Origin of the sequence: Campylobacter sp. RM9331, from assembly GCF_020137685.1 — a bacterium.
Lineage (GTDB): Bacteria > Campylobacterota > Campylobacteria > Campylobacterales > Campylobacteraceae > Campylobacter_E.
On sequence record NZ_JACGBA010000012.1, the window covers coordinates 1 to 53,252 of the forward strand.

50 protein-coding genes are annotated in these 53,252 nt (G+C 28.1%); 16 read left to right on the top strand and 34 right to left on the bottom strand.

Annotation, left to right across the window (positions count from 1 at the left end):
* Positions 1–877 precede the first annotated feature (877 nt).
* The 7 genes from AVBRAN9331_RS05785 to AVBRAN9331_RS05815 form a co-directional block, all read right to left on the bottom strand.
* Positions 878–1,312, bottom strand: a complete 435-nt coding sequence (locus AVBRAN9331_RS05785; RefSeq protein WP_336612624.1) for a tyrosine-type recombinase/integrase — start codon at positions 1,310–1,312, stop codon at positions 878–880.
* A 202-nt stretch (positions 1,313–1,514) separates the two neighbouring features.
* Positions 1,515–1,931 (bottom strand): hypothetical protein, encoded by a 417-nt coding sequence (locus tag AVBRAN9331_RS05790; protein WP_214117182.1) that lies wholly within the window; start codon positions 1,929–1,931, stop codon positions 1,515–1,517.
* Positions 1,928–3,178 (bottom strand): adenylosuccinate synthase, encoded by a 1,251-nt coding sequence (locus tag AVBRAN9331_RS05795; protein ID WP_239803555.1) that lies wholly within the window; start codon positions 3,176–3,178, stop codon positions 1,928–1,930. Before AVBRAN9331_RS05795 ends, AVBRAN9331_RS05790 begins: the two co-directional genes overlap by 4 nt.
* Positions 3,165–5,582 carry a hypothetical protein gene (locus AVBRAN9331_RS05800; protein WP_336612610.1) on the bottom strand — a complete coding sequence of 806 codons (2,418 nt, stop codon included), beginning with the start codon at positions 5,580–5,582 and terminating at the stop codon, positions 3,165–3,167. Before AVBRAN9331_RS05800 ends, AVBRAN9331_RS05795 begins: the two co-directional genes overlap by 14 nt.
* Positions 5,575–7,797 carry an efflux RND transporter permease subunit gene (locus AVBRAN9331_RS05805; RefSeq protein WP_336612611.1) on the bottom strand — a complete coding sequence of 741 codons (2,223 nt, stop codon included), beginning with the start codon at positions 7,795–7,797 and terminating at the stop codon, positions 5,575–5,577. Before AVBRAN9331_RS05805 ends, AVBRAN9331_RS05800 begins: the two co-directional genes overlap by 8 nt.
* Before the next feature lie 44 nt (positions 7,798–7,841).
* A complete protein-coding gene (locus tag AVBRAN9331_RS05810; protein ID WP_336607322.1) occupies positions 7,842–8,384 on the bottom strand; it encodes an MlaC/ttg2D family ABC transporter substrate-binding protein in 543 nt (180 codons plus the stop codon).
* The gene (locus AVBRAN9331_RS05815) at positions 8,381–9,016 is read right to left on the bottom strand and encodes an MlaA family lipoprotein (RefSeq protein ID WP_239803552.1); all 636 of its coding nucleotides are present in this window, start codon (positions 9,014–9,016) and stop codon (positions 8,381–8,383) included. Before AVBRAN9331_RS05815 ends, AVBRAN9331_RS05810 begins: the two co-directional genes overlap by 4 nt.
* A gap of 91 nt (positions 9,017–9,107) precedes the next feature.
* On the opposite strand from AVBRAN9331_RS05815, the gene AVBRAN9331_RS05820 reads away from it, so the two are divergent.
* From AVBRAN9331_RS05820 to AVBRAN9331_RS05840, 5 genes are all read left to right on the top strand, one after another.
* Complete coding sequence (locus tag AVBRAN9331_RS05820) at positions 9,108–9,803, top strand: molybdenum-dependent transcriptional regulator (protein WP_336612612.1); 696 nt, start codon at positions 9,108–9,110, stop codon at positions 9,801–9,803.
* 115 nt (positions 9,804–9,918) lie between these two features.
* Positions 9,919–11,088 (top strand): 2-C-methyl-D-erythritol 2,4-cyclodiphosphate synthase, encoded by a 1,170-nt coding sequence (gene ispF / locus AVBRAN9331_RS05825; protein WP_214117205.1) that lies wholly within the window; start codon positions 9,919–9,921, stop codon positions 11,086–11,088.
* Entirely contained in the window at positions 11,069–11,935 is an 867-nt protein-coding gene (locus tag AVBRAN9331_RS05830; RefSeq protein ID WP_336612613.1) for a response regulator, read from the top strand. The genes ispF and AVBRAN9331_RS05830 overlap by 20 nt, the downstream gene beginning before the upstream one ends.
* Positions 11,916–13,082: a sulfate adenylyltransferase gene (locus AVBRAN9331_RS05835; protein ID WP_336612614.1), complete on the top strand. Its 1,167-nt coding sequence runs from the start codon at positions 11,916–11,918 to the stop codon at positions 13,080–13,082. Before AVBRAN9331_RS05830 ends, AVBRAN9331_RS05835 begins: the two co-directional genes overlap by 20 nt.
* 9 nt (positions 13,083–13,091) lie before the next feature.
* Entirely contained in the window at positions 13,092–14,231 is a 1,140-nt protein-coding gene (locus AVBRAN9331_RS05840) for a tetrahydrodipicolinate N-succinyltransferase N-terminal domain-containing protein (RefSeq protein WP_214117213.1), read from the top strand.
* Between the two features lie 601 nt (positions 14,232–14,832).
* Here the strand turns inward: AVBRAN9331_RS05840 and dapB are convergent.
* On the bottom strand, positions 14,833–15,570 hold the full coding sequence (gene dapB, locus AVBRAN9331_RS05845) for a 4-hydroxy-tetrahydrodipicolinate reductase (protein ID WP_214117215.1): 738 nt from the start codon (positions 15,568–15,570) through the stop codon (positions 14,833–14,835).
* Positions 15,571–15,574: 4 nt separating this feature from the next.
* The gene (gene trxA / locus AVBRAN9331_RS05850) at positions 15,575–15,883 is read right to left on the bottom strand and encodes a thioredoxin (RefSeq protein WP_214117217.1); all 309 of its coding nucleotides are present in this window, start codon (positions 15,881–15,883) and stop codon (positions 15,575–15,577) included.
* Between the two features lie 104 nt (positions 15,884–15,987).
* Here trxA and AVBRAN9331_RS05855 point away from each other — a divergent pair, with 104 nt between their 5' ends.
* The 5 genes from AVBRAN9331_RS05855 to AVBRAN9331_RS05875 are packed head-to-tail and all read left to right on the top strand — an operon-like array spanning position 15,988 to position 20,774.
* Complete coding sequence (locus AVBRAN9331_RS05855) at positions 15,988–16,260, top strand: NifU family protein (RefSeq protein WP_214117289.1); 273 nt, start codon at positions 15,988–15,990, stop codon at positions 16,258–16,260.
* The gene (locus tag AVBRAN9331_RS05860; protein ID WP_214119955.1) at positions 16,257–17,597 is read left to right on the top strand and encodes a UDP-N-acetylmuramoyl-L-alanyl-D-glutamate--2,6-diaminopimelate ligase; all 1,341 of its coding nucleotides are present in this window, start codon (positions 16,257–16,259) and stop codon (positions 17,595–17,597) included. The genes AVBRAN9331_RS05855 and AVBRAN9331_RS05860 overlap by 4 nt, the downstream gene beginning before the upstream one ends.
* Entirely contained in the window at positions 17,590–17,892 is a 303-nt protein-coding gene (locus AVBRAN9331_RS05865; RefSeq protein WP_214117222.1) for a YbaB/EbfC family nucleoid-associated protein, read from the top strand. Before AVBRAN9331_RS05860 ends, AVBRAN9331_RS05865 begins: the two co-directional genes overlap by 8 nt.
* Entirely contained in the window at positions 17,889–18,929 is a 1,041-nt protein-coding gene (locus AVBRAN9331_RS05870; RefSeq protein WP_336612615.1) for a DUF7488 domain-containing protein, read from the top strand. The genes AVBRAN9331_RS05865 and AVBRAN9331_RS05870 overlap by 4 nt, the downstream gene beginning before the upstream one ends.
* On the top strand, positions 18,930–20,774 hold the full coding sequence (locus AVBRAN9331_RS05875; protein ID WP_336612616.1) for a transketolase family protein: 1,845 nt from the start codon (positions 18,930–18,932) through the stop codon (positions 20,772–20,774).
* 23 nt (positions 20,775–20,797) lie between these two features.
* On the opposite strand, the gene AVBRAN9331_RS05880 is transcribed toward AVBRAN9331_RS05875, so the two are convergent.
* The 9 genes from AVBRAN9331_RS05880 to ccoG all read right to left on the bottom strand — a co-directional run bounded on the left by AVBRAN9331_RS05880 (position 20,798) and on the right by ccoG (position 31,813).
* Positions 20,798–21,733: an asparaginase gene (locus AVBRAN9331_RS05880; RefSeq protein ID WP_336612617.1), complete on the bottom strand. Its 936-nt coding sequence runs from the start codon at positions 21,731–21,733 to the stop codon at positions 20,798–20,800.
* Entirely contained in the window at positions 21,726–22,727 is a 1,002-nt protein-coding gene (gene hemE, locus AVBRAN9331_RS05885; protein ID WP_336612618.1) for a uroporphyrinogen decarboxylase, read from the bottom strand. Before hemE ends, AVBRAN9331_RS05880 begins: the two co-directional genes overlap by 8 nt.
* Before the next feature lie 9 nt (positions 22,728–22,736).
* Positions 22,737–23,255 carry a YqhA family protein gene (locus AVBRAN9331_RS05890; protein WP_214117232.1) on the bottom strand — a complete coding sequence of 173 codons (519 nt, stop codon included), beginning with the start codon at positions 23,253–23,255 and terminating at the stop codon, positions 22,737–22,739.
* Positions 23,256–24,239, bottom strand: coding sequence for a bifunctional diaminohydroxyphosphoribosylaminopyrimidine deaminase/5-amino-6-(5-phosphoribosylamino)uracil reductase RibD (gene ribD, locus AVBRAN9331_RS05895; protein WP_336608644.1), 984 nt, complete (start codon positions 24,237–24,239; stop codon positions 23,256–23,258).
* A complete protein-coding gene (locus tag AVBRAN9331_RS05900; RefSeq protein WP_239803547.1) occupies positions 24,223–25,563 on the bottom strand; it encodes a TolC family protein in 1,341 nt (446 codons plus the stop codon). Before AVBRAN9331_RS05900 ends, ribD begins: the two co-directional genes overlap by 17 nt.
* A complete protein-coding gene (locus tag AVBRAN9331_RS05905; protein ID WP_214119950.1) occupies positions 25,556–28,699 on the bottom strand; it encodes an efflux RND transporter permease subunit in 3,144 nt (1,047 codons plus the stop codon). Before AVBRAN9331_RS05905 ends, AVBRAN9331_RS05900 begins: the two co-directional genes overlap by 8 nt.
* On the bottom strand, positions 28,699–29,838 hold the full coding sequence (locus AVBRAN9331_RS05910; protein ID WP_214117241.1) for an efflux RND transporter periplasmic adaptor subunit: 1,140 nt from the start codon (positions 29,836–29,838) through the stop codon (positions 28,699–28,701). The genes AVBRAN9331_RS05905 and AVBRAN9331_RS05910 overlap by 1 nt, the downstream gene beginning before the upstream one ends.
* Before the next feature lie 65 nt (positions 29,839–29,903).
* Positions 29,904–30,497, bottom strand: a complete 594-nt coding sequence (locus AVBRAN9331_RS05915) for a TetR/AcrR family transcriptional regulator (protein ID WP_336612619.1) — start codon at positions 30,495–30,497, stop codon at positions 29,904–29,906.
* Positions 30,476–31,813, bottom strand: a complete 1,338-nt coding sequence (ccoG, locus tag AVBRAN9331_RS05920; protein ID WP_336612620.1) for a cytochrome c oxidase accessory protein CcoG — start codon at positions 31,811–31,813, stop codon at positions 30,476–30,478. Before ccoG ends, AVBRAN9331_RS05915 begins: the two co-directional genes overlap by 22 nt.
* A gap of 150 nt (positions 31,814–31,963) precedes the next feature.
* Between ccoG and rpsU the strand changes: the two genes are divergently transcribed.
* The 4 genes from rpsU to AVBRAN9331_RS05940 are packed head-to-tail and all read left to right on the top strand — an operon-like array spanning position 31,964 to position 33,675.
* Positions 31,964–32,176 carry a 30S ribosomal protein S21 gene (gene rpsU, locus AVBRAN9331_RS05925; RefSeq protein ID WP_214117291.1) on the top strand — a complete coding sequence of 71 codons (213 nt, stop codon included), beginning with the start codon at positions 31,964–31,966 and terminating at the stop codon, positions 32,174–32,176.
* Between the two features lie 34 nt (positions 32,177–32,210).
* Entirely contained in the window at positions 32,211–32,627 is a 417-nt protein-coding gene (locus tag AVBRAN9331_RS05930; RefSeq protein WP_214117248.1) for a helix-turn-helix domain-containing protein, read from the top strand.
* Between the two features lie 8 nt (positions 32,628–32,635).
* Positions 32,636–33,199 carry a UPF0323 family lipoprotein gene (locus AVBRAN9331_RS05935; RefSeq protein ID WP_214117251.1) on the top strand — a complete coding sequence of 188 codons (564 nt, stop codon included), beginning with the start codon at positions 32,636–32,638 and terminating at the stop codon, positions 33,197–33,199.
* Positions 33,199–33,675 (top strand): methylated-DNA--[protein]-cysteine S-methyltransferase, encoded by a 477-nt coding sequence (locus AVBRAN9331_RS05940; RefSeq protein ID WP_214142576.1) that lies wholly within the window; start codon positions 33,199–33,201, stop codon positions 33,673–33,675. Before AVBRAN9331_RS05935 ends, AVBRAN9331_RS05940 begins: the two co-directional genes overlap by 1 nt.
* 83 nt (positions 33,676–33,758) lie before the next feature.
* Here the strand turns inward: AVBRAN9331_RS05940 and AVBRAN9331_RS05945 are convergent, their stop codons facing one another.
* From AVBRAN9331_RS05945 to aroQ, 15 genes are all read right to left on the bottom strand, one after another.
* Positions 33,759–34,889: a PrpF domain-containing protein gene (locus AVBRAN9331_RS05945; RefSeq protein ID WP_336612621.1), complete on the bottom strand. Its 1,131-nt coding sequence runs from the start codon at positions 34,887–34,889 to the stop codon at positions 33,759–33,761.
* An 11-nt stretch (positions 34,890–34,900) separates the two neighbouring features.
* Positions 34,901–35,977 carry a PrpF domain-containing protein gene (locus AVBRAN9331_RS05950; protein ID WP_214142580.1) on the bottom strand — a complete coding sequence of 359 codons (1,077 nt, stop codon included), beginning with the start codon at positions 35,975–35,977 and terminating at the stop codon, positions 34,901–34,903.
* Between the two features lie 2 nt (positions 35,978–35,979).
* Positions 35,980–36,837 carry an isocitrate lyase/PEP mutase family protein gene (locus AVBRAN9331_RS05955; protein WP_214119946.1) on the bottom strand — a complete coding sequence of 286 codons (858 nt, stop codon included), beginning with the start codon at positions 36,835–36,837 and terminating at the stop codon, positions 35,980–35,982.
* Positions 36,838–36,945: 108 nt separating this feature from the next.
* Positions 36,946–38,280 carry a branched-chain amino acid transport system II carrier protein gene (brnQ, locus tag AVBRAN9331_RS05960; protein WP_336607860.1) on the bottom strand — a complete coding sequence of 445 codons (1,335 nt, stop codon included), beginning with the start codon at positions 38,278–38,280 and terminating at the stop codon, positions 36,946–36,948.
* A gap of 19 nt (positions 38,281–38,299) precedes the next feature.
* Positions 38,300–40,603: a DNA translocase FtsK gene (locus AVBRAN9331_RS05965; protein WP_336612622.1), complete on the bottom strand. Its 2,304-nt coding sequence runs from the start codon at positions 40,601–40,603 to the stop codon at positions 38,300–38,302.
* 1 nt (position 40,604) lies between these two features.
* Entirely contained in the window at positions 40,605–42,893 is a 2,289-nt protein-coding gene (locus AVBRAN9331_RS05970) for a flagellin N-terminal helical domain-containing protein (protein WP_336612623.1), read from the bottom strand.
* Between the two features lie 44 nt (positions 42,894–42,937).
* Positions 42,938–43,465 (bottom strand): TIGR00730 family Rossman fold protein, encoded by a 528-nt coding sequence (locus tag AVBRAN9331_RS05975; protein WP_214117266.1) that lies wholly within the window; start codon positions 43,463–43,465, stop codon positions 42,938–42,940.
* On the bottom strand, positions 43,462–44,277 hold the full coding sequence (fliY, locus tag AVBRAN9331_RS05980; RefSeq protein ID WP_214117267.1) for a flagellar motor switch protein FliY: 816 nt from the start codon (positions 44,275–44,277) through the stop codon (positions 43,462–43,464). Before fliY ends, AVBRAN9331_RS05975 begins: the two co-directional genes overlap by 4 nt.
* Complete coding sequence (fliM, locus tag AVBRAN9331_RS05985) at positions 44,270–45,370, bottom strand: flagellar motor switch protein FliM (protein WP_214117268.1); 1,101 nt, start codon at positions 45,368–45,370, stop codon at positions 44,270–44,272. The genes fliY and fliM overlap by 8 nt, the downstream gene beginning before the upstream one ends.
* Positions 45,363–46,058: an RNA polymerase sigma factor FliA gene (locus AVBRAN9331_RS05990; protein WP_250325125.1), complete on the bottom strand. Its 696-nt coding sequence runs from the start codon at positions 46,056–46,058 to the stop codon at positions 45,363–45,365. Before AVBRAN9331_RS05990 ends, fliM begins: the two co-directional genes overlap by 8 nt.
* Entirely contained in the window at positions 46,042–46,395 is a 354-nt protein-coding gene (locus tag AVBRAN9331_RS05995; RefSeq protein ID WP_214149799.1) for a hypothetical protein, read from the bottom strand. The genes AVBRAN9331_RS05990 and AVBRAN9331_RS05995 overlap by 17 nt, the downstream gene beginning before the upstream one ends.
* 5 nt (positions 46,396–46,400) lie before the next feature.
* Positions 46,401–47,267 (bottom strand): P-loop NTPase, encoded by an 867-nt coding sequence (locus AVBRAN9331_RS06000; RefSeq protein WP_214117271.1) that lies wholly within the window; start codon positions 47,265–47,267, stop codon positions 46,401–46,403.
* A gap of 3 nt (positions 47,268–47,270) precedes the next feature.
* Complete coding sequence (gene flhF / locus AVBRAN9331_RS06005; protein ID WP_336608639.1) at positions 47,271–48,539, bottom strand: flagellar biosynthesis protein FlhF; 1,269 nt, start codon at positions 48,537–48,539, stop codon at positions 47,271–47,273.
* Positions 48,540–48,548: 9 nt separating this feature from the next.
* On the bottom strand, positions 48,549–49,028 hold the full coding sequence (folK, locus tag AVBRAN9331_RS06010) for a 2-amino-4-hydroxy-6-hydroxymethyldihydropteridine diphosphokinase (protein WP_214117274.1): 480 nt from the start codon (positions 49,026–49,028) through the stop codon (positions 48,549–48,551).
* Positions 49,028–49,513: a type II 3-dehydroquinate dehydratase gene (gene aroQ / locus AVBRAN9331_RS06015; RefSeq protein WP_214117276.1), complete on the bottom strand. Its 486-nt coding sequence runs from the start codon at positions 49,511–49,513 to the stop codon at positions 49,028–49,030. The genes folK and aroQ overlap by 1 nt, the downstream gene beginning before the upstream one ends.
* 193 nt (positions 49,514–49,706) lie before the next feature.
* Here aroQ and flgK point away from each other — a divergent pair, with 193 nt between their 5' ends.
* Together flgK and der are read left to right on the top strand one after the other, a co-directional pair.
* On the top strand, positions 49,707–51,557 hold the full coding sequence (flgK, locus tag AVBRAN9331_RS06020; RefSeq protein ID WP_336609531.1) for a flagellar hook-associated protein FlgK: 1,851 nt from the start codon (positions 49,707–49,709) through the stop codon (positions 51,555–51,557).
* Between the two features lie 34 nt (positions 51,558–51,591).
* Positions 51,592–52,998 carry a ribosome biogenesis GTPase Der gene (gene der, locus AVBRAN9331_RS06025; protein ID WP_214149802.1) on the top strand — a complete coding sequence of 469 codons (1,407 nt, stop codon included), beginning with the start codon at positions 51,592–51,594 and terminating at the stop codon, positions 52,996–52,998.
* 19 nt (positions 52,999–53,017) lie between these two features.
* Here the strand turns inward: der and AVBRAN9331_RS06030 are convergent.
* A partial coding sequence (locus AVBRAN9331_RS06030; RefSeq protein ID WP_442862295.1) for a cation transporter dimerization domain-containing protein occupies positions 53,018–53,252 on the bottom strand: 235 nt, incomplete at its 5' end.

Genomic DNA, 53,252 nt, shown 5'->3' on the forward strand with positions numbered 1-53,252 from the left:
CGTGAGCCCAACGCCATAACTAACCCCGCCTTGTCAATTTATTAAAAAAGTGCGAGATTTTTTTCTATAAGTTTTAAAAGTAATTTAAAAGCCTATTTTTTAGATATATAATCATTTAAGTTATATTTAAGAATATACTATTATACTAACGCAAAAATAAAATTAAACTTTACTTAAAAATGGTATGTTTTGAGCAATTAGGGCTCATAACCCGAAGGACGGGGGTTCAAATCCCTCTTTCGCAACCAATTTTCAATTCTTTTCATAGTATCTTAAATGTTTCTTACTCTCTATGAGTTAAATTTCCGAATAGTATCTTTTTAATACTTAAAATAAACTTAATGTTATAATTTTTTTGTTTTTAGGATTTTACTTTATATTTTAATAATTCTTCTCAAAACTAACTTAAAAAATGGGTAAAAAATGGGGTTTTCTTAAGTGAAACTTAATAAGGTTGAAATGCCTATGTGATAGGCATTTAAGGGACGAATTTTTAAAATCTCGCAAATTTGTATAAATAAGACAAGGCGGGGTTCGTTACGGCGTTGGGCTCACGCCCCCCGCCATAACTCACGCCCTTTTTATTCTCTCTTAGATTATTTAGCTTTAGATTTAATAAACTTAAAGATATAGCCTTTAAATGCGTTTAATGGTGCTTTAAATCGTTAAAGGGCTAATAATAAAGGTAAATATTGTTTTTAGTAGATTTTTGAAATAAAAGGCGTTTTTATGCGTTTGTGGTGTTAATGCTAACGCATTAACTAGAGTAAAAACGCTTTGCGTTTTTATTGCTACGGCTTAAAAGGGATTACCTTTTAAGCCTTTATGGGGGTTTCCCCCATACCCCAACAAAGCATAAAGCATAAATTAGTAAAAATTAATTATTGTTATTTAAAGGAGTTATAACGCTTTCTAAAATGCTATTAATTACCATTTTTGAAAGGTTTTTATTGCGTGTTAAGTAGCCGTGTGTAGTTGTAATGTTTGAATGTCCTAAGGTAAGCATTACGCTTTCCATACTAAGTCCTAAATGATTAATAGCATAAGTTCCTATTAAATGCCTTATGTCGTGAAGTCTCATTTTTGGTAGATTGTTTTTATTTAAAAAGTTATTCCAAGCTCTGCGTAAATCTATATATTTATTTGCCGTATCTGGGTTTGTAAAAACGAAATCTTCTTCGGAATTGAAAAAAGTCCATTCAAAATGTAGTTTTAATCTATCTTTTAAAAGTGGTGTTAATGAATATTCCATAGTTTTAGAGATTTTACAATTTTCGGAGCGTATTATATAGCTTTCGTTTTTAAAATCTATAACTTTTTATTTAAGGCTTAATACTTCGTTTTTTCTTCTTCCGTGTAGTAAGAATAAAAAAATATTACTATACTTATCTTTATTATTAACAATGGCTTTAATTATATTCTTTTGAATATCGGTTGTATATCTAAAATAAAGCTATTTTTGATTTACAGCCTTTTTTAATAATTTATCAAATATCTTACTAAAAACCTTAAACTTAATTTATATCTTGATTAGCTGCAAAAAATCTCATTGTTGCAATCTCATCTAACTCTAACGCTTGTTTTTTTTCAAATTCTTTTTTCTTTTTTTTAATTTCTTCATCGTGTAAGTATTTTATTTTCTCATAATCTAGCGAAGCTTTTTTATACAAATGAGTAAAATGCACTATCTCTTTTTCACATAAACTAATTTTCTCTAGTAATTCTTTTTGTTTATTTAAATTAAAAAAAATCGCTTCATTTGCTAATTTTATTTCAAGTATAGTTTTTGGTTCTGGATATGTGTCTAATTCTTTTTTTACTAATTCAAATTCTTGTTCAATTGCAGTTTTTTTAAGTTTTGCTTTATTTAAAGCAAGCTCTGCATTTTGTAAAGCTTGCTTTTTTACACTTAATATTTGTTTAAATTTCATAAAATGATTGTATCTTCACGCTCAGGAGAAGTAGAAATCATTTTTATTTTTACACCAACTAATTCTTCAATTTTTGAGATATATTTTTTCGCATTTACAGGTAAATCATCATATCTTCTAATTCCATAAATTTTACCAAAGCCATCAACACTTTCATAAATTGGTTTTACATTTTCTAAATCAGCTGGAACATAATCAATTATTTCGCCCTTATATTCATATGCTTTACAAATTTTAATGCTATCAAAATTTTCTAAAACATCTAATTTCATTAAAGCAAGTTCGCTAAGCCCGTTTAATCTAGCAGTATATCTTACAGCTACTGCATCAAACCATCCGCAGCGTCTTTTTCTACCTGTGCTAACACCTATTTCTTTTCCTATTTCGCCTATTCTTTCGCCCTGCTCTGTTTTATCTTCTGTAGGGAAAGGTCCGTGTCCAACTCTTGTAGTATAAGCTTTTACTATTCCTATTGATTTGCCTGCTTCATAAGGGCTTAATCCTAAACCGCTTAAAGCTCCTGCAGCAATAGTTGTTGAGCTAGTTACATAAGGATAAGTTCCGTGGTCAATATCTAATAAACTACCTTGAGCTCCCTCTAATAAGACTTTTTTATCTTCATCTAAAGCTTTCCATATAAGTCTTGTAGTATCACAAATAAATGGTGCTAACATTTCTTTATATCTTTTAAGATTAGCCAACAGCTCATTTGCATCAGGTGCATTTACGCCTAAAGTATCAAAATATGGTTTATTTATCACAAAATCTTTCAAAATTGCATTACAAAGTTTTTCAGGTTCAAGCAACTCACTTACTCTATGCCCACTTCTTGAAATCTTATCAGAATAGCAAGGTCCTATTCCTTTACCAGTCGTTCCTATTGCATTATCACCTTTAAATTTTTCTTTAGCGATGTCAATTTGTGCATGATAACTTAAATTAAGATGAGCTCTATCACTAATAAATAATCTACCTTCTAAATTATCAAATTGAGCCATTTCTGTAATCAAAACTTCAGGATTTAATACAACCCCGTTTCCTATTACATTTTTGCAACGATGATGCAAAATACCACTAGGTAATAAATGTAAAGCATAACGAACTCCATCAACCCAAATAGTATGACCTGCGTTGTGTCCTCCTGCACTCCTACATACAAAATCATAGTTAGCGCATAATTTATCTACAACTTTGCCTTTACCTTCATCTCCCCACTGAATACCTACTAATATGTCAGCTTTGCTCATATATATCTCCTATAAAAATATTATTTCCGTTTTCATACATTTGCATAATTTTATCTCTATTTTTTTCTTTCACTAAAGATACTAATCTACTCATATAATCTGCTTTAATAGCCAATTCTTCATTAGTAAAATCAAAATTTCTAATATTATTTAAGAATTTATCAAAATCTAAATTATCAAAAGATTCATTATTGTTAATTCTATTGCCAATTACTTTATAGTAATATTCGCAATACAAAATATCTAAATTCTCATTATTTACAATTCTATTTTTGCAAAATACAACAAAATTATCCAATTCTGCTGGGTCGTATTCTTGTCTAAAAATTAAACAATATAAATTCTCACCTAAAGAATTCTTAGTTACAACATAGCTTAATTTATTAGGATGCAATATGTTATTAAAGTCTTTTAAATAAACAATATCCTTAATAAAACAAGTTTTGCCATCTAATATATTTGCAATAATTTTATCTTGTTCTTTTGCTAACAAGTCTTTTAAATATATCTTAGGTACATTTTGAGTATTTAATAAATTTCTTAGTTCTTTATTGGCACTAATACATTTAAATTCTTTATCAAATATACCTATGATAGAATTACTTTGTTTATAAATATCACTAAAAGATATAGGTTCTTTTATTTCATCTTCTAATATATCTTGTTTTAATAAAGCAAGATGAGCTGTTATATTTAAAAATCTAGCTTGTTTACTATCATAATTATAATCTCTTGAAATATTAAAGCTAACTTTAAATTCTGCATATCTACCATTATTTTGTCTTAAATATAAATTTTGTTCAATTACTTTAGAATAATTTGTAAAACTATTATCTTTAAGATTTTTTAATTTTAATAAAAATTCAATATAAGCAGGATAGCTACTTTTATGTAAAAGCTCTTTAAAATAAGTATAACTTAAAGCTGTATAACCTAAAATCCTATCTATATTTTTACTACAACTTCTTATTTTTAACTTACCACCTTTAAGTGTAAAATTCATAGTAATAATGAAACTTTTTTCTAAAGCTTCATATTGAGATTTAATATTTTCATAACTTTTACTAACCATATTAGTATCTAAAATCATCAAAATATCATAGCAAAATCTCTCTGATCTCATAACGAATGGATATATTTTAACTTCTTTAAAGTCTTCTCCATTCACATAGTGTTCAGTTTGTATATAAAATCCTTGATTTTTAATAGAATTTTGCATATTGTTTGCAAAATTTATCGGGTCTATAATAGTATCTCTTTGTTCTTTTTTACCAAGCATATACAAATTCATTTTAGACATACCTGTAATTTTTTGATTATAAAAATCAAGTGCTGATTGATTTGCTTTAAAAATCTTAGCCGTAAAAGCATCAATCATTAGCATAGGAATTGTGCTTTTACTAAACATAGAGCTAAGTCTTTGTTCTAATTCTCTATATTCTTTTTTAATATCTTTATATTCAAGAACCGAAAATGCCGTTTGTTTTTGCAAGTCTTCTAAATCAGAGCCTTCTATTAGCTCAAAATTTTGAAACTCATCAATATCGCTAGCTCCTTGTAAATCATAGCAATATCTTACTTGCTTAACTAAACCATTTTCAACCAACATAGAATCAAGATAAGCATTCCAAAAATACATAACTAATATTATTAGTAAAAATGCGCTCAATATAAAATAATAATTAAAATACTCACTTACAGATATAAAGCTTCTTACATTAAAGCCACTATATTCTACTTCTTTAATAATATTATCAGAATTACTTGCTGTTTGATAAATTCCAGATAAATACCAATAGTAACTAAACTCATTTACATTGACAGATAAATCTAATTTTGATTGATTACTTGAATACAAAACATTACCAAAAGAATCTACTAATATATAATCTGTATTAAATTTATTCACACTTTTTAAAAGTTCTTTTAAATCAAGCTTTGCAACCAAAAATGTATTTTTATTATTCTCTAATTTTTTTGCAAAATATATGCTACTTTGTAAATCTTTTGTGGTTATTAATTCACTAATATAAGTAGTCTTATCTACTAAATTTCTAGTATTAATTTCTATGAATTTTTTTAAAGGGTCAACCTCATCACTACTAAATTTATCTAAGACTTCTCCATCTTCATTAAGATAATAAAATGCTGAAAATGTATTTAAATCCAAACTCTTTAAATCAGGATCCATCTCAAGTGCTTTTGAATATAAATCTAGTCTAATTTTATGCTGTTTTATAGCATTTTGAATACTATGAGAAATCAATTTATTATTGTTAATTAGCTTATCATTGACGGTTGTAAAATTCACATAAAAACTAAAAAACAAAACCAATACAAGCAAAATAAAAGTAATAAAAAAATTTTTTCTTAAAAGCCAAATTATATTATTAAACTTAAGCACTTAAATCCTTCTTTGATAATTCGTTTTTAAAATAACCCTTAAAATATAAACTAATTATAAGTGATGGCAATAAAAACAAAGAACCGCATAATAATAAAATCATAACTAAAACAGTCAGTAATCCAAAATAAATAGTAGGTGTAAAATTAGAGCTCATCATAAGACAAAATCCTAAAACAATAGTGCAAGTTGTATAGTAAAGTGCTGAACCAATACTTTGATGACTTGCCCTAATAGCATCATTTAAATTCCTTTTTTTGATTTCTTCTTTAAACCTATGCACATAATGTATTATATCATCAACTCCAATTCCAATAGAAATTGCAGCAATTGTAATACTCATTAAATCAAGGCTTAGTCCGCTAAAAGCAATAATCGCAAACAATAATGAAATAGGAATTAAATTAGCAATTATTCCAATAATACTAAATCTTATATTTCTAAAAATTATTAAAAACAATGCAAATAAGCTAAGTATAACAAAATTAAGAGTATCTACTTGAGAGCTTATAAGTGAGCTTAGCATATTGTTATAAAGCACCATAACTCCACTTACTTGAATATTTATATTATCATTTTTTGTAAGTTCTCTTAAATTATCATTTAAATCTTTTAAAAATTTAGCTCTTTTTAAAGTTTTATCACTATCAACCATTCTAATTGCTATTCTAAATTCTTTTGATTTTTCGTTGTAATATGGATAAATAATTTGCTTTTTAGTGCTTTCTTCAAGGTTATTTTGCAATATATTTAGCAAAAAGCCATCAATATCCTTACCATTATTCATAGATTTTGCAAAATCTAAAAGCGAATAAAGGCTTAAAACACTGCCTACATAATTTTGATTTTCTAAGAAATTATGAATTTTTTTTAGAATTTCTACTTTTGATGGTGTTAAATAATACTTATCACTATTATCTAAAAATTCAGCAAACTCATCAACTTGTTCATCGTCTTCATCGTTAAATTTAACAATTACATCTAACGGAAGCGTTCCGCCTAATTTTTCATCAATTAATAATAAACCTTTTTTAATATCACTACTATCTTTAAAATAATTCACAAAACTATTTTCAGCACTAAGCTTTGGAATTGAAACAATGGCAAAAACAACTATTATCAAGCTTACAAAATATACTATTTTTCTATGATTTATTGCAGTATTTGCACAAAACAATAAAAACTTAGGCTCTTTAGCAAAATATACATTTTTAAAATCTTTTTTTGCAAGTAACAAATAAGGCAAATATAAATAGCATAAAAGCAAGCTAACACTAATACCAATGCTCATCATAACACCTAATTCACTAATAGGTTTTATTCCTGAAAAAACAAGACTTAAAAACCCAACTACGGTTGTTAAAATAGCATAAAAGCTAGGTTTTGCTTTAGCTAATAATGTGTGTCTTACTTGTGTTAATCTATCTGTATTTTTATTAAAGTTTATAAGTTCTGAAAAATGAGATAATAAATGCACTATAACAGAAATTGTAATAATTAAAACCAATGCTACATAATTACTTGAAATAACGGTTATATTATAACCCAAAATCGCCAAAATTCCCGTCGTGCTAAAAAGAGAAATTAAGCATATAAACATACAAACAAATACAAAATACAAACTTCTAAAAAATATAAAAATAGCAATTGATAATAATACAAACAACCCTATTCCATAAACATATAAATCAGATTTAACATAAGTAATCATATCACTTGCAATAACGCTCATCCCACCTAAAATCAAATCATTATCAAGCGCAAATTGCTTTAATGTAACAATCAAATCATCTGGATTGTTTGCATATATTAAAAAATCAACAACCGAATAGTCTTTGCTAATTAAATTCTTTAAATAAAATTTATTTTTACTTATTTCATCTTTAGCTTTTAATAAATTAGCTCCTTCATTTATACTTTTTCCATCACTTAAAAATAATGGAGCATTTAAAATACTAAGAACTGATTTAACACCATCTATTTTTAATAGTTTTTTCTCTATATTTTGAAGTTTTTCAATACTTTCAATACTAAAGACATCGCCTTGGCTTTTATAGGCTAATACTAAAAAATCTTGAGAACCAAAAGTTTTTATACTTTCATTAAATAGTTGTAAATCCTTATCATCTTCTAAGAAAAAGCTAGTTGATTTTGCTTCAACTTCTATCTTTGTAGAATAATATGATAACCCTAAACAAAGTAAAAGAGTTATCATAAAAACTTTTTTAGAATTTACAAGAAGAAAATTAATTATTTTATTCATTTAAGCTTTTCAAATAAGCCATTAATTCCACTCTGTTTTATAATATCTAAAAACTGAGCTCTATAACTAGCTATTAAACTTGTATTTAAAATATCAATATCATATAACTTACATTCGTTATTGATAATTCTAAACTTAAATATCATTTCTTTAACCTGTTCTTCATACTCAACTTTCATATTTGCCTGACATCTTTTATCATCTATATTAGTGCTTGTTAATTCAAGGCTACTACCTTTAACCAAATCAATTTTAGATGAAAAATCTTTTTTAAGTCTTTCTATAAAAATATTTTGAAATTCTGCTAATTTTTCAGCGCTTAACTCATTAGCGTTTTTTGAAAGAACTAATTTTGTCATTAATTCAATATCTAAATCATCTTTTAATAAATTAAATAAATCTTGTGATTTATCGTTGCCATCACCTTTAAAGATATCTTGTATTTTTGCAACATCTAAAACAATGTCATCTTTAAAAGTATCAATTTTGTAAGCATATAAACTTGCTAAGCTTAAAGCTATTATTAATAATTTTTTCATTCTAATTCCTTTCGGTTTTTTTCATAAAAATCCCTTATTGTTACATAAGGATTTATACTTTTATAAGCTTCATTAATTAAAACAGAATTACTACTTGTTTTATCAATCAGCCCAAAAGTAGAAACGCTAATACTAGCATTATTAGTTAAATAAAAATTAGGCTTTAAAGCATAATCAAACGGCAAAGCCAAAGCATCTCTTACATTTGAAGGTCCTAAAAATGGTAAAACAATATGCTCTCCTGGTGGAACACCCCATCTAGCAAGCATCAAGCCAAAATCACTTTCTTTTTCATATTTAAAAGGTCTTAAAATACCACCTAAACCCAATGTGGTATTACCTAAAAATGCTCCTAATTCAGCAGTTCCTGATTTAAATTCTCCACTCAAGTATAAAGTAATAAATCTAAGCGGAGACCCTAAATTGTGGAAAAAATTATTAACACCTTTTTTAACTATTGGAGGAGTGATAGTATTGTAAATATTGCTAAGTGGTCTTAAACTCATATTATAAACTGCATAATTAAAACTAGTAACAGCTTTATTGTAATTATAAAATTTATCTACTCTTTCTACTTGATTAAATTCCGCTTCAAAATCATCAATTTCGTTCGCAACTACTAGCGTAATCAAAGAAAGGATAAAAAATAATTTTTTTATCACAAAATTACTCCATATTTAGTATTTTTGGCAAATAATAACAAAAAAATATTAAGAACAAACTATGAAAATTAATCTAGAAATTGAATTTATTTTAAATGATAATGTAAAAATTACAAAAAAACATATATTGCTTTTGCAACAAATCAAAATAGACAAAAGCATTAGCAAAGCTGCTAAGAATTTGAATATTTCTTATAAAAATGCTTGGGATAGTCTTGATGAAATAAGCAAAGCTAGTGAGTATAATCTATTTTCAAATACTTCAAGAAAAGAAGGAAGTAAATTAAGTGCTTTTAGTGAAAATATATTAAAAAAATATGAAGAGTTTTGCAAATTTAAAGCCAAACTCAATGATGATTTTACCTATAAACTATCAGCTCAAAATAAAATTAAGGCTAAAATAGTTGAGATTAAAAATGAGAAAAATTATATAAATCTAACTTGCAAATGCGGTGATGACTTAATAAAAGCAAATATTTCAGTAGCTGCTCTTACTGAATTAAATCTAAAATTATTTGATGAAGTTATATTAATAACAAAAATTAATTTTATAGAATTAGAAAATAATAAAGAAAATAGCTTTAATGCAATTATTCAAAATATAGATATTAAAGATGAGTTAATTTATTTTACATTAAATTTCAATAATCAAATCATCAAAGCAATTGGTAAAAAAAATAAATTATGTAAAAATTACTCAATAAATGATGTAATTCAATTTCAAATTCCCGCTAAAAAAATCATAGTATCTTTATAACTTGTTACGGAATGTAACAATTTTTAATTTAATTTATAAAAATGTTACATTTTAGATAAGATTTAAATAAAATTATGTTAAAAACTTACTCAAAATCATAATTTTAAGGATAATTATGTTGGATATAACGCTTATTTTATTAGCTGCAGGTAATTCTACTAGGTTTAATTTACCTTGTAAAAAGCAAAATTTATATATAAATAAATCCCCATTATGGCTATATTTAGCAAAAGAATTTGAGAAATTATATAAGTTTTCAAAAATAATAATTGTTTGTGATGAGCCTTGTTTTTATGAAGTTAAAGAGCCAAATTATATTTATGTTAAAGGCGGTAAAGAAAGATTTGAAAGTATTGAAAATGCTTTAGAAAAAGTAAATTCTCAATATGTTTTAATTACTGATGTAGCAAGAGCTTTTATAAATCCTAATGTATTAAACGAACTTATATTAAATGCTAAAAATTATGATTGCGTTTTTCCAGCTATTAAAATTGTTGATACAATTTATAATGAAGAAAAACAATGCTATTTAAATAGAAATGAACTAAGATTGGTTCAAACCCCACAACTTAGCAAAAGCTCTGCTTTAAAATCTGCGAATTTAAAAAATTTTACAGATGAAAGCTCGGCAATATTAGCAAATAACGGAACAATAAAAGCTATAAATGGAGATGAATTAAGCTTTAAAATAACTACAAAAAATGACTTGCAAAAATTAAAATTACTCAATCTAGCAAAGCCAAGTAAAGATATTTTTGTTGGATATGGATACGATGTTCATGAGTTTTGCCACTCTAATGTAGGGCATAAATTAGATGAAGATAATAAAAATGAAGAATTAATCTTAGCAGGTGTAAGACTAGGAAAAGAATACGCTCTAAAAGCACACTCTGATGGAGATGTATTAGCTCACGCATTTACTGATGCTTTATTTGGAGCTTGTGGCTTAGGAGATATTGGAGCTGCTTTTAGCCCTGATGATGATAATTATCATAACGCAAATTCTATGCAACTATTAAAACTTGCTTATGATAAATGCAAATCTTATGGATACGAGCTAATTAATGCTGATATTACAATATGTGCTGAAAAACCAAAACTCTTAAAATATAAACAAGAAATGCTAAAGAATTTAATCACTACCCTAAAAACAAGCAATATTAATATAAAAGCTACTACAACAGAAAAACTAGGTTTTGTTGGGCGATGCGAAGGTATAAGCGTAAGCGTAGTTGTTAATATGAAATTATTTGATTGGAGCGAGTATGAGAATATTAATAGTTGAAAATGAGATTTACTTAGCTCAAAGTATGGCTTTAAAGCTAAATGATGCTGGATATATTTGTGAAGTTGCAAATGATTTTAAAGATATAAAAAACAAATATTATGATGTTATTTTGCTATCTACTAATATAGATAATTTTTTAAAAGTTATTCAAAATCATAAAAATAGCGTTATATTATTGTTAGTTTCTTATGTGAGTAGTGATACAGTTAGTATGCCTATTGAAGCTGGAGCGTATGATTACATACAAAAACCTTTTATGATAGAAGAACTTATTAGAAAAATAAACTATTTTTATGGCTACAACAAGCTAAAAGCTCAAAATACCGCATTAAGTAGCTATATAAAATCAGTTATTGATTCAAAATTTCATACAGCAAAAAGATTAGTATTTCCAACACTAATAAAAACAAATAAGCAAATCTTAGCAGATAGCTATGTTTTTAATTATGTATTCTCTCATAATGTAAATATTCATTTTACTGATTTAAGTAGCTCATTTAATCTAAATAATTTATTAGTAGGAGATAGAGATATTAGATATTTTACAAATTTTCAAGTTTTAAAAGGCTCTAAATTAGAGCAAATTATAAAGCTTAGTAAAGGGCAAAATTTTATATTTCACACTAATGGAAATGCCGATATTGAAGGCTTTAATATAATTGAGCTAGAAGATAATTCAAATACACTAGCATTAGGAGAAATTCTAACAATTGATGATTACATAAAAAATATGATAATTAATTGGCAAAAAAGCTATTCTGATACAGAACTTAGTAAAAAATTAGGATTAAGCAGAAAATCACTTTGGGAAAAAAGGAGAAAATATGGAATCAATAAAAGATAAAATAAAAGAAATAAAAATTACTGAAAAAGAATTAAGTATATTAAGTCTAATTGAAATTAATTCTTTTAATACCAATGGATATTTACCAAATAAAGAAGAAGTTTTTAAAGAATTTAATTCCGCCACAATTGATAAAAATATATCAGCCTGTACTTTGGCTTTTTCTCCTAATTACGAATTAAATAATGATATTAAAAACTATCAATTTAACAATGAAATTACATTAATATTAAATGATAAAAAAGTAGGAAAAATCACTCAAGCAACTACTTTTGATAATGATAAAGCATACACAAATATATTTAGTGCAAATACTTGCAAATTAGATAAAGAATTAAATCCTTGCATAGCAGGAAAGGTTGAGATTTTTAATAATGAATTTAAAAAAGTAAAAACTGCTCTAAATAATAAAATCAAAAAAAATAATGCCAAAAAAATAACAGCCCTAATCCTAAATGCCGACCCAATTACAAGAGCACACGAAAGAATGCTAAGATGGACTATTGATAAGGCTGATTTAGTGATAATTTTCGTAGTTGAAGGATATGATACAAATTCTTTAAATTTTCAAGCAAAAAAAGAATGCTTTGAATACTATGCGAAAAACTTTTTACCACTTGAGAGAATTTTCCCTGTGTATTTAAAAAACATAGATTTATTTAGTCCTTATCTTGACCCAAATTACGAATGTTTATTGGCAAGTTCATTTGGTGCAAATAAGCTAGTAATAGGACAAAACCATCAAGGTTTAGGATTGTTTTATGATAATAATTTAGCACATACAGCTATAGATGAATTATCTAAAAAAACAGGCTTAGAGCTAATAGTTTTACCTGAATTTGTATTTTGTAATAAATGCAATGTAATGGTAAGCACAAAATCATGCCCACACGGAGCTCATCATCACATAAAATATCGCTCATCAATGATTAGAGAAATGCTTCATTCAGGGCTAATCCCGCCAACCGTTTTAGTAAGAAAAGAAATATCAGCAAAGCTATTAGCACACTTACACCCTAATAGATTTAAAAATGTTCAAATGATTTATGATGGATTATTTCCAAGTAATGGTATTATAGAAAAACGAAGTGATGAAGACCTTTATAAAGAGCTAATTACTTTATATCAAACAAGTTATATGATTTAAGGAGATTTTATGAATAATTTTAATGAATTTTGTGAAAAAGTTCAAAGCGAAAAAGACTTTTTTAAACCACTTGCGTTTGCTTTAGGAGTTGGGTATTTCGGACAAAAAAGCAAAGAATTAATTTATATTGATTTTGCAAATGTAAATTATATGCAAAATTTCGGCACTTTTGCTGTGTATTTTAAAGAATTAGCACTAAATAATTACAAAAATGAAAGTGAGTTTTGTATCGAGCTTAAAGAAGAGCAAATCAAAAATATCTTAAAACATTTTGAATGCTTTGAAAACGATGGCAAAAGACACGAAAATATAATAAGCCTAAAAGCGGCTTTAAAAAATATAAAAAATGAAAGATTTTTCCTAGTTGCACTAAATAGCGATGAAGCACCTAAAAGTATTGCTAGTGTTTATTTAAAACTACATTTATTATCAAGACAATTCGTAAAACCAAGAGAGATTAATCTAAATGGAGCTTTTGGACTATTAAAAAATCTTGCTTGGAGCAATTCAAAACCTTATGAATTAGAATATTTAAGAGAATTTGAAGCTGAATTAAAATTTAGCAAAACTTATCCTGAAATTGATTTTGTAGATAAATTCCCAAGATATTTACAAACAATAATCCCAGCTGATAATACAAGGATTTTAGATACTTCTAAGGTTAGATTAGGAGCACATTTAGCTAATGGAACAACGATTATGCCAGGTGCAAGTTATGTGAATTTTAACGCAGGAACTCTAGGTTCGGTAATGTGTGAAGGTAGAATTTCAAGCTCTGCAATAGTAGGCGAAGGTAGTGATGTTGGCGGTGGTGCAAGTATTTTAGGAGTATTAAGCGGGACTGATGGCACACCAATTAGTGTTGGTAAAAGATGTTTATTAGGAGCAAATAGTGTTACAGGAATAGTTTTAGGAGATGATTGTGTAATTGATGCAGGTATTGCAATTTTAGGTGGAAGCAAGGTTGAATTGTTATTATGTGATGGACTTAAGAATGCAAATCCTAATTTTAATTTTGATAAAAATGTTTATAAAGCTAAAGAATTATCAGGATTAAATGCCCTACACTTTAGACTAAACTCAACTAATGGAAAACTTCAAGTAGGCTTTAATAAAAAAGCAATTAAACTAAATAAAGATTTACATTAAAACTAAGAAATTACGAGAAATCGTAATTTCTAAATATCACTTAAAATATGTATTTTATTGATATTAATTATAAACTTATAAACCAATAAGAATATGCTTATAAAATTCTTTGAATTATAAGTTTATTTCTAGTTTGATATATAAATTTATGAATATAAAAGAATATAAAAACAAATTTATTTTACAACAACAATTGCTCTGCAATAAAAAATTTTATAAATATTTTAATAAAGCAAATAATAATCCATAAATTTGAATACTAATTATTTTGTGAAGCTTTAAAATATCTTAGCTTAAATTCTCTTAAAAATTTTAATATCTGTTTTAATAAAAAATTCTATCAATTTTAACACATAAATTGATTTTAAAATCTATTTAGTAGGTTTTACAAAAATTATTAAATTACATTTTAAGGACTTTAAAAACATTTTATAAAGCAAAAGCCCTTTTTATAAATCACTTATATTGTAAAAATTAAGCTCAAATAACGATTATAAATTTTAAACCTGTATTGTTTAAGGGTATTATTTTTATTCGTTATTAAGCAATACTAATTGCAAATTTTATAAGCAATCTTAAAAATAAAATATGTTTTTATAATTTACTTATTTAATAATTCACCTACAAAATCACTCATAGAATAATTTTTATTCTCTTTAGTAATAAGCCATTTTGCTACATTAATAGCACCTTTAGCAAATATTACTCTAGAATTTGCATTATGAATTAATTCTATACTTTCATCATCTCCATAAAATCCAACGCTATGATACCCTGCAACGCTTCCACCTCTAAGGCTTACTAAACCTATTTCGTTATCTTCTCTTTTGCCTTCTCTGTTAAAGCAAATCTTATGCTCTTTATTTAAAGCTTTATTTCTAGCTTCAAGTGCATTTTTTGCTAATGTTAGAGCTGTTCCACTAGGAGCATCAACTTTATGTTTATGATGTTTTTCATAAATTTCTATATCAAATTCTTTTAAAGCAAGTGCAGCAATTTTCGTAAGTTCATTTAATATTGCAACACCCAATGAAGTATTAGAAGCCCAAAAAAACTTACCTTTATAAGTTTTAGCTTTTTTAAAATATTCATCTTTAAGCCCAGTAGTTCCAACAACTAAAGCTGGTGGATTATCTAATAAGCTAGCTTTTTCAAGTAACTCAACACTAGCAGCAGGAGTAGAAAAATCTATTATAACATTAGCTTTAAAAAGCTCATTATAATCATTATTTTCCTTAGTAAAAGAATATACTAAATCAATATTCTCATCAGCCAAAGCTAGTTTTACTAGCTCCTTACCCATTCTACCATTTGCCCCAAATACTGCTAGATTTATCATTTTATTATAATAGTGAGTTTAATTTATCAGCTAAAGCTTGTTTTGCTTGAGCACCAATTACCGTATCAACTATTTCGCCATTTTTGAAAAATAACATAGTAGGAACTGAGCGAATTCCAAACTCAGCAGCTAATTCTTCACAATCATCAATATTAACTTTAGCCACTAATGCTTTACCTTCAAATTCATTTGCTAATTCTTCAATAGCAGGTGCAAGCATTCTGCAAGGTCCACACCATGGTGCCCAAAAATCTACTAAAGCAACGCCTTTTTTAGCTAAATTAATATTTTCACTTGTTAATTCTTTTGCCATTTTATTCTCCTAAAAAAATATTTGTAAATAAAAATTATCATCTAACTTAGTTAATGAATATTTATTTTATTAAAGCACAATAACACAAATTACAATAAGGAAAAATTATGATATTTAGTGATGAAGAATTAATTGAACCTTGTTTAAATGTCCTAAAATCAAAGCTTCACATACTTCATAATGATGGTGGTGATTTGGAGTTTTTGGGTGTTAAAAACGGGGTTGTTTATATAAAATTACTTGGTGCTTGTCATGGTTGTGCTGCTGCAAATACCACTTTAAAATTAGGGCTTGAAAGGGCTTTAAAAGAACAAATTGATAGCAATATTTCGCTAATAAATCTTGAAGGTGGAAAGGAAGCTTTTGAAAAACTATGAAAGTTAATTTAGATAATTCTTACATAACAGATAATTCAAATGAATGTGAAAAAGGTTGTTATTTTTTACTAACTAATTCAAATTCCAAATACGAAAACGATGCAAAATCTAAAGGTGCTTTAGTAATTAACGAAGCAAAAGCAAGAGAACTTTTAAAAATCAATGAAAATATAAAAATTATAGGTATAACAGGCACAAATGGTAAAACCACTACCGCTGCTGCAATTTATTCTATATTGCTTGATTTAGGTAAAAAAGTATTTTTATGTGGAACTCGTGGGGCATTTTGTAATGATAAAAAAGTTGCGGCAAAATCTTTAACAACAGGATTTTTATTAGAATTATTATCGTATTTACAAATTGCAACTTTAAATAATTGCGAATATTTTGTAATGGAAGTAAGCTCTCACGCAATTGCACAAAATCGCTGTGGAGATATGAAATTCGCTGCTAAAATCTATACTAATTTAACTCAAGACCATTTAGACTTTCACGAAACTTTTGAAAATTATGCAAATTGTAAAGCAAGTTTTTTTCAAGATGAATGCTTAAAAATAATAAATCAAGATGCTTATAAATTTTCTTATAATGTAAAAGGTGCTATTACTTATGGTATAGAAAATCCTGCTTTATATAGCGTAAAAGCTTATACATTAATTGATGGTATTGAAGCAGTTTTTGCTGTTAAAAATGAGCTTTATGAGATTAGCTCTTCTTTAAAAGGCTTATTTAATATCTATAATCTTCTTGCAGCTTTTGCTTGTGTTAATGAATTAGTAAAACCTAATAAAGATGATTTAACTAATGCTATTGCTAATTATGCAGGGGTAATGGGAAGAATGCAAAGCATTCCTAATAAATATAATAAAGAAATAATAGTAGATTTTGCCCATACTCCAGATGGAATTGCTAATGTGCTAGAAGCAATGAAGCATAAAGAATTAATAGTAGTATTGGGCGCAGGTGGTAATCGCGATAAAAGTAAAAGAACTCCTATGGCAAAAATAGCTAGTCATTATGCAAAAACTTTATTTTTAACAAGTGATAATCCAAGAGATGAAGAACCTATTGCTATTCTTAAAGATATGATAGATGGCTTAAGCGAAAACGAATTAAAAAATATAAATATTGTAATTGATAGAAGATTAGCAATTTATAAAGCACTTTTAGCTCAAAATAAAAATGAATGTGTTATGATTTTAGGTAAAGGTGATGAAGATTACCAAGAAATAAAAGGTGTAAAATATCCATTTTTAGATGAAAAAGTAGCACTTGAATGCTTAGATGAAATACACAATTATGAAGAAAAAATTAGATTGAAAGGTGAATATGTTTAAAGATTTTGATTTTTCTAAAATGCAAGAAATGTTGCAAGATGTCCAAAATAAAGCTAAAGAATTTGAAAACGAATTAGCAAATAAAGAATTTGTAGCAAAAAGTGGTGCTGGAATGGTAGAAGTTAAAGTAAATGGCAAATTTCAAGTAATTGATATAAAAATAGATGATGAATTATTAAAAGACAAATCATCTATGCAAATATTATTAATTTCTGCACTAAATGAAGCATTAGAAAGTGCAAGTTCAAGCACAAAAAATGCTGCGGCTGATATGTTTTTTAAGGCAGGAAAATGAGAAAACTTGCATTATCTTTAATGTTAGTAGCGACCTTATTTGGCGTAGAGCGACCTACATTTGATGATTATTTAGCATGTTATGAAAAAAATAAAGCAAGTATGTTAAATTACGAAGGCTTACCTGCTTTTGTGTTAGATGAAAATCTTTTAGCTGTAGTAAAATTACCTGATACAAAATTAAATTCATACATTAAATACGACCCATTTTTAAATCTTTATTTAGTAAGGACTGATTTTTCTTTAATAAAGCCAATCACAGATGATGAAACAACAAGAACTAGAAATGATTGGCTAGGAATTATTGATGCTAAAAAAGAATATATAGGACATTTAAAATATCTAGCTCAAGGTTTGTTTGAAAGAGATAAGCTTGATTTTAATACAAAAATTGGTTTATTAAATTCTCCTTGTTGCAAGGTTTTAGGTATTAGTTTATTAAATGGAGAATTTATAGGAAATCGCTATTTAAATCATTTTAAAAAATATAATGATGTTTATTGGGGCGATATTGGTGCTACATTTACTCAAAGAGGGGATAGATATTTTGTAAGTGGTATTACTTTTAATAGCAACTTAAGATTAAATGATGAAATCTTAAGCATAGATGATAAGCCTATAGAATCACTTAGGGCATTAAACGAAAGAATACTTTTTGCAGAAAATCAAAGCACTATTTATTTAAAAGTTTTAAGAGATAATGAAGAAATTAATATAAGCTCTGTTGTAAGTCCTAAAATATACGAACAACCAGTATTTACAACAAAAAAAGCAATTGTTAAAAAACAGATTTCAAATTCTTTAGGAATAACTTTAGATAATAATCTAAATGTAATAGGAATTTCAAATAAAAATTTAGGCTTTAAGCTAAAAGATAAAATCCTAAGAGTAAATAATGTAATAGTAAATACTAAAGTAGATTTTAATAAACAAATTCAACAAAGCGGTGTTTTAAATATATTAATCCAAAGATATATTAAAGACGAGAATAAAAACGGGGATTTTCAATTCTTTATAACAATTAACAAAGGAAAATAAATGTTAGAAAAAATGTCAAATAATTTAAGATTTTTAAGTGTAGATATGATTAATCGTGCAAATAGTGGTCATCCAGGCGTAGCAATGGGGCTTAGTGATATTTTAGCAGTGCTTAGCACAAAAATTAATCTAAATACAAAAAATCATATAAATCGTGATAGATTAGTATTTTCAGGCGGACACGCAAGTTCTTTAATATATTCATTTTTACATTTAAGTGGATTTAATTTAAGTCTTGATGAGCTTAAAAATTTTCGCCAATTAGGCTCACTTGCAGCAGGGCATCCTGAGATTAAAACTCACGGAGTAGAAATAGATACAGGCCCACTTGGTCAAGGTATTGCAAATGCTGTTGGTTTCGCAATGGCAGCAAAATTTGCTAGTAGCAAACTAAATAATTCGTTAAATCATAAAATATACTGCCTTTGTGGAGATGGGGATTTGCAAGAAGGAATTAGCTATGAGGCTTGTTCTTTAGCAAATGTTCATAATTTAAATAACTTAGTATTAATTTATGATAGTAACGAAATTAGTATTGAAGGCGATGTAAAACAAGCATTTCGTGATGATATAAAGGCTAGATTTAGTAGTGTTGGCTTTGATGTTTATACTATTGATGGGCATAATTTTGATGAAATTAGCAAGGCTTTAGAAATGACTAAAAATGCTGAGCGTCCAAGTATTATCATAGCTAAAACCAAGATTGGAAAAGGTGCTTGTGAATTAGAAGGAAGCGAGAAAACTCACGGCTCACCACTAGGTGCTGAACTAGCTTTAAAAGCTAAAAAAGCAGCTAATTGGAATGAAAATGAATTTTATATAGATAGTGAAGCTAAAAATGGCTTTGAGAAAATGTGTAGAAGAAGTGATGAGTATTTTGCAAGTTGGGATAAAGCAAATAAATTTAATGATGAACAATTAGAATTTATAGCTTATTTAGAAGGCAAAAAAGATTTAAATGTGGATTTTTCTAAACTTGATTTAAGTAAAAATTACGCTACAAGAGATAGCAACCACGCTTGTCTAAACGAAATAGCAAAACAAATTCCTACATTTTTAGGTGGTTCAGCGGACTTAGCACCATCAAATAAAACTTATCTAAAAGATTATGCAGATATTAGAAATGGTGGTAAAAATATAGCTTTTGGTATTCGTGAGCATGCAATGGGTGCTATTATAAATGCAATGGCAAGATATGGTTTACATCCGTTTTGTGCTACATTTTTAGTATTTAGTGATTATTTAAAGCCTTCAATAAGATTAGCGGCTTTAATGAATTTAAAAGCATTTTTTGTATTTTCACACGATAGCATAGGAGTAGGAGAAGATGGTCCAACTCATCAACCAATTGAGCAAATCAGCACTCTTAGAAATATTCCTAATCTATACACTTTCCGTCCTGCTGATATGGCTGAAAATATAGCTTGTTGGCAAGTAGCTTTAAAGCTAAATAATCCAAGTGCATTCACACTTAGTCGCTCAGCACTTCCAAGCTTAAATACAAGCATTCCTGATATTAGCAAGGGAGCTTATTTTATAAAATATAGCGATAATGCAGAAGCTACAATAATTGCAAGTGGTAGCGAAGTTGCACTTGCACTTGAAATTGCAAAAGATAAAAATATAAATGTATTAAGTATGCCTTGCTTTGAATTATTTGATAAAGAATTTGATAAATCTTTATTAAAAGGCAAGATTATCGGAATAGAAGCTGCAAGGTCTTATGAATTATATAAATACTGCGATGAGCTTTTCATAATGGATAGTTTTGGCGCTAGTGGTAAAGAAAAAGATGTATTTAAATATTTTGGATTTGATGCAGAAAAAATAAAAGAAAAACTATAAGTTTAAAGGCAATTTATTTGCCTTTAAATCAATTCTTCAATCATACCTTTTATATTTGTAATTCCTAAAGATAAAGCACTAATTAATAAAGCTCTAGCCTTAACATCACTTAAATATTCACTCATAATTACACCATTTTTAATCAAATCAACTTCAGCTCCAGCATAAGCATAGGTTCTAAGACCTGCTTTACCACTTTCACATCTACTTGTCATAATTATTGGAATATTTGCTTTTTGAATAATTGGCATAGCTCTAGCCATTACATGCCCTGCTCCATAGCCACTAATTACCAAACCATCATAATTATTTAAAGCATATTCAAGCATATCATTGTCAAAATCAAGGCACATTTTTAGCAGGGCTACTTTTTTAGTAATTTCTTTTAAAGGCTTTAGTTTTAGCCTTTTATAATTATTATTAAATAAATAAAACCTACCTTCTTTAATCTCTCCAACCAAACCACGATTAAAACTTGTAAAAGTTTCAAGACTAAATGAATTGCTTTTATGGATAAATTGTGCTGAATGAACGCTATCATTTAATACACAAAGCACACCTAAACCCCTTGCTAATTCACTATTTGCTAAAGTAATTGCATTGCTAATATTAGCTAGATAATCACTTCCTAACTCGCTAGGATTTTTCATAGCACCTGTAAAAATTAGTGGCTCATCTAAATCCCAAAATAAATTACAAAAAAATGAACTTTCTTCTAAAGTATCAGTTCCTTGAGTAATAATTACAGCACTAGAGCCTTTTTTAATCTCTTCTTTTGCAAGATTTAAAACTTCAATTAACATTGAAAAAGTTATATTTGGACTTGAGATATTGCTAAAAGTTATTGCATTAATGTCTTTAAATGAACTTGTTAAATCATCAGCATTTAGGCTAGGAATTGCTCCTTCGCCTAAATTACGCATAGAAATTGTCCCGCCAAGAGATATTAAACTAAGCATTTCTTACACAATCTATTAAATATCTTACATTTTCTACTGGAATATCAGGTAAAATTCCATGCCCTAAATTAAATATATGAGCCTTATCTTTTGTAAGTTCTTTTATGATTTCAACGCCTTCTTTTATAGCTTTTTTACTATAAAGTCTGCAAGGCTCAAGATTTCCTTGCAATACATAAGGAGTTTTTGCTGCTACTTGAAGTGGAGTGCTCCAATCAACGCCTAAAACATCAATTTTTGCATCCAAGCATTCAATAAAACCACCTACTCCTTTAGGAAAAGCAATTATTGCAATATGTGGGTATTTTGTCTTTAAATAACTCGCTAAATCTTGAATATATTTCCAAGCAAATTCCAAATAAGCACTAGGCTCAAGCGCATTAGCCCAGCTATCAAAAATCTGAATAGCATTAGCACCTGCTTTTATTTGATTTTCGCAGTATTCTTTTAAAACTTCAGTAATTTTTGCTAATAATTTATGTGCTAGGGCTGGATTTTCATAAATCATTCTTTTGCTTTTTGCATAAGTTTTAGAGCCTTTTCCTTCTATCATATATGTTGCTAAAGTCCAAGGAGCACCACAAAATCCTATTAAAGCTTTATTTGAAGCTAATTTTTCACGAGTTAATTTTATAGCATCATAAACATAAGTTAATTTACTAGCTGCATTTATATTTAATTTTTCTACATCAATTTCACTTGATATTATCTCATCAAAAACAGGACCTTCACCTGCTTCAAATTTAAGTGGTAAGCCCATCTCAAGTGGCACTACTAAAATATCTGAAAATATAATAGCCGCATCAAAATCTAGTATATCCACTGGCTGAAGCGTAACTTCACTAGCTAATTTATAATCCTTACAAAGACTTAAAAAATCTCCTGCTCTAGCACGAGTAGCCTTGTATTCAGCTAGGTATCTACCTGCTTGACGCATCATCCAAATAGGCATAACATCACTTTTTTTTCCAAAACAAGTATCTATAAATATCATCTTTGCTCCTTAGTGTTCTTTAGATTTATTATCACTTTTATGTAAAGCCCATAATCCAAGGCAAATACACATAATACCGATTGCTAAATAAAGCATATCCATACTTGAGCTAAATTTTAAATTAAGTGCGTGTTGGAAAAAATTAACAACTAAAACCATAATAATAACTTTACCAAGCTTATCTTTTAGCTCATCTAAACTATGAACTTCTAAAACCTTGCTTTGTTTGTATTGTTTAAATTCTTCAACATCGCTTATAAATAATTCATATATTCCAAAAGAAAATATATAAAAAACTAAAGCCATTAAATATAAATCAACAGCTCCAACTATAGTGCTTACAGCTTCTTCGTGAATGTCAATATCAGCACCTAAAAAATAATAAGTATATGTAACTTTTATGACCTTATACACATCAAAACTAGCAATAAAAAATAACATAAAAGCACCTAAAAGACCAAAAATAACAGGTAAGATTGTAATAAACCTAGAATTTACTAGGAATTTTTCAAAATATTTTTCTAACATTTATTCCCTTATTTCATAAAATCCGAATTGTTGGTATTCGTGTGGTTTATTATAAAAATCTTTTGTAGTGCTTTGATAAATAGGACTTAAACTTAACTTAAAGTTATTTGAATTTTTATAAGTAGAATTACTTTGTTGTAAAAACAACCAATCTATTTGATTTTTGAAAAGCTCTAAGGCATTAAACCCGCCTTCAATCATTACAAATTTAATATTTTGCTCTTGCAATTCATCTTTTAATTTTAAAGGATTTTTACCAAAAATAATTTCTCTATTAGTTTTAAAAATATTTAGAGATTTAAAATTAGAATTTAAATCTTGAAAATATTTTGAAAATACTAATAAATTAGGTGCTTTTTTGCTAGTAGAATATCTAGCATCAAGCATAGGATTATCAAGTCTTAAAGTATTGCCACAAATTATTAAATAATCTATATTGGTTCTAATTTCGTGAAAATATGTCCTTAAATACTCATTACTAATACTACCTTCATTGTTATAATTTAGATTAATTGCTAATTTAAATAAAACAAAAGGCTTATTATCTAGCCAGAATTTAAATGGAGCAATTAATTTATCGCATTCATCTTGTAAAATCCCAAGATTTACTTTAATTCCAGCTTGTCTTAATTCATTTATACCATTTTGAGAACTATCACTTGAGCCTATATTTACTTCTTTAACTTTATATTTTATTAATAATTCATGACAAGGTGGAGTGCGACCTTGCTTACTGCAAGGCTCTAAAGTTACATAAAATACACTATCTTTTAAAGCATCTTTTCCATATTTTTCTAAGATTTCATTCACACATAATCTTTCTGCGTGAAATGTTCCTGCTTTTTGGTGTGCTTTAATACTTAAAATCTTGCCGTATTTATCTAATACTAGACAACCTACGGCAGGATTTGGATAAGTTAAGAATTGATATTTCCAAGCCTCTTTTAAGGCTAGGTTCATATAAAAATCACTTCCTAAATTCAAGTTTTTTAACTCCAATAGCTTTATAAGCATCAATTCCTGCAGTTATCTTGCCTAATTTTAAATCAATTTGCTCTATTAAGCTATTTTGTAAAGCTCTTTCGCTATCTAAGAATTCTAAAAAGCTGATTTCTCCTTCATTAAATTTAAGCTTATTAAACTCATAAATTTCTTCTTCTAGTTTTACTATTTCATCATAATCTCTTAATTTAACTTCGGCATTATTATATTTTAAAATAGCATCTTCTATTTCTTTTAACGCAGTTTTTACTACTTTTTCATAGCCTAATACTGCATTATCTTGAGCTAAATTTGCTCTAATTACTTGCTCATCAACATCACCTAAATTAAATAAAGGTTGTAACAAACTAGCAGTAATTGAACCAACAGGGTCAGAAAATACATTATGTGTATCTCCACTCCAACTAACACCAGCACCTATTGTAAAGGTTGGAAAAAAGCTATCCCAAGCAATTTTTGCATTATTATGAGCTATTTTTACATCTAAAATTGCTTTTGCTATATCAGGACGATTTGTCATAACAGAGCTTGGTATAGTAGCTGGCATAACAAAATCTTCTATTAAGTTATTAGCAAATTTAATTGGTTCTTTTTCTTGATTTAATCCATAAACTAAAATATCTAAAGAATTAATATATAAATCTCTTTCTAATTTTAAACTTCTTAATTTAGTTTGATTTAGAGTAAATTGTTCTTTAGTTTGTAAAAGAACTGATTTTGTAATAAAGCCTAATTTATATTGCTCTTCTTTTAATTTTAAAGTTTTTTCATAGCTATTTATAAAGTCTTCTAAAATTTCTATTTTTTTATTAGTTGCTACAACTTGATAATAAAGTTTTGCAATACTAAATCCAATAGTTTGATAAGTATTTTCTACATCAAATTCGCTAATATTAGCACTATAAATAGCATTATCTTTAGCCTTACCAAATTTATTTAATAAATCTATTTCATAAGATAAATTAAGACCTAAAGAATGTCCGTAAGTTGGCTTTTGGTGTTTAATTAATCTCTCATTTGCATTAATTCCAAGATTAATGCTAGGCTCTCTTTTAATCCCAACACTTACTAAATTTGATTCAGCTATTAAAAGATTATTAATAGCCATTTTAACATCTTCATTATTTTCCATAGCAATCTCAATCAAGCGATTAAGATTTTCATCTTTGCCTAAGCTTCTCCAATCTTTAATTTCAAATTTAGTATTATTATCTAAATTATTTGGAGTTTTAAGCTCATAATTATTAACACTAGAGCAAGCAGCTAAAAATAAAGCTGCGATTGCTGATATTAAAAGCTTATTCATTAATTTGCTTTCCTTTCTTTTTAAAAACCTTATCATTTAAACTCTCTAGTAAATAGAAAAATAAAGGCACAAATAAAATAGATATACTAGAAGCTATAATAATACCACCAACTAGCCCTGTGCTAAGTGAGTGTCTAGCAGCACTACCTGAACCTTCGCTAAATACTAAAGGTAAAATACCAAAACCAAACGCTAAAGAAGTCATAATAATAGGTCTAAATCTAAGTTTTGCCGCCTTTATAGCTGCATCATAAGTGCTTAAGCCGTGTTTATATTTTTCTTCCATAGCAAATTCAACAATTAATATAGCATTTTTTGCACTAAGACCAATTAACAATAATAAACCTATTTGAAAATATATGTCATTTTGCATACCCCTTAAATAAGTTGCTGCTAAACTTCCAAATACTGCAAAAGGAACTGCCGTAATTACTGCAAGTGGCATTAACCATCTTTCATATTGAGCTGCAAGTATTAAAAATACAAATACCATACCTAATGCAAATGCAGTAGAACCGCTACCACTAGCATTTACTTCTTCATAAGAACTTCCTGCCCAAGCATAAGAATATTCATCTTTATTCATAGTTTCATTAAATACTTCAACTATAGCATTAATAGCATCTCCACTAGTATATCCTGGAGCTGGCGAAGCTGTAACTTTTGCAGCTGGGAAAAGGTTAAATCTAGTTACTGAAAACGCTGCTACACTTGGCTTAATATCAACAACACTAGCTAAAGATATACTTTTGCCTTCACTATTTTTAACATAAATATTTTCAAGACTTGTTCTTTTATTTCTAAATTCTTCATCGCCTCTTACATTTACTTGGAAATTTTTACCTAAAGCAGTAAAATCATTCACATAAACAGAACCAAAAATTAAATTTAAATTTGAATATATATCACTTAAACTAAGCCCTAAAATTTTAGCTTTTTTCTCATCAACACTTACTTTTAACTCAGGATAATCAGTATTTAAAGTCGTTCTTGCTTGAGTTAATTCAGGTCTTTTTGATGCTGCTGCAAGTAAAGTATCTATATCTTTTTTAATTTCTTCATAACTTTTACCTGATTTATTTTGCACATACATTTCAAATCCGCCTGTTAAAGAAAGCCCCATAATCGGTGGTGGATTTAAGAAAAATGCAAAACCATCAGGGTCAAGCCACATATTTTTCATCCAAGTATTAGCTAAATTTTCACTATCTCCATTAATACCTAAATCTTTTCTATCTTTATAATCTTTTAATGTAATAAATGAAATTCCAGCACTTGGAGAAAGAGCTGAACTCTCTACATCAAATCCATTTAAAGAAATCATACTTTCTACTGCAGGATTATTCTTAACCATATCATAGATTTTATTATTAAAGGCTAGAGTTTTATCTAGGTTGCTAGAAGATTTTAATTGTGATAAAACTAATACAGCACCCTTATCTTCGCTAGGAACAAGTGAGCTAGGAATAATTTTTAGTAAGGCAAAAATTCCATAAAAGAATATAGCAACCACTATTAAACTTGGAATTACATGTCTTAAAACTTTTGCAACTGCACTACCAAAAATATTAATACTCCAATCAAAAAAGTCATTAAATTTTTTAACTAAATAAAAAGGCTTATCTTCATGGTCTTTTAATAATATACCGCATAATGCAGGAGTTAGCGTTAATGCAACAAAACCTGAAATACAAACAGAAATTACAAGAGTAATTGCAAATTGTCTTTGAATTTGCCCTACAAATCCATCTAAAAATGATACAGGAATAAATACCGCACTTAATACTAAAACGATAGAAATTACAGGTCCGGTTACTTCATCCATTGCCATTTTAGTAGCTGCTTTTACATCTTTTGTAATACCACTTCTAAAAACACGCTCAACATTTTCTACAACAACAATAGCATCATCAACAACAATACCGATTGCTAAAACTAAAGCAAATAATGTAATAAGATTGATTGTAAAACCAAAAACATAAAGGAAAGCAAAAGTTCCAAGTAAAGAAACCGGCACAGCAATTAATGGAATAATAGTTGCACGAAGGTTTTTTAAGAACATATACATAACTATTAAAACAAGTAAAATAGCTTCAACAAATGTTTGAACAACTTCGCTTATACTATCTTTTACGAAATCGGTAGTATCATAAGGCATACTATAAGCAACACCACTTGGGAAGAATTTGCTTAGCTCTTCTAATTTTTCTTGCACAGCTTTAGCTACTGCTATAGCATTTGCACCTGATTTTAAATTAATCATCATAGGAACCATTTTTTTACCATTATTAAGTCCGGCAAAACCATAGTTTTTAGTTCCTATCTCTACTCTTGCTATATCTTTTAAATATAAAATATTTCCATTTGGAAGTGCTTTTATTATGATATTTTCAAAATCACTTACCTTACTAAGCTTACCTTTAGCGCTCATTGTATAAACAAATGGACTAATTTCTTTCATAGGTAAATCGCCTATTGTTCCTGTTGGATATTGTGAGTTTTGTTCTCTTATAGCTGCACTTACAACAGCTGGATTTAAATCATATTTATTAAGCTTTTCTGAATCAAGCCAAATTCTCATAGAATAATCTTTAGCTCCAATTACTTCAGCACTACCAATACCTTCTAATCTCTTTAACTCTTCAGCCACATTTAATGTAGCATAGTTACTTAGATAAGTTTCATCACGGCTATCATCAGGAGAATAAAACGAAACAACAGCTAAAATATTTGAGCTAGTTTCATCAACACTAACACCTAATTTTTTAACTTCTTCAGGCATTTTTGCTTGAACGCTTTGAACTTTATTATTAACATCAATTAATGCTTTTGATGGGTCTTTTCCAACCTTAAAATAAACATTTAAAAACATCAAACCACTTGAACTTGAGCTTGAAGTTATATAAATCATATCTTCAACACCATTAATTGCGTCTTCAAGAATACTTGCTACATTTTGAGAAAGCGTAGCTGCATCAACGCCAGAATAATTAGCAGTTACCCTAACCGTTGGAGATGTTACATTAGGATATTCTTCAATAGGCAAACCCTTCATTCCTAAAATACCAGCAATAGTAATTATAATTGAAACAACTATCGCAAATACTGGTCTATATATAAAAAACTTAGAAAACATTATTGTTCCTTAGTCTGCTCTTTAGGAGCTTGCTTTTGCATCATCGCACCAAATTCTGCCTTAGTTGCTATTTTTGCGCCAGGATAAATCTTTTTATAATTATTTAAAATCAATTCATCATCAACTTTTAAATCACTTGTTTTTGCGTCAATTACGGCAATTTTCTCATCATCAAAAATTGTTTTAACATGAATTTGTTTTGTTATATTTTTGTCTTTAACAAATACATAATATCCATCAATATCTTGTAATAAATTTTCTCTACTAATTACAAAAGAATCATTTTGCATAATATTGCTTAGTTTAAGACTAACAAAGGTTCCTGCACTTAATTCTTGATTAGTATTTTCAAAAACCGCATAAGCCTTAGTGCTTGCTAATTCATTATAATTTGATATAAACTCAACTTTACCTTCATAAGTCTTACCATTTAAAGTAAAATTAGCTTTTGCACTTTTTAAATCATTATTATTTCTTTTAATTTGTTCCATATTTGTATCTGATATAAAAAATGTAGCTTTTAAAGTATTTTGATCTACAATTTTTACTAATTGAGTATTATTTGCATTAGCATAACTTCCAGCATCAACCAATGAAGCTTGCACATATCCATCAAATGGAGCTTTTACATTAGTATAATCATAGTTTAATTTAGCTATCTTATAAGATGCGTTAGCTCTATCTAAACTAGCTTTTGCACTTTTAAATGCCGCTTCTTTTGCATCAAATTCTTTTTGACTAACTGCTTTTTTAGCATATAAGTCTTTAGTTCTATTATAATCAGTATTAGCATTTTCGTAGTTTGCTTTAGCAACACCAACATCAGCTAACGCTAAATCCAAACTAGCTTTATATTGCTCATCATCAATCTTATATAAAATTGTTCCTTGTTTTACAAAATCGCCATCTTTAAATAATATTTTTTTAATCTCGCCCGATACTTTTGGCAAAACTACTACATCTTTGTTAGCTTCTAATTTCGCTGCATATTGATAATAAATTTCAGCATTTTCTAAACTTACTTTTTTAATATCTACAATAGAAGGTGGCATTTCTTGCTGCTTTTGCTCTACCTTGTCATTGCAAGCTGTAAATAATAACAAGCTAGCAACGAAACTTAATTTAATAAGTCTTTTCATAAATTTTCCTTGTTGTAATTTTAAATTTTAAAGATGTAATTATAATTACATTTAAGTTAATGAAATTAACGCAAAGCCCTTAAAAATAAGATATTTACATTTTTTACATGCTCACTTAATTCATCTTTTGTAAAGATTTCTTTAGAGTTAAAAATCAAATCAAAAATCTTATTACTTCTAATCATAGAGCAGTATAAATTAGCTAAATTATAAGCGCTTATTTCATTTAGAATTTCTTTTTTAATTTTTTTCTCAAATACTTCACATAAAAATCTAATTATTACATCTTTATCTGCTTTTGCACATTCTTTTTTTACATTAATATCCTGATAAGTTCTTTCAAGAACTAATCTTAAAAATTTTGCATTATCTTCGCCTACAAAAAAATTGCAATATTCATTGCCAAACACTTCTAAAAATTCAGGCAAATCCAAATTCGTGTTTGAAGCAATCATTGTTTTTAAATTATCTAATCTACCTTCTGCCCTAAATTTTAAAGCCTTTAAAAATAAATTATTTTTATTTTCAAATTTTTTATATATCGTCGCAAGAGAACCGCCAGTTACTTTAACAATATCGTTTAAACTTGTATTTTCATAGCCCTTTTCTAAAAATAATTCAAGGGCTACTTTTAAAATTATTTCTTCTTTTCCTTCCATTTTTTCTCCTTAGGATATATAAATATTGTATCCTTTATGGTAAATATTTTATCATCATCTAAGGCATAAGCTCTTATATTAATATGCTTATGATGTTTTTTAACTTTCTTAAGCTCGCTTCTTAAAATAACAATTTGTTTTAATTTCTCACCAGCTTTAACTCTAAAATCTTTTTTAGGTTTTAAAATACTAATATCATCATCTAATACTTCTAAATAAAATCTATGGTCTTGCTTGCTAGTATTGTGAAATAATATAACATAGGCATTATCAACATAATTTTCATCTTTATTTATTGTATATAATTCAGTAGTTCTATTTATATTCATAAGCATAGTTTCTTTGCTACCAGCCGTTAAAACTAACCCAATAAACATAGCACACAATACAACTATATAAACAATAGTTCTAAATCTAAAGAATTTAAGTTTTTCTTTAGTTTTTATTTCTTTTGTGCTAGACCAAGATATTAATGATGGTCTATTAAATCTTGCTTGAACATTTGAACAAGCATCAGCACATTCAAGACAATTTATACAATCAAGTTGCATTCCTTTTCTAATATCTATATGAGTTGGACATATTTTTACACAGGCTTCACAAGCTATACATTCTCCGCCTATTGGTTTTTTTATAATTTTTTCTCCATCTTTATAAATAATTCCGCCACGACTTTCATCATATATAACACTTTTTGTGTCGTTATCAAACATAACGCTTTGAATTCTTGCATAAGGGCAAATATAAGCACAAAAATTCTCTTTAATAAAAGTAATATCAAATGTTATAAATAAAGATAAGCATAAAACAATTCCAAATAAAAGTAAGTGTTCATTAAAATGGTCAAGATAAGTAAAGAAATCTTCAGGTGGAACAAAATACCATAAAAAATTACTTGCAGCAATTAAGCTAATTGGATAAAACACAATAACACTTGCAATTCTTGCAAATATTTTATTTCTTGGTTTATTTTGTTTATTTTTTCTGCCACTATAAATTCTAAATAATTTAGTTTGTATTAAATCTCTAAAAATTATTCTAAATATAGTTTGAGGACAGCCCCAAGCACACCAAACTCTACCAAGTAAATTTGTAATAAAAAAAATAAATACAAACATCATAATTAATAAAAATGGCATTAAATACAACTCGTTTGTATTAAAAGATATGAAAAATAAATCTAATTTTTGTTTATCAAAACTAAGCAAAAATAAATGATTACCATTTATTCTAATAAATGGAATAATAAAAATAATACAGGTAAGTAAAACATAAAATGTAGTCCGCTTTTTAAAATAATTTGTAATATTTCCCATTACGTTCTCCTTAATTTTAACTTAATTTGTAATTTTAAGATAATTTTAGTCTTTAAAAATTAAGAATAGTAAATTAAAAAATATTTTGTTTATTAACAATTTTTTTATAAATTAGCACTTTTAATTTTACAACGAAAGGAAGTGATTGCCGTGCCAGGGATTAAAGTTCATAATAACGAATCTTTTGACGAGGCTTATCGCAAATTCAAAAAGCAAACTGATCGTAACCTAATCGTAACAGAAGTTAGAGCAAGACGCTTTTTTGAACCTATGACTGAAATTCGCAAAAAACAAAAAATTTCAGCTAGAAAAAAAATGCTAAAACGCCTATATATGTTAAGACATTACGAAGCAAAGCTTTAATAAAAAGGGGTTATCCCCTTTTTAAAGGTTAGAAATGAAACTCTTAGTAAAAGACGCCGCAAAATACTTAAATATCAGCAAAGAAGCTATTTATAATAGAATTAGAAGAGGCACTTTAAAATCAATAAAAGAAGATAATAAAACCTATGTTTTAATAGAGCCAGAACAAAATAGTTTAGCTATTAAAGATGAGCTATTAGAACAAATAAAAATCTTAAAACTAAGCAACGAAGAATTAAAAAAAGAAAACGAAGAATTAAAAAATAAAATAAATCTACCAGTAATTATAAAAGCAAAATGGATTTTAATAGATGAATATTTATTAAGATTTAAGAAAAAAAAGCGTGAAAAAATAAAAAAATATCTCATATCAAGGCTTTTTAAAAGTAAAAAAATAAAACTAGAAAACAATCAAGTATTTATAAGAAACAAAAAATTATCAAAGATTTAGGAGGAAAAATGTTTAAGAATTTAAATAACTTAACTTACAAAGCGTCTTTAACTGCAATTGTAGCTGGTTCATTATTAAGTGCTTGTGGTGGTGAAGAGCAACAACAAGCTAAAGGCTCATTTTTAATAATAGAAGAATATGCTCCTAAACAATACAGAATTAAAGATGAATTTCCAAGCGATGAAACAAGAGTAGTTCTAAAAGAATTAAATGGAAATGAAAGAGTATTAAGCAAGGCTGAGATGGATGAGCTAATAAAAGCTGAAAATGCAAAAATAGAAGCAAATCAAAGCTCATTAACAAATGAAAGTATTGGCTCAAATCATTCATTAGGCGAAGTTTTGCTAAGCTCTGTAGCAGGTGCAATCATTGGCTCTTGGATAGGCAATAAGTTATTTAATAATTCACATTTTAATGCAAACAAAGCTACGCATTATCAAAACCCAAGTACATATCAAAGAAGTGTAAATAGCTTTAAAAGCACACCTAGTGCAGGAGCTTCAAAAAGTAGTGGATTTTTTAAAAGCCAAAGCACAAGTGGTGCTAGTAGTTCTGGTAGTTTTGGCTCTTAATGTATATTGAAATTATAAAATTTAAAAACTTTATAGTTTTAATAAAAGCTAATGATGAGTATTTGATTTCAGTTGATATTACAAATCTTGCTACTTTAAAAGAAAAACCAAATCAAATAACTTCATTAGTAAAATCTGAACTTTTAAAGTATTTTAAGGGAGAAGATTTTGATTTTACAAATATAAAACTTAATCTTGATAAATTTTCTGCTTTTACAAAAGAAGTTTTAAATGAACTTAAAAATATACCTTATGCAAACACTATAACTTATAAAGAATTAGCATATAGAATAAATTCTAAAGCCTATCGTGCAGTAGGAACTGCATTATCAAAAAACCCTTATTTAATAATACTACCTTGCCATAGAGTAATTCGCTCTGATGAAAGTCTAGGAAGATTTACTTGTGAAGTGTCTAATATGAAAGAGTTTTTAAATAAACACGAAAAAAATAATATCAAATCAAATAATTTTTAAAGTATTTTATAAGCCATTATTAATTTATAAAATACTTAATCCTAATTTAAATTCCAAAAAGGAATTTAAATTAGAAATTTAACTTAATAATCTTTTCTAGTAAATACATAGCCTTGCATTAAGCATCTTGCAGTCCTAATCACACTCACGCTATCATTATCAATAAATCCCGTAATTGTCCCACTTGGATGAGCTATTACTAATTCATTAGAAAAGCTACTTAAATGCTCATTAATTAATGTGCCTTGTGTCTTTGCTGCCATCGAAATACATACCGTTCCTGTAACTGCAATTGATGGGTGTGGGCGTTGCATACTCATCATTCTAACGCATACATTTATATCATTTTTTGATATTTTAGCACCACTTGTGCTAGTGTAATCTTGCACGAAATCAACCAAACAAGCTTTAGGCACTGATGGATTTTTTGCTGTTGCTTCTTCTTTTTTTGCTAAGCCAATTAGCTCACTTGCTATACTTCTTACTTCTTCAATTTTATCAAGCTCGTTTTGAGAAATTTCATCATACATATTGCCACTTAATAAATCTTTAGCTCTCATAAACACAAGCGCTGCTCCAGCATCTACTATACTAATTTCAATATTGCCAAAACTTGTATTTACAACTTGTTTTGCAGAATTTGTAGGCAATAATCCTTTATTCATAGAGCCTTCAGGATTAATAAAACCTAATTTAATTTCACTAGCTGTATTTGGCACTCCTGCTATTTTAGTATCTCCTGCTGGTTCAAAACCCTTTAAATCATCGCTTAATTTAAATCTAGCCTTTAAATATTTATTTGTATTGGTATTTAAAATCCTAACACAAATTATTTTATTTTCTAAATCACACTCATCTTTTATAATGATTTTTTCATACATTTTAGAATCATTTAAATCAATCAAACCCAAATCATAAGCAAAAGCACCAACGCATGAGCTAATATTTCCACAATTACTATTAAAATCAACCATTTCTTTATCAATATTTACTTGAGCGAAAGTATAAGTTAATTCATTATTTTTAATATCAACTATAGCTACTTTTGAAGTTACTGACGCAGCACCACCAATTCCATCAATTTGCTTTGTAGCAGTTCCCATAACATCAGCTAAAAACTCGCCCCATTTAACTCTTGCTGGCATATCCTTTTCATAAAAACAAGCAGCTTTAGATGTGCCACCTCTATAAATACTACATTTAAATTTCTTCATATTTTCTCCTTTTAATTAATGTAAATAAATCCGTCCATTATTCTTCTTGCACTTCTTTTAAGTCCAACACCTATGATTTTACCACTTTCTATCTCTACGCTAACATCTACTACGCCTAAAAAATGTTTAATTTTTACATCTTGAATACCATTTTGTATCATAGTTAAACCACTAAGCTCATTTGCTAAAGTGCCATTTTCTAATGCTGCAACGGCTAAATTATATAATCCACTAGCAGGCGAACTTTTGTGAAGATTTCTAAGGCTTAAAACTCTAATTCCTATATCAAATTCACTTTTATCATCAGATTTAAAAAGTGCTGCTATTTTTGGTATAGCTTGATTGTTTTCTAAATCATTTTCATCTTTAGCAAAACCTAATTTAATAGCATAAAAATCTCTTAATTTGTTTAAATCTTCAATAGCTTTTAAAGCACTAAAATCATTATAATTTAAATTAAAATCTAAATCAAATTCCCTTGCATCAACATATAAAAATGGATTTATTAAATCAAGTAAAGTAGCTCTATAACCATTAAAATTGCTAATTTTTCCTAATGGATATTTAAGTCCTGTTTGTTCAGCCCCTGCATTTTTAATAAAAACATCAGCTAGCTCACAACCACCGAAAACTCCTTGCATAATACTAGAACCTTTTTCTACAAATTCTCCATCTTTAATATTAGCTTTAAATTCAATAATTTTTTTAATATTTGTATTGTAAATTCTAACACATACATTGCTTGCAAACCTATCAAAACTAAATAACTTTTCATTAATGGCATAAGCTCCAACAGCAGCTATTAAATTCCCGCAAGTGCCTTTATTATCTATACTATCTTTCATAACCCCAGCTTGAAAGAATTCCCACTCAATATCATAATTTTTATTATTTACACTTTTTACAACGCATATTTTATTGGTTGATGATATAGAACCACCTAACCCATCAATAGCGTTTTGGTTATGACAATCAATGGATTTTTTAAATATATCAGCCCAAGTGCTTTTATCTTTAGGCAAGTCATTTGCGTTAAATATTAGCCCCCTACTCGTGCCACCCCTATAAACACTGCATTTAATTTTCATAATTATCCTTTAAATTTATTTTCTATATCCATCCACTTATCAAATTCACATATTCTATTTCTTTCTTTCATAGAAATCATTAAATGTTCTGCATTATCTGTTCTGCCTGTAGTTTTTAAATGATTTAATAAATCATTCATACCTTTAATAGCAGCTTTTAAAGTAGCATTTGCATAAAGAACTATATTAAAGCCCATTTTTTGTAATTCATCATTGCTTAATATCGGAGTTTTGCCACCTTCTACCATATTTGCAATATGATAAGCTTTTACTAATTTAGGAAGACTTGCCATTTGTTCTATGCTAGTAGGAGCTTCTATAAATAATATATCAGCTCCACTTTCTAAATACGCATTAGCTCTATTAATAGCATCATCAAAACCGTTAACAGCAATTGCGTCTGTTCTTGCAATTATTAAAGTATCATATTCTAAAGCGTCTTTACAAGCTTTGATTTTCGCACACATTTCATCTTGAGATATTAATTTTTTCCCATCAAAATGCCCGCACCTTTTTGGTAGTTGCTGGTCTTCTATTTGAATTGCTGCTATTTTGTTTTTACTAAATTCTTTTGCTGTTCTATAAACATTTAAAGCATTGCCGTAGCCATTATCTATATCTGCTATTACGGGAAGATTTGTAGCGTCGTTTATTCTCTTTGTATTTTCTAACATTTCATTCATACTAACAAGTCCTATATCAGGAAAACCAAACTGCATATTTGCCATACCTGCTCCTGTAGCATAAACAACTTTAAAACCTGCTAATTCAATAAGTCTTGCATATAAAGCACAAGAAGCTCCTGGTGCTACTAGAATTTCTTGTGAATTAAGTGCTTCTTTTAAAATTTTTGCTTTCATTAGCACTCCTTTTAAAAAATGCTTAATCTTAACACAAAATTTTAATTTTTGATATTAATTGTTAATTAATAAGAAATAAGTGTGTAGAATTGTAACAAGATGATTTAATTAAAAATCATCTTTTTTACTAAAGGCATTAATAATATATCCTAATATAAACATAACAATCACAGGTATAACCCAGCCAAGCATAGATGAGTAAAATGGCAACATTTCTAAATATTTAGCTATACCTAAATAAGATAATATTTTTTCATCGTTTATGCTTAAAATTGAGCTATCAATTGCGTTTAAAATTCCTATAAAAGCCGCAGTATAAACGCTAAATCTATAAATGATTTTGCTCTCATTTATTAAATTATTTATTAAAGATAAAATTATTAAAACTATAGCTATTGGATAAATCGCTATTAATATAGGAACGCTTACTTTTAAAATCTGCGTTAAACCTTGAATTGATAAAACAAAACTAGCAACTACCCAAATAATAACCCAAGTTTTATAAGAAATCTTAGTAACACTACTAAAATAACTAGCACTTGAGCCAATCAAACCAATCGTAGTAGTAAGACAAGCAAGTAAGGCAGTAAATCCTAAAATAAATCTACCAAAACTACCAAATAAATCATCACTAATTAATGATAATAAAATAGCCCCATTACTAGCGTCTTTAAAGGTATTACCATAAACATAGCCTAAATACCCTAAAGCAAAATAAACTATCATTAAAATAATTCCAGAAAATAATCCTGCTTTTATAGTAAGCAATGATAATTGATGTTTATTAGTAACTCCTAATGATTTTAAAGCCCCAACAACACTAATCCCAAATACTAAAGCAGCAAGCGCATCCATAGTCTGATAGCCTTCTACAAATGCTGTTGCTACTGGGTGGGTAGTGTAATTTTGATTAGGAATGCTAACATTTACTTCTGAATAAATTAAAGTGCATATAAAAAATACTGCTATTAAAATAAGTAAAATCGGTGTTAAATACTTGCCTAATGTATCTAACATAGTGCTAGGATTTAAGCATATATAATAATTAAGTGCAAAATATATAAAACTATAAAAAGCTAAATAATATACATTATATTCATTATCAACAAAAGGTAAAATCATTATTTCATAAGGCATAGTGCTAGCTCTTGGAATTGCTACTAAAGGCCCTATGGTAATATAAATAACTGCTACAAAAATTACTGCAAATGTTACATTTACTCTACTTGCTAATTCTTTTAATGTTCCTGCTTTAGCAACTGCAGCAACGCCTAAAACAGGTAAAGCAACACCTGTTACACAAAAAAACAAAATCGCTAAATAAAAATTACTCCCCGCATCCATTCCTAGTTTTGGTGGCAAAATAAAATTCCCCGCACCAAAAAACATAGCAAACAACATTAATGCTACTACATAAAATTCTTTTTTTCCTATTTTTGTCATATTTCTCCTTAGATTTTTTTTATAAAAGACTTCTTACACCTTTTGAATTAGGTTCGCTCAAAATTCCTTGCTTTTCGCACTGCTCTACAATATTAGCAGCTCTATTGTAACCTATATTTAATTGGCGTTGAATATAAGAAATACTAGTTTTTCCACTCTCTTGCATAATTCTTACAGCTTCACTGAATAATTCATCTACACTATCATCATTATTTTTAACATAGGTTTGAGTAAAGCTTGAATCTTGTAAAATACTCTCATCATAATTTGCTTTTTCTTGTTTTTTTAGGTGCTCTACTACTCTAATTATCTCTTCTTCACTTGCAAATGGAGCGTGCAATCTTACTATCTGACTTGTTCCTGGTGGAGTAAATAAACTATCTCCACGACCAAGCAAACTCTCAGCTCCTTTAGAATCGAGTATAACCTTACTATCAACTCCAGTTCCAACTTTATAGCTTAATCTACTAGGTAAATTTGCCTTAATAAGACCTGTTATTACATCTACACTTGGGCGTTGTGTAGCTACTATTAGATGAATTCCTGCTGCTCTTGCCATTTGAGCTAATCTTGCTATATAAGTTTCTACTTCTTTTCCGCTAGTCATTATTAAATCAGCCAACTCATCAATAATAATTACAATATAAGCAAAAGGCTCAAGTCCTAATTTAGGTGCTTTTTCATTAAAACTCTCAATATTTTTAGTATAAACGCTAGCCATTAATTCATATCGTCTTTCCATCTCTAAAACCATATTTTTTAAAGCTAAAGTTGCTTTTTCTGCTCTTGTAATTACAGGAGTTAATAAGTGCGGAATATCATTATACATTGAAAATTCAAGCATTTTAGGGTCAATCATCAATAACCTTAAAGTCCTTGGGCTATTTTTATATAAAAGACTTAAAATCATAGCATTAATACCCACACTCTTACCGCTTCCTGTAGTTCCTGCTATTAATAAATGCGGTAAGCGTTTTAAATCAGTTACAAAAGTATTTCCTACTATATCCTTACCTAAGGCTATTGTTAATTTACTTTTAGATTTTGAAAATAATTCATCTTCAAAAATAGTTCTAATATTAATTGTTTGAGAAGTTTTATTTGGAATTTCAATCCCTACCACATCTTTTCCTGGAATTGGTGCTTGAATTCTAATACTTGTAGCCTTAAGTGCCATAGCTAAATCATCAGCTAAGCCTGAAATTTTGCTAAGCTTTACATCAGCAGCAGGTCTAAACTCAAATGTAGTAACCACAGGACCCCAATAGGTTTTAACCACATCTCCATCAATCTTAAAATGCTTTAATTTTGCTAAAAGCTCGTTTATTTTCTCATCAAGCTCATCTTCATTAATTATTATTTCTGTAGTTACGGCTTTATCTAATAATTCCACACTAGGTAACTCAAAATCTCTTGGTATTTCAATCGCTCCTAATTCAATATCTTTTAAAATTGCTTTATTTTCTTCAAGCTCATTTAAAATCTCTACTTTTTTGCCTTTTTTAGGGACAAAACTTTGAGAATCTTGCTCATCTACTATCAAAATATCTTGAAAATCATTAGAATTTAAAACAGGAATTTCATTTTGTATTTCTTCGGTTTGCTCTACTGATTTTTCTTCTTTTATTTCGTTTTTAACTATTTTAAAATCATCTTTATTAATGCTATCTTTGTTTATTTTCTGCATTAAAGGCTCTAAAACTATTTTTGGCTCACTAATTATTTTGCCTTGTTCGTTTGTAAAATTAATTTTAGTCTTTTCATCTTCTTTAGGAGTTTTTATTTCATATGATTTTACAAATCTAATATTGCCTAAATCACTTAAAATTTCTTCTTTTGGTTTTGATTTGTCTTCTTTAGGAGTTTTTGTTTCTTTTATGATTTTTTCTTTTTTAATAGGTTTTTCTTTGCTTTTAAAAAGATTTTTGAACTTATCTTTATCTTGTAATTTTGAATAAATATAAGAATGATTAAAATAAATTAAAACAAATACAAGCAAGATAAAAAATACAATATTTACAAAACCTAAAAAGCTAATAATTCCAAAATCAAAAACACTAGAAAAAGGTAAAGATAATATCAAAATACTACAAATTATATTGGCTAATATTTTTAAAGCATATTTAAAAGATTTATATACAAATAAGTAATTTCCTACAAATGCTAATAAAAAAATATAAGAAAGATTTCCAAAACAAATTCTTAAGCCCTTGCTAAAATAAGCACTTGCTAAAAACAATCCATTAGCTTCGGGCAAAAACAGCCCGAAACTAAAATAAAATAATATAAATGAAACAAATATAAATATAAATTCTTTTTTCATCTTACATATAATTTAATAAGCTTAATTTTGAAACCTGCGCACTAGCTTGTAAAGTAGCTTGTAAGGTAATTGTCGCTTGCATTAGCATTAATTGGCTTTCTACAGGGTCTGAATTAAGAACCTTCGCCTTAACTTGTTCAACATTTACTTTCATTAAATCCGCTCTATCTTGAGAATTTTGAATACTTGTTTGAGTTGCACCTATTTTTGTATGAACTTTATTAATATGATCTTGTAAATGGTCAATCCTTTTTAAAGCTCCTTGAATACCAACACTCTTTAACAATTCAGGATTATTGCTATCTGCTCTATAATTTCCATTTCTAACAGCTTCTATCATCTTATCAAGGTCTTTTATAATATCAACCCTACCCTCATCAACAATTAAAGTAGAATTTGTATTAAAATTAAACAAATCTCCCTTTTTAGAACCTTCAGCAATTGGCAAACCATTAGCATCAACGCCAAAATCAAATTCATCTTTATTCATAGTATTAGCGTCAAATATAGCTAAATCTATTTTAGTAGTGGTTGCACCTTTGTCTATTAAAGTCATTTGACCTTTTTCATTAAGACCTACATCAACTGAATTTTTAGAATTAATTAACAGCCTTTCTAATTCTGCTTTATCATCATTATTTAAAATCATAGGAGAATTAGCTTGATTTGGATATTTTTGAACTAATTGATAATCTTTAGTTGGGATATTATCACTAGCAAACATAGAAATAATATCTCCTAATTGCTTATATGTTATATTTTCAGGATTTGTCTTAACACTATCTGAAATATGCTGATTATTATCATAAACCACATTTGTAATAGGTAAGGTTACCTTTTTATCTTGACCATTTTGTTTATAGCTAGCCGTTGCAGTGCCTTGAGTAATATTAAAATCTATTGAATAATGTACCTTATTTTTTGAAGTAATTTCTAGTTTTAAAACGCTATCAGGTCTTGTAGTATCATTTGGATTTAGCTTTAATGTTCCTTGCGAAGCCTCAACTAATTTAGTCTCATTAGTAGCTACATTATTATTTTTATCTACTTGAGCTATGTTTGAGCTTAAGATATTATCTTTTTTACTAAATAAAGACCTAGAATAATCAATCCCATCGCTAGTAAAAGAAGTATCAATATTACCTGTATTTGTAAATTCTAAAACAAAAACATCATTATTATTTCTTAAATCATTTGGATTAGTTACACTTGCTAACTCACTTTTAACAGGAAAAGGAATGATAGGCATTGGTGGTGTATCAGGTATTTTTGGTGGATAAATTTGTCCGAAATCATCAGCCTTAGCAGTAGCTGCAAACATAGAAAAATTAATTCTACTTTCTTGATTTTTTAAATCAGTAATTTCTATTGTTCCATTATTGCTAAGCGTTACATCTACTACTTTATTTTCTTTAGTATTTCCGTATAACTCACCTATTTTATTAAGCATAGCACCAACATCTTCACTAGCACCCATCTTAAACTTAGCTTTAAAACTCTCACCATTTCCCTTAGTCCCACGAACATAAAAATAAGTATCAGGAAATCTTCCTTCATCATTTTTTAAAAAATGATCATTCACATTAAGTTCTTTTCCATTAGCTTGTGGTTTTAAATATTCTTTACCAATTAAGTCTTTAATCTTACTATCTTGAGTAATATAATGCACTTCTTCTGGTTTATTAATATCATATCTTCTATCAACCAAACGAACATTTGTGCTGATTATTTTTTTATAATCATTATCAACACCCTTCATAAGCTCTTGACCTGAAATATTGTAATCATTATACACATTAGACCCTAGTAAAACTTGCATATTTTCATCATTGCCATAATAATTACCCTTTTCATCAAAAGGCTTAGTCCCAACATTAGTTCCACTGAATAAATATTGTCCGTTAATACTTGTATTTGCAATATTTACAATATGATCTCTTATTTTTTGTAAGTCATTTGCTAAAGCGTTTAAAGAAGTATCAGAATGAACTTCGTTTGCACCTTGAATTAATTTGTTTTTAAATTGGTCTAGTGCCTTACTCATTTCATCTACTGCTTTATCAGAGTTTTTTGTAATATTTATAGCTTTACTAGCAGCTTCGCTAATTTGCTGAAATGTAGAAATCTCATAAACAAGTCTTGAACCTTCTGAATAAATTCCAGCGTCATCATAAGATTGATTAATCTTCAAACCACTTGTTAATTGGTTATTTGCGTCATTTATCATATTTTGCTGACGCTGAAAATTGCCTAAATTTTGTGAATAAATATAAGAGCTTGTTATTCTCATTCTTTTTCCTTGTTAATAATCTTTAGGGTATATCGGTAAAAAAATTATTTTATTAAGTCTAAAACTTCACTAGGTGTATTTGCTATGCTAAAAATATTTAAAGAACTCTCATCAATTGCACCGGAATTTAAAAGTGTATTTTTAAAAAAATCAACTAATGGTTTAAAAAATTCTTCGTTATATAAAATGATTTTATAATTTCTTAATTTTGTTTGAGCTAAGGTTAAAACTTCAAATAATTCATCTAAAGTTCCATATCCACCAGCACAAACTATCATTACATCATTTTGCATTAAGGCTTTTTTTCTTAAAGATAAATCGCTAAATTCAATAGATTTAGTGCAATATTCATTTAATCTTTGTTCCATTGGTAATTTTATATTAATACCAATACTCTCAACCCCGCCAACTAAAAAAGCAGCTTTATTAGCAGCGTGCATAATACCACCGCCACCACCTGTAGTAATGCTATAGCCGTTCTTTGCTAGAACTTCACTTAATTCAAAAGCGTCTTTATAATATTTATTATTTTCATCAAATCTAGCCGAGCCAAAAATTGTAACTGATTTCATCTAAGACTTTCTAACCTTTCTTTTTTATCTCCGATTTTAGTAATTTGCACACCAAAATTTCCATCAACAATAACAACTTCTCCTTCAGCAAAACATTTATCCCCAACTAAGATTTCTAAAGGGTCATTTGCTAATTGGTCAAGCTCAATAACAGAACCTATATCCATTGTTAAAACATCTTTTAAAAGCATTTTTTTACTACCAATTCTAACTCTAATCGGAAGCTTTACATCCATTATTAAATTAATATTTTTTAACTCACCCAAATCCATTTTAGGCGCACTTACTTCACTTTCTTTTGTAGAATTTGAATTAGGATTTAAAAGCTTATAAGCTTTTTCATTGATAGCAAGACTTATTTGCTCATTTAAATCATTGATATTTACATCATAAAAATAAATTTTATAAAACTTAGATAAATCACACTCATCAGTCAAAAACTCACATTTTTCTAAGCTAAAATTAAACTTAGGTAAATCTTTTTGTGCATTTAATGAAGTTGAAAATGCTGAAAATATATTGCTAATTGCTTCTTTGCTAGCGTCAAGCTCATCTGTGCCTAAATTCTCATTCATTGAGATTTCTTCTTCGCCCATCATCCATTCAGAAATCGCACTCATTAAAACAGGACTTGATAAAAATGCAAATTCTTTATCTTCGCTTTTAAAAACTGCTTTTAAAATAGGTGGCTTTAAGGCATTGTTTTTAATATCAAACTCACTATATTCGCTAAATCTAGCACTTTTTCCTGTAAGCCCTTCAATAGTGGCAATACATTCATTTACAAATAAACCTAAAAACTCATCAATCATCTAATTTTTCCTCATCTTCCATTGACAATTCTTCTTGAATTTCTACTACTTTATCAAATTCTGCAGCCTTTGTTTTACGCTCTAGTTCGTAAGCTTCAAGTATATTTTTAACCTCATCTTTATCAGTTTTAATTAAATCTAAAATCTTAATTGATTTTTGGTATCTATGAATACCAAATTGAGCTAAAAATACATCTTTTCCATCAACGCTCACAATAGCTTTATCATCAGCATTTCTATTTAACTTAATAATATTTCCATTCTCAAGTCCTAAAAATTCTTCTACACTAATAAAAGCCTTGCCTAAAATCACTTCATAGACCATATCAGCACGACCTACTAAGGTTTTGATTTCTTTATTTCTACTTTTTTTAGCACTTGTTTCGCCTAGCATTACATCACGATTTGCTAAACGACCTAAAATTGGTTCTAAATAAATTACAGGATAACAAATATTAATCATACCGCTATTATTACCTATAGTAAGCTCCATAACAACCATTATTACTATTTCGTTTTGGCTTACGATTTGAACAACACTTGGGCTACTTTCTTTAGCTTCTACGCTAGGATACATATCAGTAATTATTGACCAACTTTCTTTAAGCCTACCCATCATAATTCTTAAAATACTATCAAGTAAGTTAATCTCAATATCTGTTAATTCTCTATTTTTTTCACTTCCTTCTCCAGCTCCACCTAATAATTTATCAATCATAGGAAAGGCAATACTAGGATTTATCTCTAAAACACAAGTTCCATCTAAAGGCTTGATTGAAAAAACATTAAAGCTAGTAGGATTTGGTAAAGACATCAAAAACTCACCATAAGTCATCTGGTCAACTGAATGTAGCTTTATTTCCACCATACTTCTCATCATTTGAGAAATTTGAGTAGCAAGGCTTCTTGCTAATTTATCATGAATTCCTTTTACTGCACGAAGTTGCTCTTTACTAACACGATTTGGACGCTTAAAATCATATATTATGATTTGCCTTTCATCGTTTTCTTTCTTTACTTCAGGGACACTATCGGCTGAATCAACGGAATTTAAAAGTGCGTCTATTTCTTCTTGAGATAAAATATCAGCCATCAATTAGCCTTTTTCTTAATGTATTAATTACCCTACTTTGCAACTGCGATACTCTTGATTCGCTAATTTGCAAAATTTCACTAATTTCTTTTAAACTAAGCTCTTCATAAAAATATAACTGAATAATCAATTGTTCTCTTTCATTTAATTCTTCTAAAACTTCGGTAATTTTTTCTAATAAATTTTCTTTATCAAGTCTTTCATTAGCGTCTTCATCGCTTAATACTTGTAATTGTTCATCTAATGGAACGATATAGCTAATTGATTGTGCCAATCTTGCTTCTTTAATCTTATCTATATCTATACCTAATTCACTTGCTAAATACTCATCACTTGGTTCTTCATCAAAATCATTTATATAATCATTTATTATTTTTTCTATATCTTTTACAATTTTTCTATTGCTTCTGCTTAAAGTATCAAGACTTCTTAAAAAATCAAGCATAGAACCATATACTCTTTTTCTAGCATATCCCCAAAAATTATCATTTTGTAAATCATCATAGCGTCTTGCTAATTTGATTAATTCTTCAGTCCCAACACCTATTAAATCATTAACATCAACACTAGCAGGCAAGCGTTCTTTTAATCTAAATGCCATAGCTCTTAATGCTGGTTGATATTTAACAGCTAATTCATCTTGAGCATTTCTTAAAGCACTTGCATACGCATTAAGCCGCTTTTGCATTATATTTCCTTGCAGGTTTTGTTTGCTTTTTGATAATTTCTAATTCACTTTCTACACTCTGAATAATCTTATCCATTCTATTTTCTCTAATTTCAAGCTCTTTTATAAAATGATTTGTGGTATTTTCATAAGCAAATTTATCAAAATTCCTACTACCTAATTTCTTTGCATCAACAAAATTAAGAACAACAAGGTGAATTAAAATATAAAAAACAAAAGTAGTAAATAAGGTAAAACCTATCATCATAAACGGATCATCAATCTTAAATACAGCACAAATAAAACCTATAAAAAATCCACAAACTGTAACAAAAGCAATATAATTATCCGTTCTCATATACCTTAAATCCTATCAATTAATCTTTTAAAAAAGCTTTTTATATTTCCTGAATCAGAATCTTTAAGCACATTTCGTTCCAATCTTGATAAAAGATTATTAGTAGCTTTTTTTAATTGATTAGTTTCTCTTGACGAACTTTGAGAAAACAAAACCCTACTTTTAATACAATCAATAACATAAGCAGAGCTTTCTAAGTATCCTAAATATTTTAATTCAGGATTATTTTTAATATTTGCTGATGCAACTTTTGAAATATTTGTAAATAAATCTAGTGCTTCTTTTTCGCTTTTTACCACATTAAAAAGCATTAAAAAATCATTTCTTACATCAGAAGTAACTTTAATAGTAGCATAAGCATCAGTAATTGCAGCAGGATCAGGTGTAGTTACAACAATAACTTCATCAGCAATTTCTAAAAAATGTAAAGTAGTTCCACCAATACCAGCACCCGTATCAATTATCAAAAAGTCTAAATCTTCTAATAATTCAGCATCTTCTAAAAAAGCGTCAAAATAACTTGAATTATTGTATTTTAAAATCTCTCCACCACTATCACCTGGGATTAGTTTTAAATTCGGTTTTACTTGTTTAATAATATCAGCTAGTTTGCATTCTCCTTTTAAAACATGTAATAAATTTTTGCCTATTTTTACATTTAAAATCACATCAAGATTTGCAAGACCAATATCAGCATCAAAAAGACCTACTTTATATCCATCATTTGCAAGTAAATTAGCAATATTAGCACTTATTGTGCTTTTGCCAACCCCACCTTTACCACTTGTAATTGCAATAAATTTTGTATTTTTCTTATTTACTTTATGCTCATTTTTCATAAGCTCATTTAATTTATCAGCTTGTGTTTGCATAATTTATCCTTTAAATCCATCTAAAACGCATTTAATTAAATACTCGCTATTAGCTACTAAAATATCATCAGGAACATTCTGACCTATTGAAAAAAACGAAACAGGTTTTTTAATATTAAAAATTAATGAAAAAATATTACCAAAAGCTCTAGTTTCATCAAATTTTGTAAGTATTAAAGTATCAATATTTAAAGCATTAAAAGCATTAAAAGTCTCTTCCATATCATCATACTTCATACCTGCATTTAATACCAATGCAACCTCAATTTCACTCTCACTAGCCTTTAAATAACTTTCTAATTTTTCAATTTTTGTTTTATCATATTGAGAATTACCGGTTGAATCTATTAAAACCACATCATAACCACTTAAAGTCTCAAGGTTTTTATGTAAATCTTCTTCGGTTGATACAAATGCAATTGGTAATCTCATAGTCCTAGCATATTCAGCTAATTGCTCTTTAGCACCTAGTCTAAAATTATCAAGTGAAACTATAGCAGTTTTGTATCTTTTGCTTCCGTATGCGTATCTATAAGCTAGTTTAGCCAATGTTGTAGTCTTGCCAACCCCTGTTGGGCCAACTAACATAATTATTTTTTGTTTTCTAATAGGTGCATCAACTCTGCAAGGTATCATACTCTTAAGTAAGGTTGTAAAATATCTAGTAATTGCTTCTTTATTACTCAATAAAGCTTTTGGCATATTTTTAAGAGTTGCTCTCATAATTTCATCTAAATGAGTTTGTAACATATCACTTTTTTTTGCTTTATCATAAATTAATGCAAACTCAGGTGGAATTTCAAGATTATTTCTAGCAGGAGCAAGTTCGCCCCATCTCATACTCATTAAATAATCTACTTTGCTATTTAACTCATTTAATAATTGCTTATCATCTTTTGTCTTATTGCTAGAATTAGGATTAAACTTTAATCTAGATAATTCTTTTTTAGAATTTAAATCTTGATTAAGTGGTTTATTTTCATTTTGATTTTGCTTATTTTCTATAGCTATTTTTCTATCAAAATTATCGCTTTTAAATTCTTTTAAACTATTTTCGTAGTGTAACGCTGCTCTTTTATTTACAATTGGTTGCTTTTTTTCTTTTGTATCATTAATAGCTACAACTACTTCTACCATAGCAGGGCTTGTTGGAGTTCTTCCTTCTACTTGAGTTACAGCAACTATTTCAGCTTCATCTCCATAATAATCTCTAACATAAGCTAAATAATCTTGTCCTTTTTCTACTCTAAAACTATCTTGCCTAATTGCCATATTTTTTCCTTACATTGTTCCTAATACTAAAGTTATACTAATCCTATCTTCTGCACCATAATGTGGTAATACTAATCTCTTATCGCAATATGTTTTTTCACTAAAATAAACAATATCTAAATCAAGAGTTCTAGGTGCATTTTTAAAACTTCTTGTCCTATGAAAAATATTTTCATAGTGTTGTAAAACTTTTAAAAGCTCTCTTGCGTGAAGACTTGTTTTAACAAACATTAAAGCATTTGTAAAATCTTTTTGCTCTTTATACCCAAAAGCTTCATTTATTAATAATGCTGAAGTTTGAATAATCTTAAATCTTCTATCAGATTTTAATTTTTTAAATAATCTTACAAATCTTTCACACTCAGGCTCTATATTACTACCAAGAGAAATTAAAGCTAAATATTTATAAGCTTTATTATCCTTGCTAAAATACGGATAATACTTAATCCTTTTAAAATATCTCGCTTCATTTATCTTGATATTTGGCATTAAGCGTTATTTGCTTTTAGTGCTTCTTCTTGAGCTGCTATAAATGCTCTTTGTTGTTGAACCATTTGAATTGCACTAAGTAATGCTAAATGATAGCTAAATGGTCCAAAACCACTAATAGTTCCAGCACATACAGGACTTAAGAAACTCTTAGCTCTAAATTCTTCTCTAGCATAAATATTGCTAATATGAACTTCAACTACAGGCATTCTAGTAGCTGCTATTGCATCAGCAATCGCAATTGATGTATGAGTATATCCACCAGCATTTATAATAATTGCATCACAAGTTCCTACACACTCTTGAATTTTATCAATTATTTCGCCTTCATAATTGCTTTGATAAAACTCTATATCAACATTGCTTTCTTTAGCAGCTATACTCATTTGTTCATGTATTTGAGCCATAGTCATAGTTCCATAAATTCTAGGGTCTCTTTGACCTAACATATTTAAATTTGGTCCTTGAATTACCATTATTTTCATATTTCTTCCTTTAATAAATATTTTAATGTTGGATTATAAGTTTTTAATTTTAATATAAGTTATTAAAAAATATTTTTTAAATCAATATCCAAAAAAAGAATTTCAAATAAATATAAAGATTAATAAAATTTTTACGATATGGAATATATTTTGCTAACAAGCTTAAATCAAGTTAAAGTTTTAAAGGTTAATTATGAGTATATTTTCAACACTAAATACAGGTGTAAGTGGTCTTGGAGCTGCACAAGTTCAAATATCTACAACAGGACATAACATTACAAATGCAAACAATCCTTATTATACTAGGCAAAGAGTGGTTCAATCAGCAGCAGATGCTTTACATGTGCCAGCTGGTGATATTGGACTTGGAACTAAGGTTGATAAGATTGTAAGAATTCACGATGAGTATGTTTTCACAAAAATGCGTGATAATACAAATAATTTTGAACATACTAAATATCTAAAAACAAAACTTGAAGAAGCAGCACAAAGATTTCCTGATTTAAAAGATGTTGGAATTTTAAATGATTTGCAAGCTTATCAAAAAGCTTGGAATAATTATGCTAGCAACCCTGCTGATGGTGCTACAAAAATAAATCTAGTTCAAGTAGCAACAACCCTTGCAAAAGATATAAAAGCTACTAGAGATGATATGTTTAAAATGCAAAAATCAGTAAATGATGATGTAGTTTTAACTATTGAAGAAATAAATAGAATTGGTAAGGATATTTCTACAATTAATGCTCAAATAGCAGCAAGTGAGAGCGCTGGTGATTCTATGGCAAATGATTTAAGAGATAAAAGAGATGAATTAGAATTAAGACTTTCAAAACTCGTTAAATCATCGGTTTTTAAAGAGAATTTAGAACAAAATGCTTCATTTGATACAAATGTAAAAGATGGAAGCATAGATTATCATTTAAATATTGAAGGTTTTTCTATAGTTGATGGGACAACATTTCATCCATTAAGAATAGATAGTGTTGCTGCAGGAAGCCCTTTTCAAAGGATTTATTATGAGCTTCAAGATGGAACTACTGCTGATTTAACTTCTAAATTAAGTGGGGGACAATTAGGAGCTCAACTTGATTTAAGGGGTCGTGAGTTTAATACCCAAACTAATGGATTTGATGATGGTATTTTGCAAGATTATATAAACAATCTTGATTCTTTTGCAAAAACTATGATTACAGAAACAAACAATATCTACTCAAGAGCAGCTCAAAAGCAAATATTATCAAATGAAATGTCTCATCTAAAGAGTGATGATATTATTATGAATGCAGATAATAGATTAAAAACAGGCACATTTGATTTAATCGTATATAACGATAATGGTAAAGAAGTAGCAAGAAAAACAATCACTCTTGATACAAGCACATCAATGACAGGTGGAGTAAGAAGTTCTAGTTTATTAGAAAAAATTAATTCTAATACAGATGATAATAATGATAATAACAATTTAAACGATTTTGATGATTATTTTTTAGCTGATTATTCTTATGATGAAACAAAAGATAGTGGTATTTTTAGTCTTATTCCTAAACTAGATGGATTTAAAGTAGGCGTAGAAGATCATGGCACTAATTTTCCTGGAATTTTTGGTCTTGGGAAATTCTTTGAAGGCACTAATGGTAGCAATATAAATGTAGATACTAGCCTAAGACACGACCCAACTTTACTTAGAGCAAGTAGTTCTGGTGCTGATGGAAATAACGATGTAGCAAATGCAATCAATCAACTTCAATATAATAAAATTGATTTTTACGATACTAAAGGAGAAAGCACTCAAGCTACTTTTGAAGGATTTTATAGGTCTTTAACAACAGATATAGCAAGTCGTGCAGAAAACAATAATACTTTATACAAAACAAACGAAGCTATCTTGGCTAATGTAACAGCAGAATTTCAATCAGTAAGTGGAGTTGATATGAACGAAGAATTAAGCAATCTTATGAAATATCAAGCAAGTTTTGGTGCAAGTGCTAAAATCATCACAACGGTTGATAAAATGTTAGATACTTTGCTAGGACTTAAACAATAATAGCTAAAATGAGCTTTTTTAATAAAGGATATATATGCAAAAAATAATGTTAATAGGAAAGCCAAATGTTGGCAAAAGCTCACTATTTAATCGCTTAGCAAAAGAACGCTTAGCGATAACTTCTGATATTAGTGGCACTACTAGAGATACTAATAGAAAAATAGTTGATATTAATGGAAAAAAGGCTATTTTAGTAGATAGCGGTGGGCTTGATGATAAAGATGAATTATTTCAAAATGTTAAAAAGAACACCTTAAAAGAAGCAAAAGACGCTGATATAATCGTTTATATGGTAGATTGTAAATTGGGTGCAAATGATGATGATAGGGCTTATTTTTATGATTTATTAAAGCTTAAAAAACCAACAGCTTTAGTAATTAATAAAGTAGATAGTAAAAAAGATGAAGAAAGAAGCTTGGAATTTACTCGTTTTGGATTTAAAAATGTATTTAATATAAGCGTATCTCACGCAACGGGAATTGATGAATTAAATGATTTTTTAAGCTCACATTTGCGTGATACTTTCGTGCCTGATAATTCAGAGCTTAGCTTAGAAGATTTCTTAGATGAAAACATAGCTGGTGAATATGATGAAGAAGGCATTAATGAAGTTAGCGAAATTGATGAAAATCATATAAAAATCTCAATTTTAGGGCGTGTAAATGTAGGCAAAAGCTCACTTTTAAACGCACTTGTAAATGATGAAAGATGTGTTGTAAGTAGCATTGCAGGAACTACGATTGATCCTGTAAATGAAAGTATTGAATATAATGGCAAAACGCTTGAATTTGTTGATACCGCAGGAATTAGAAGAAGAAGTAAAATTTTAGGTATAGAAAAATACGCTCTAAATCGCACCGAAAAAATGCTAGAAAACTCTCAAATCGCCTTGCTTGTATTAGATGCTGCTGAAGGATTTAACGAGCTTGATGAAAGAATAGCTGGGCTTTTAGGTAAGAATTATTTAGGCGTGATTATAGTTTTAAATAAATGGGATTTATGTGGTAAGAGTGATAAAGAATTTGATGAAGTTTGCAAACATTTAAGGCTTGATAGATTTAAATTCTTAGCCTATGCACCTATTATTAGCGTTTCAGCACTTAGTAAAAAGCGTATTAAAAATCTTTTAGATTTAATCTTAAAAGTGCATTCAAACTACATTCAAAAAATCCAAACTTCAAAACTAAATCAAATCATAGAAGAAGCTTGTCTAGCTCATCCATTGCCACACGATAAAGGTAAACTTGTTAAGATTTATTACGCTACTCAATATAGCGTTGCACCACCAAAAATCGCACTTGTAATGAATAGACCAAAAGCACTTCATTTTTCTTACAAACGCTATTTACAAAATGTATTAAGAAAGCATTATGATTTAAGCGGAGTCCCACTAATCATAGCAGCTCGTAAAAAAGGCGAAAAAGAATTAATTGAAGAGTAATTAGGAAGTTAATTCCTAATTATTCGCTAATTTCTGGCTGAATAGTAATATGATGTATATTAAACTCATTTTTAAGTAAAGCATTAAGCTTTTGTAAAACACTTTTAAACTCATTTAAATCATCTAAGATTATATGAGCTGTTAGTATATGATAATCTTGAGAGATTGAATGAATGTGTATATCGTGAATATCTTTTATATTTAAATCTTGCTTTAATATAAATTCTTTTACTTCACTAATCTCAATGAATGAA

What these genes read in the sequence shown, in the direction of transcription:
- AVBRAN9331_RS05940 (WP_214142576.1), top strand. Translation starts at nt 33,199, where the DNA reads ATGTATATTGAAATTATAAAATTTAAAAACTTTATAGTTTTAATAAAA.
- fliM (WP_214117268.1), bottom strand. Translation starts at nt 45,370, where the DNA reads ATGGCTGATATTTTATCTCAAGAAGAAATAGACGCACTTTTAAATTCC.
- AVBRAN9331_RS05795 (WP_239803555.1), bottom strand. Translation starts at nt 3,178, where the DNA reads ATGAGCAAAGCTGACATATTAGTAGGTATTCAGTGGGGAGATGAAGGT.
- AVBRAN9331_RS05840 (WP_214117213.1), top strand. Translation starts at nt 13,092, where the DNA reads ATGAATAATTTTAATGAATTTTGTGAAAAAGTTCAAAGCGAAAAAGAC.
- AVBRAN9331_RS05990 (WP_250325125.1), bottom strand. Translation starts at nt 46,058, where the DNA reads ATGCAAAAGCGGCTTAATGCGTATGCAAGTGCTTTAAGAAATGCTCAA.
- hemE (WP_336612618.1), bottom strand. Translation starts at nt 22,727, where the DNA reads ATGATATTTATAGATACTTGTTTTGGAAAAAAAAGTGATGTTATGCCT.
- ispF (WP_214117205.1), top strand. Translation starts at nt 9,919, where the DNA reads ATGTTGGATATAACGCTTATTTTATTAGCTGCAGGTAATTCTACTAGG.
- AVBRAN9331_RS05880 (WP_336612617.1), bottom strand. Translation starts at nt 21,733, where the DNA reads ATGCTTAGTTTAATATCTCTTGGCGGGACAATTTCTATGCGTAATTTA.
- AVBRAN9331_RS05965 (WP_336612622.1), bottom strand. Translation starts at nt 40,603, where the DNA reads ATGAAAAAAGAATTTATATTTATATTTGTTTCATTTATATTATTTTAT.
- flgK (WP_336609531.1), top strand. Translation starts at nt 49,707, where the DNA reads ATGAGTATATTTTCAACACTAAATACAGGTGTAAGTGGTCTTGGAGCT.
- fliY (WP_214117267.1), bottom strand. Translation starts at nt 44,277, where the DNA reads ATGATTGATGAGTTTTTAGGTTTATTTGTAAATGAATGTATTGCCACT.
- AVBRAN9331_RS05860 (WP_214119955.1), top strand. Translation starts at nt 16,257, where the DNA reads ATGAAAGTTAATTTAGATAATTCTTACATAACAGATAATTCAAATGAA.
- AVBRAN9331_RS05810 (WP_336607322.1), bottom strand. Translation starts at nt 8,384, where the DNA reads ATGAAAAAATTATTAATAATAGCTTTAAGCTTAGCAAGTTTATATGCT.
- brnQ (WP_336607860.1), bottom strand. Translation starts at nt 38,280, where the DNA reads ATGACAAAAATAGGAAAAAAAGAATTTTATGTAGTAGCATTAATGTTG.
- AVBRAN9331_RS05910 (WP_214117241.1), bottom strand. Translation starts at nt 29,838, where the DNA reads ATGAAAAGACTTATTAAATTAAGTTTCGTTGCTAGCTTGTTATTATTT.
- AVBRAN9331_RS05890 (WP_214117232.1), bottom strand. Translation starts at nt 23,255, where the DNA reads ATGTTAGAAAAATATTTTGAAAAATTCCTAGTAAATTCTAGGTTTATT.
- AVBRAN9331_RS05950 (WP_214142580.1), bottom strand. Translation starts at nt 35,977, where the DNA reads ATGAAAATTAAATGCAGTGTTTATAGGGGTGGCACGAGTAGGGGGCTA.
- AVBRAN9331_RS05790 (WP_214117182.1), bottom strand. Translation starts at nt 1,931, where the DNA reads ATGAAATTTAAACAAATATTAAGTGTAAAAAAGCAAGCTTTACAAAAT.
- AVBRAN9331_RS05970 (WP_336612623.1), bottom strand. Translation starts at nt 42,893, where the DNA reads ATGAGAATAACAAGCTCTTATATTTATTCACAAAATTTAGGCAATTTT.
- AVBRAN9331_RS05955 (WP_214119946.1), bottom strand. Translation starts at nt 36,837, where the DNA reads ATGAAAGCAAAAATTTTAAAAGAAGCACTTAATTCACAAGAAATTCTA.
- folK (WP_214117274.1), bottom strand. Translation starts at nt 49,028, where the DNA reads ATGCCAAATATCAAGATAAATGAAGCGAGATATTTTAAAAGGATTAAG.
- aroQ (WP_214117276.1), bottom strand. Translation starts at nt 49,513, where the DNA reads ATGAAAATAATGGTAATTCAAGGACCAAATTTAAATATGTTAGGTCAA.
- AVBRAN9331_RS06000 (WP_214117271.1), bottom strand. Translation starts at nt 47,267, where the DNA reads ATGCAAACACAAGCTGATAAATTAAATGAGCTTATGAAAAATGAGCAT.
- AVBRAN9331_RS05830 (WP_336612613.1), top strand. Translation starts at nt 11,069, where the DNA reads ATGAGAATATTAATAGTTGAAAATGAGATTTACTTAGCTCAAAGTATG.
- flhF (WP_336608639.1), bottom strand. Translation starts at nt 48,539, where the DNA reads ATGGCAATTAGGCAAGATAGTTTTAGAGTAGAAAAAGGACAAGATTAT.
- der (WP_214149802.1), top strand. Translation starts at nt 51,592, where the DNA reads ATGCAAAAAATAATGTTAATAGGAAAGCCAAATGTTGGCAAAAGCTCA.
- AVBRAN9331_RS05995 (WP_214149799.1), bottom strand. Translation starts at nt 46,395, where the DNA reads ATGAGAACGGATAATTATATTGCTTTTGTTACAGTTTGTGGATTTTTT.
- AVBRAN9331_RS05805 (WP_336612611.1), bottom strand. Translation starts at nt 7,797, where the DNA reads ATGATAACTCTTTTACTTTGTTTAGGGTTATCATATTATTCTACAAAG.
- AVBRAN9331_RS05835 (WP_336612614.1), top strand. Translation starts at nt 11,916, where the DNA reads ATGGAATCAATAAAAGATAAAATAAAAGAAATAAAAATTACTGAAAAA.
- AVBRAN9331_RS05915 (WP_336612619.1), bottom strand. Translation starts at nt 30,497, where the DNA reads ATGGAAGGAAAAGAAGAAATAATTTTAAAAGTAGCCCTTGAATTATTT.
- AVBRAN9331_RS05865 (WP_214117222.1), top strand. Translation starts at nt 17,590, where the DNA reads ATGTTTAAAGATTTTGATTTTTCTAAAATGCAAGAAATGTTGCAAGAT.
- AVBRAN9331_RS05930 (WP_214117248.1), top strand. Translation starts at nt 32,211, where the DNA reads ATGAAACTCTTAGTAAAAGACGCCGCAAAATACTTAAATATCAGCAAA.
- trxA (WP_214117217.1), bottom strand. Translation starts at nt 15,883, where the DNA reads ATGGCAAAAGAATTAACAAGTGAAAATATTAATTTAGCTAAAAAAGGC.
- AVBRAN9331_RS05935 (WP_214117251.1), top strand. Translation starts at nt 32,636, where the DNA reads ATGTTTAAGAATTTAAATAACTTAACTTACAAAGCGTCTTTAACTGCA.
- AVBRAN9331_RS05900 (WP_239803547.1), bottom strand. Translation starts at nt 25,563, where the DNA reads ATGAATAAGCTTTTAATATCAGCAATCGCAGCTTTATTTTTAGCTGCT.
- ccoG (WP_336612620.1), bottom strand. Translation starts at nt 31,813, where the DNA reads ATGGGAAATATTACAAATTATTTTAAAAAGCGGACTACATTTTATGTT.
- dapB (WP_214117215.1), bottom strand. Translation starts at nt 15,570, where the DNA reads ATGATAAATCTAGCAGTATTTGGGGCAAATGGTAGAATGGGTAAGGAG.
- AVBRAN9331_RS05905 (WP_214119950.1), bottom strand. Translation starts at nt 28,699, where the DNA reads ATGTTTTCTAAGTTTTTTATATATAGACCAGTATTTGCGATAGTTGTT.
- AVBRAN9331_RS05820 (WP_336612612.1), top strand. Translation starts at nt 9,108, where the DNA reads ATGAAAATTAATCTAGAAATTGAATTTATTTTAAATGATAATGTAAAA.
- AVBRAN9331_RS05945 (WP_336612621.1), bottom strand. Translation starts at nt 34,889, where the DNA reads ATGAAGAAATTTAAATGTAGTATTTATAGAGGTGGCACATCTAAAGCT.
- AVBRAN9331_RS05975 (WP_214117266.1), bottom strand. Translation starts at nt 43,465, where the DNA reads ATGAAATCAGTTACAATTTTTGGCTCGGCTAGATTTGATGAAAATAAT.
- AVBRAN9331_RS05875 (WP_336612616.1), top strand. Translation starts at nt 18,930, where the DNA reads ATGTTAGAAAAAATGTCAAATAATTTAAGATTTTTAAGTGTAGATATG.
- AVBRAN9331_RS05870 (WP_336612615.1), top strand. Translation starts at nt 17,889, where the DNA reads ATGAGAAAACTTGCATTATCTTTAATGTTAGTAGCGACCTTATTTGGC.